The sequence below is a fragment of the Actinoplanes awajinensis subsp. mycoplanecinus genome, from assembly GCF_001509495.1.
Lineage (GTDB): Bacteria > Actinomycetota > Actinomycetes > Mycobacteriales > Micromonosporaceae > Actinoplanes > Actinoplanes palleronii.
Genome location: NZ_LLZH01000345.1, coordinates 1 through 44,642 on the forward strand (window position 1 = coordinate 1; position 44,642 = coordinate 44,642).

Consider the following 44,642-nt stretch of genomic DNA (forward strand, 5'->3'; position numbering starts at 1 on the left):
CGGGTGGGGTGCTGGTGGAGGAGGGAGAGGGTGGGGTGGGGGTGCTGGTGGAAGGGCGGCCGGTGGGGAGGATGACCGTGACCAGGAAGCCGCCGGTTGGGGGGTGGCCGGCCTCCAGGCGGCCGCCCAGGCTCTCGGCTCGGGCGCGCATGCCGGCGATTCCGGTGCCGCGGTCGGCTTCCGGGGTGGGTGGGGGTGGTGTGTCCGTGGCGGTGGGGCCGCCGTTGCGGATCGACAGGTACAGGGCGGCCGGGAGGTAACCGACCGCTACGTCGGCTTCGGGCTGGGGGCCAGCGTGGTGGCGGCGGACGTTGGTCAGGGCTTCCTGGACGATCCGGTACGCCGCGCGGTCGACCTCGGCCGGCAGCTCGCGTGGAGCACCGGTGATCGTGGTGCGGACCGGGATCCCGGCGGCCGCGGTCAGCTCGCTCAGCAGGTTGATGCCGAGGGCCGGCTGGCGGGGAGCGGCCTCGCCCTGGGTGCGCAGCACGCCGAGCACCGCGCGCACCTCGCGCAACGCCTCCGCGCTCGCGCTCTTGATCGCGGTCAGCGCCTCCCGGGCCTGCTCCGGGCGCTGGTCCATCAGGTGCAGCCCGACACCGGCCTGCACGTTGATCAGCGACAGGTGGTGGCCGAGCACGTCGTGCAGCTCCTGGGCGATGCGCAGCCGCTCCTCGGAGGCCTGCCGGCGCTCCTGCTCGGCACGGGCCCGGGCCTGCTCCGCGCGGGTGCGGGCCTGCTCGGCATAGTTTTCCGCGCGGATCCGGGCGGCACCACCGAGCAGGATGACCAGGCCCAGCCCGGCCGCGGCAAGGCAGGCCTGCCCGGTTTTCGGGCTCACCCCGCTGTGCAGCCCGAGCGGCCCGGCCAGGCCCAGGGTGACCCCGAGCCAGGCGGCCCAGGCGGCCGCCGCGCCGATCAGCGCGGTGTTGCGGCGCCCCTGCCGGGCCAGCGTCCACAGCGCCACCGCCGGTGCCGCGGCATAGACCACGTGCGGGGCGGCCTGAGAGGCGAGGGTGATAGCCGCGGCCGAGGCGATCACCAGGACCGGGATCGGCGCCCGCCGGCGCCAGAACAGCGCGATCGGGCCGATCAGCAGGAGCAGGGTGGTGAAACCGTCCCAGGGCCGGTACAGCGAGCCGTGCTCGGCCAGGTTCGTCGTGCCGGCCATGTGAGCGACGGCGGTGATCGCCACAGCGCCGGGCGGCCAGCCGTGGTGCGCGTCCCGGATCCGGTGCCGCCAGGGCGCACCGGGCCGATCCGGGTCACCGCCGTCGAACGGCACCTCCGACGAGGAGGACGCCGCAGAAGAAGAGGCCGAGGGAGGAGAGGACGCCGCAGAGAAAGAGGCCGAGGGAGGAGAGGAGGCGCGGCCCCCGGGAGCCCAGCAGCCGTCGCCACGGCGGCCACGGCCCGGCCACCGCCGCTCGTCCCGGCCGCGATCCCTCATGCAGCCGAAACTACGTCACCACACCACCCGCCGGCATCGGAGCACGGGCTGAACCGTCACGTACGCCCCCGGTCGTACACAAGGAGGTCTTCTGCTCCCCCGGGCGTACCGGAAGAAGACCGGAAGCGGCGAGAACACTCCGCCTGAATGCTCCGTCGGGCCGACGCGGCGGCGTCGCCCGGCGGCGAACCTGGAGAGACGAACCGCCGAGGAGGACATCATGCATCCCGATACCGCCATCCGGCCCGGTCCGGCCACCCGGCTGCGGACCTCCGACACCGAGCGCGAAGAGGTCGCCGAGATCCTGCGGGCCGCGATGACCGAGGGCCGCCTCGGTCTCGACGAGGGTGAGCAGCGGCTGACCAGCGCCTACGGGGCGACCTACCGCGACGAGCTGACGACGCTGACCGTGGATCTGCCGCACGGCGGGCGGCAGGCGCTGTCCCGGATGCCGCACCGGCGCGCCGCGACACGCCGGTCCCTGCAGCGGCACGCCAGTTTCATCCTGATCGCCGCCGGACTGCTGACCGCGCTGTGGGTCCTCTCCGGAGCGCAGTTCTTCTGGCCGGCGATTCCACTGTTCTTCCTGGTGATGGGGCTCATCCGGCACGCTCGATGGGGCCGCTACCAGTTCCGCTACAGCCACGAGATGCACGCCAGGCCCTGAACGGCGAGTGTCGGGTGGCCGACTCCACTCCCTGATGGACGCGACGGTCGTTGATCTTCGTTCGGCAAACTGCGACAGTGTCGCAGTTTGTTCGGGGAGGGACGACACACATGATGGGTCCGTCGCACGCGCTGTCAGGGGCGGCCGCTTGGCTGGCCGGCAGCTGGGCAGTGAACCAGTTCGCCGGTTATGAGCAGTCTCCGCTGATGCTAGCGGTGGGCACCGCGATGTGCGCCGGCGGCGCGCTGCTGCCCGACCTGGATCTTTCCGGGAAGGTGACCACCAACCAGGGTGGTGCCACTGTCGCCCGCACGTTCGGCGTGTTCTCGCTGTTCGTGTCCGAGGTGGTCGAGAAGATCTCGCTGGGCATCTACACCGCCACCCGGCAGAGCCGGGACCCGAAACGGGACCACGGGCACCGCACCTTCACCCACACGCTGCCGTTCGCCGCGCTGATCGGCTGGGGCACCACCGCGCTGGCCGCGCACTACGGCAAGTGGGCGGTGGTCGGCATCATCTTCTTCATGGCCGGCCTGGCGCTGCGCGGCCTGTTCGACAAGTGGGCGGAGAAGGCCGGCTGGGTGATCGTCACCCTCTGCTCGGCCGGTGCCGCCTGGTTCACCGCCGCGAACCTGCCCGGTGACCGGGGGTATCCGCTGCTCGGCTTCGCGGTCGGCGCCGGGTGTGTGGTGCACCTGCTCGGCGACATGATCACCAAGAACGGCGTACCGATCTTCTGGCCGATCCCGACCGGCCGCGGCCGGATGTGGCGGATGGTCGGTATCCCGAACCAGTTCGCGGTGAAGGTCGGTGGCAAGACCGAGACGGTCATCCTGACCACCACGTTCACGGTGATCTCGTTCGTCTCGATCCTCGGCCTCTACGCGCCGGTCCTGCTGGAGCGCCTGAACCTGGACATCTGGGCGTCCAAGTAGCGCACCTGCAGCGATGAAAAAGGCCGCCCCGAGGGGCGGCCTTTTCTCATGGGAGGCGGCTCAGCACCTTCTCGACGATCTGGTCGACCGGGAGTGTGGCGTCGACCGCGACGCCGTTCTCATCGGGCTCCAGCGGCTCCAGCGTGGCGAACTGGGACTCGACCAGGGTGCCCGGCATGAAGTGCCCGGAGCGGGCGCTCACCCGGGCCAGCGCCACCTCCGGGGTGAGCACCAGGTGGACGAAGAACACGCTCGGGTCGGGACCGCGGAGCACGTCCCGGTACGCCCGCTTGAGCGCCGAGCAAGAGATCACCAGCCGGCTGTCGGCCGCGGACCCGATCTGCTCGGCGATCAATTCCAGCCACGGCTTGCGGTCGTCGTCGTTGAGCGGCACCCCGGCGTGCATCTTGGCCACGTTGGCCTCCGGATGGAAGGCGTCAGCTTCTCCGTACGGCACGTCGAGCCGCTCGGCCAGAGCCTTGCCGACCGTGCTCTTGCCACAGCCGGACACGCCCATCACCACGATCGGAACCATCCGTGTCTCCCCGTCAGTCGATCGAGTACGCCAGGTTCGGGCGCAGCCAGCGTTCCACCTCGGAGAGCGGGACGCCACGCCGCGCCGCGTAGTCCTCGACCTGGTCCTTACCCAATCGGCCGACGGTGAAGTACTTCGCCTCGGGGTGGGCGAAGATCAGGCCGCTGACCGCGGCGGCCGGGCTCATCGCGAACGACTCGGTCAGGGTGACCCCGATCCGGCCGGTGTCGAGCAGCTGGAACAGGTCCTTCTTCTCGCTGTGGTCGGGGCAGGCCGGATAGCCGAGCGCGGGGCGGATGCCGCGGAACCGCTCGGCGTGCAGGTCGGACAGCTTCGGCTGGGCGTCCGGCTCGAACCAGGCCCGGCGGGCCTTGAGGTGCAGGTATTCCGCGAACGCCTCGGCCAGCCGGTCGGCCAGCGCCTTGACCATGATGGCGCGGTAGTCGTCGTGCTCGGCCTCGTACTTCTTGGCGAGTTTGTCGGCGCCGTGGATCGCCACCGCGAAGCCGCCGAGGTGGTCCCGGCTCTCGCCCTCAGGGGACAGCGGGGCGATGTAGTCGGCCAGGCAGCGGTTGTCGCGGCCGGCCGGCTTGACGGTCTGCTGGCGCAGCATCGGGAAGGCGTGCCCGTTGTCCAGCCGGATGTCGTCGCCGTCGGCGTGCGCCGGCCAGAAGCCGTACAGGCCGCGGGCCTGGAACGAGCCGTCCGCGATGATCTTGTCGAGCATCGTGTTGGCGTCGTCGAACAGCTCCTGGGCGACCGGCTCCTTGAGGATCGCCGGGTACTTGCCCTTCATCTCCCAGGCCAGGAACAGGAACTGCCAGTCGATCAGGTCGCGCAGCTCGGCGATCGGCGGGTGCACCTCGCGTACGCCGGTGAAGGACGGCGTCGGCAACTCGCCGAAGTCGACGCTCTCCCGGTTGGCCCGCGCCTGGGCGACGGTCAGCAGCGGCACACTCAACCGCTGCTCGTGCAGCTCACGCAGCCGGTCCTGGTCGACCCGGTTGGCCTCGTCGAGCGTCACCGAACGGTCGGCGTCGAGCAGGTCGGAGACCACCCCGACGACCCGAGAGGCGTCCAGCACGTGGACGGTGGACCCGTCGTACGCCGGCGCGATCCGGACCGCGGTGTGCTGCTTCGACGTGGTCGCGCCGCCGATCAGCAGCGGCAGTTTGAGCCCGCGCCGCTGCATCTCGGCGCCGACCGCGACCATCTCGTCCAGCGACGGGGTGATCAGCCCGGACAGGCCGATCACGTCGGCGCCCTCGGCGACCGCGACGTCCAGGATCTTCGCGGTCGGCACCATCACGCCGAGGTCGATCACCTCGTAGTTGTTGCAGCCGAGCACCACCCCGACGATGTTCTTGCCGATGTCGTGGACGTCGCCCTTCACCGTGGCGAGGACCACCTTGCCCTGGCCACGGGACTCGCCGGACTTCTCCTTCTCCATGTACGGCAGCAGGTACGCCACCGACCGCTTCATCACCCGCGCGCTCTTGACCACCTGGGGCAGGAACATCTTGCCGGCCCCGAACAGGTCGCCGACCACGCTCATCCCGTCCATCAGCGGGCCCTCGATCACGTCGAGCGGCCGGGGCAGCTTGAGCCGGGCCTCCTCGGTGTCCGACTCGATGAAGTCGACGATGCCGTGCACCAGCGCGTACGACAGCCGCTTCTCGACCGTCGCCTCCCGCCAGGAGAGGTCCACCTCGCGCTTGGCGCCGCTGCCGGTGACCGTGGAGGCGAACGTGACCAGCCGGTCGGTGGCGTCCTCCCGGCGGTCGAAGATCACGTCCTCGACCAGCTCCAGCAGCTCGGCCGGGATGTCCTGGTAGACCGCGAGCTGACCGGCGTTGACGATGCCCATGTCCAGGCCGGCCCGGACCGCGTGCAGCAGGAACGCCGAGTGCATGGCCTCGCGGACCACGTCGTTGCCGCGGAACGCGAACGACAGGTTGGAGATGCCGCCGCTGGTCCGCGCGCCGGGGCAGCGCTGCTTGATCAGCGGGAGGGCGGCGATGAAGTTCTTCGCGTACCCGTTGTGCTCGGCGATGCCGGTGGCCACCGCGAGCACGTTCGGGTCGAAGATGATGTCGGTCGGCTCGAAGCCGTCCCCGACCAGCAGGTCGTAGGCCCGGCCGCAGATGGCGACCTTGCGCTCGGTGGTGTCGGCCTGGCCCTGCTCGTCGAAGGCCATCACCACCACGCCGGCGCCGAAGTCGCGGATCCGGCGGGCCTGGGCCAGGAACGGCTCCTCGCCCTCCTTCAGGCTGATCGAGTTGACCACGCCCTTGCCCTGCACGCACTTGAGGCCGGCCTCGAGCACGTTCCACTTCGAGCTGTCGATCATGATCGGGATCCGGGCCACCTCGGGCTCGGTGGCGATCAGGTTCAGGAAGGTGACCATGGCCTGCTCGCTGTCCAGCAGGTCGGCGTCCATGTTCACGTCGAGCAGGTTGGCGCCGCCGCGGACCTGCTCCATGGCCACCGCGACCGCGCCCTGGTGGTCGTCGGCCTCGATCAACCGGCGGAACTTGGCCGAACCGGTCACGTTGGTCCGCTCGCCGATCATGACGAAGCCGGTGTCCGGGCCGATCTCGAACGGCTCCAGGCCGCTGAACCGGGTGGCCGGCGCGGGCGCGTCGATCACCCGCGGTGCGGACGTGGCCACGGCGGCGGCGATCGAGGCGATGTGCGCCGGGGTGGTGCCGCAGCAGCCGCCGACGATGTTGACCAGGCCGGATGCGGCGAACTCGCCGATCAGCTCGCCGGTCTGCTCCGGGGTCTGGTCGTAACCGCCGAACGCGTTCGGCAGGCCGGCGTTCGGGTGCGCGGCGACGAACGTGTTCGACAGGCGGGCCAGCTCGGCCACGTGCGGGCGGACCTCGGCCGCGCCGAGCGCGCAGTTCAGCCCGACGACCAGCGGCTCGGCCCGCTCGATCGAGCGCCAGAAGGCCTCGACGGTCTGCCCGGACAGGGTCCGGCCGGACAGGTCGACGATGGTGACCGAGACCCAGAGCGGCAGCTGCGGGGCGACCTCGCGGGCCGCGGCGATCGCCGCCTTCGCGTTCAGCGTGTCGAAGATCGTCTCGATCATCAGGAGGTCGACGCCGCCTTCGGCGAGCGCCGCGATCTGCTCCGCGTACGACGTCTTCACCTGGTCGAACGTCACCGCACGGTACGCCGGGTCGTCGACCTTGGGCGACAGTGACAACGTCACGTTCAGCGGCCCGACGCAGCCGGCCACGAACCGCGGGCGGCCGTCCCGCTCGGCGGCCTCGTCGGCGGCCTGCCGGGCCAGCCGGGCGCCCTGCACGTTCATCTCGCGCACCAGGTGCTCCAGGCCGTAGTCGGCCTGCGCGATGGTGGTCGCGGTGAACGTGTTCGTGGTGGTGATGTCGGCGCCGGCCGCGAGGTACTGCCGGTGGACGTCCAGGATCACGTCCGGCCGGGTCAGGTTGAGCAGGTCGGGGTCGCCGGTGACGTCCTGCACGTGGTCGGCCGGGATCAGCTCGGCGCGGTAGTCGGCCGGGGTCAGCTGGGCGCCCTGCAGCATCGTGCCCCAGGCGCCGTCGAGGACCAGAACCCGCTCGGCGAACAGATCGCGCAGCTCAGTGACGTTATCGGTCACGGATACACACCTCCGAGGGAAGTCGGAGGCGCCCTTGTTCGGGAGATGATCACCGGTCGAGCGTGACGGGTGGCCCGCTGCAGCGCCTCTCGGCCGGACTGCTAACGATACTCACCTCATCACTTCGCATCGGCGTACGAACCAACCACTGAGACATCCAGCGGGAACCGCACCTCGGTGGCGCCGAAAAGCATCCGACCGGCCGTGGCCGCACACTCCCGGACCGCGTCACACACCTGTTCGGCCTGCTCAGCGGGACAGTGCACCACCACCTCGTCGTGCACGAACAGGACGAGTTCCGCCTTCGTGCCGGCCAGCGCGGTGCGCAACATGGCGAGCAGGACCAGGGCCCACTCGGCGGCTGTGGCCTGAATGACAAAGTTCCGCGTGAAGCGTCCCCTCGCGCGTCCGGGTGGTGGCGCCACCTCTTCGGGTGGTTCCCGGCCCGCCTCGCGGGCCGCGCCGGCCGGCGGCGGGCAGGTGCGGCCGAGCCAGGAACGGACCAGGCCACCCGACTCGCCGGTCCGGGCGGCGCGCTCCACGTAGTCGAAAGCGGTCGGGTAGTGCCGCCGGAGCACGGCCAGCGCCGGGATGGCGTCGCCGCCGGTCTGCCCGTACATCGCGCCGAGCAGGGCGATCTTGGCTTTGGCCCGGTCGCCGTCGAACGAGTCGGTGGCGAGTGCGGCATACAGATCGCCCTCCGCGGCGGCCCGGGCCAGCCGGACGTCACCGGAGACCGCGGCCAGCACCCGGGGCTCGAGCTGGCCGGCGTCGGCCACCACGAACCGCCAGCCCGGGTCGGCGACCACCGCGCGGCGGACCACCTTGGGCACCTGCAGGGCGCCGCCGCCGCGGGCGGCCCAGCGGCCGGAGACCACCCCGCCGGGCAGGAACTCCGGGCGGAACCGGCCGTCGCGCACCCAGGCGTCGAGCCAGGTCCAGCCGTGCGCGGTCCAGATCCGGTAGAGCTCCTTGAACTCCAGCAGCGGTGCGACCGCCGGGTGCTCGACCTGGCTCAGCACCCAGCGCCGGGTGTTCGGCACCTGGATGCCGGCCCGGGCGAACGCGCGGACCACCTCGGCCGGCGAGTCGGGGTGCAGGCCACGGACCCCGAACGCGTCGTTGATGATCGCGGTCAGCTCGGCGAGACGGCGGGGCGGGCCGACCGGCTGCGGCGGGCCGAGCAGCTCCCGCAGCAGCTCGTCGTGCAGGTCGGCGCGCCAGGGCAGCCCGGCCTGGCCCATCTCCACGGCGATCAGGGCACCGGCCGACTCGGCGGCCACCAGCATCCGGAACCGGCCGGGGTGCTCGGTCGCGGCCAGGCGGCGCTGCTGGTCCTCCCACACCTCGATGGCGGCCTGGACCTCGTCGAACCTGCCGCCGGACGACGACGCCGAGGCCTCGAACAGGGCCGACTGGGCGAAGCCCGGCGGCTCGGCCTCGCGCCGCAACGGATCGGGAGCGACCGGCAGGCCGTGCACCCGGGCGCGGGCCGCGGTCAGCCCGCGCGGCTCACCCCAGTGACCGGCATGGCCGAGCAGGAGCGCCTCGGTGAGCTCCAGGTCGTGACAGCGAGTGACTCTGACCCCGGAGCGCAACAACGCCGGGTAGATGTCGGTGGTGGCGGGCCAGACCCAGCGGGGCTGCTCGGCGGCCTCGAGACGGGCGACGGCGGCAGCGAGGTCGGCGACGTGCCGCGGCGGCCCACCGGCGGACAGGTCCGCGAGCCGGCCACCCCGGCCATCCGGGTCCTGAACTGCCAATGTCAACACCCGGCCATTGTCATACCTGGGTGTGACAATTTTCCGAACGTCCATGCGCTAGGCACTTGTCAACAATCGCACCGAATCAGGGTTTAAGTCGTTATTTGTACGGCTGGGATCACGGAATCAGGCCATTCCGCGCTCGGGTGGTCGCACCATCGTCATGAGGGGTCGCTAGGCTGGCCCCCTCCACGATGAGCAAGGTCACACGAACGCCCCGGTTTCAGCGTGCCAACCGCAACAAAACGTCCACCCCTCAGCCGAGAGTTAAGACTTCATCGATGACCACGCAGCCGCGTGCCACCTTCATCGAGACCGACATGGTCTCGCTGGCTGGCTACAGCCTCAGTGACCTCCGTGCGGACCAGAGCCGCGAGCTCGCCGACGCGGTGCGATCGGTCTTGAAACAGGTCGAGAGGCCTCGTGCCAATCTCGGCGGCTCGGGCCCACCCGGACGGGCTGACTGACCGCCCCTCCTGACCACCACATCCGCCAGCCCCGGCATCCGCCGACAAGGAGGAGAACTTGGCCATCGAGAACGAGCCGGCGACGTCCGGCCCGACCCGGATCCAGCTCGCCGACGACCTCTTCGAGCAGCTCGCGGCCGGTGGTGGTGGCCCCGAGGTGATCGCCCGGCTCCAGGACGGCCAGCGGAGCCGCCGGATGGTGCTGCTCCGGGCCCTGCTCGGCGCGGCCGCCGAGGACCCGCTCTCCACCGGGCCGCTGCCCTCGGTCGCGGAGGCCTGGTCGGCGCTGGAGCGCATCCAGGAGCAGGCGCCGGCGGCGGTGCAGGCCGTCCTGCAGCACCCCCAGGTGGGCGCCTGGTTGTCCTTCACCCTGCGGCGGCACCGCGGCGGCACCGTGACGACCGCTCCGGCCCATATCGATTTCGGACAGCTGAACACCGTGGCGCTGGCTGCCGCCGCGCTGGCCCGGCTCGCCCACCGCACCCGCGTCCCGTTGCGCGGCGGGCGCGTCCTGGTGCCCCGGCACGGCATGGCGATCTTCGACGGGTGCGCGCCGTGGGACGTCGCGGAGGCGTGGACCGAGGGCGGACGGATCTTCCTGCGGCACGGCGAGGTCACCGTGGACGTGCCGGAAAGCGGTGACGCTCCCGGATGGCTCGCGCTCCGCGAGGTCACCGTGGGTGACGTCGACACGTTCACCGTCCACCTCGACGACCTGGACCCGTGGCGCGATCTGGCCGACCCTGTCGGCCCGGCCCGGCTCTCCGACACGGCGTTCGCGGTCTGGGTGAAGCTGCTGCAGGACGCGTGGACGATCCTGATCGAGCACCACCGGCCGACCGCCGTGGCCCTCGCCGCCGGGGTGAGCTCGCTCGTCCCGCTGCCGGCCGGCGACGGCTGGGACACCCGCAGCGCGTCGACCGGGGACGCCTTCGGCGCGATCATGTGCTCGCTGCCGCCGGATCCGGCGACCCTGGCCGTCTCACTGGCGCACGAGTTCATGCACATCAAGCTCGGCGGGCTGATGCACCTGGTGCCGCTCACCACCGGACCCGGCAACCCCTGCCTGTACGCACCGTGGCGCGACGACCCGCGCCCGGCCGGCGGGCTACTTCAGGGCATTTACGCCTTTTTTGGGATAACCGAGTTCTGGCGCACGCAGCGCCGCGCCCCCGGCACCCCGAACCCCCGCCTCGACGACTTCGAGTACGCCTACAGCCGCGCGCAGACCCGGGAAGCGATCGGCGTCGCCACCGCCGACGGCACCCTGACCGAGCGGGGCCGCCGGTTCGTCGCCCGGCTGGCCGCCGCGATCGACGGCTGGTCCGCCGACGAACTGGACGAGCAGGCGGCCGACCTGGCCCGGCTCGTCGCCGACAGCCACCGGGCCGGCTGGCGGATCCGGCACTGCCGGCCGGACCACGCCGAGGTCACCGCGCTGGCCGCGGCCTGGTCCGCCGGGACTCCGGCGCCGGACCTCCGCGCACCCGCCGAGGTCCTGCCCGATCCGGAGATGCGGCACTGGTCGGGTCCGCGGCTGGGCCTGGCCCGGCGGCGGCTGGTCGCGCCGGACCGCTACGCCGAGGCCCGCACCACCTCGTGGGGCGCCGGTCTCAGCGACGCCGATCTGGCGCTGTTCGCCGGGCGGGCCGGGACCGCCGCCGAGCTCTTCGCCGCCGCGATCACCGAGACACCGGAGTCGCCGGACGCCTGGACCGGTCTCGGGCTGGCCCTGCACCGCTCCGGCGACACCCGCGGCGGTGGCGTCCTGCTGCGCCGCCCCGACCTGGTGCTGGCCCTGCACCGCACGCTCGCGGCGACCGCTGCCCCGATCGCCCTGGTCAGGTGGCTGGCCGACGCCGAAAGCACCGACCAGCCCTGACAAAGCGCCGGCCGCGTGGCCGGCCCGCCGCGAGTTCCGACAAGCGGCGGCCGCACGGCAGGCCGCAGGCAGAGGCCGACAAGCGGCGGCCGCACGCCAGTTCTGACAAAAAGGCCACTTCCAGCAATCCATATCGGAAAGGGCCGTCTATACGGACGGCCCTTTCATGGGCGATACTTGCCTTCCCCCGGCAAGGGTGGCTCCGCATTTTGATCACGGCGGACGGAGCAGAGCGTGCGGAAATGCGAAGAGATCGGCATCGGCGTTTCCCCGATCCTGGAATCCGTGCGCCGCACCATTCGACCACCCGCGCCCGCAACCGAGACCGGCTGGACGAACGCCCCCGACACAGGCCGCCGGCGACCCGGCCGTCAGATCCTCCGACGCGATGTCGGACTGATCGAATTCTGCATTCCCGCGATTGTCGCGATCATCGCCCGGCCCCGCCGCCGCCATCTATCGATCTTGACAATGGTGGCGGTGACGACCGAAATTACGCTGGTATTGATTCCCGCTGCGCAGACAGCAATCAATGCTGATCTGAGCCAGGACAGATCATGGAGCGTGGCCGATGTCGACGTCACCACAACCTCCCGCGAAGCCGGACGACACTCGGACGGCGTCGCCGGATGAGGTGACCCTCGGGATCATGACGGCGCTGCCGGTCGAGGCGGCCGCGGTGCTGAGCGTGGTGCAGGACGTCACCGGTTTCGCCGATCCGCACGACCAGAACGCGTACCAGGTCGGCCTGCTGCCGAGCAGCGACCCGGACCGGCCGCACACCGTCGCCGTGCTGATGATGCCGCGCGACGGCACCCGGCTCGCCGCCACCTGCTGCACCAACATGCTGCGCACCTTCCCCAACATCCGGACCGTGCTGATGGCCGGGATCGCCGGCGGGGTCCCCCGCCCCGCGGAGCCCGACCGGCACGTCCGCCTCGGTGACATCGTGGTCGCGACCGAGGGCCTGATCGACTACGGGCACGTCCGGGAGACCGACACCGGCGCGGTGCTGCGCGGGCGGCAGAGCGGCGGCACGCTCGCCAACCGGCTGCTCCGGGCGGCCGGCCAGCTCCGGCTGACCGAGGAGCAGACCGGCCGGCGGCCCTGGGAGGAGTGGCTCGATCCCGACCGGCACGAACAGGCCGGCCGGTACCCGCGACCGCCCGCGGACACCGACGTGCTCCGCACCGGCGACCAGGTGATCCCCCACCCGTTACCGCCGGAACCGGCGCCGGCGCCGGGCATGCCGCAGATCCACTACGGGGCGATCGGGTCGGCCGACGTGCTGATGAAGAGCGAGCGCCGCCGGGACGAGCTGGCCGGGCAGCACCCGGACCTGCGGGCCGTGGAGATGGAGGGTTCCGGCATCGCGGCGAGCACGGCGGCGAACGAACGGTCCTGGTTCATGGTCCGCGGTGTCGCCGACTACGCGGCCACCGGCAAGAACGACCGGTGGCACCGGTACGCGTCCTACACCGCCGCCGTCTACCTGCGGGCGCTGCTCGCCGCGACCCCGCCGCTCGCCGCGCCCCGGGCCCTGGTCAGCGGCCGGGCCCTGCCCCTGGTGCCGGAGCCCGAGCAGCAGGCGCTGGACGCGCTGCTGATCGACGTGCCGGCCGATGTGGACCTGCGCGCGGTCTGGCACGCGGCGGTCCCCGACCTGCCGGAGCCGGACCGGGAGGTCTTCTCCACCCCCGGCGCCGTCTACCACCACCTGGCCCGGTACAACGCCCGGGCCGGCGAGCCGCATCCGGCGTTCCGGTTCGTCGACCGGCTCGGCCGGGCGATGGCCAACAGCCCGACCGGCCGGGAGCTGCGCGGCTGGGCCGCCGCCCGGGCCGGGCTCGGGCACCAGGCGGTGGACGAGCGGGACTCGCCGGAGGACCCGGCCACCCGGGCCGGCAAGGCGCGGCCCGCGCTGGTCCTTCGGATCACGGTGGACGGCATCGACCGGACCCGCTGCCGGATCACGCCGTTCCTGCAGACCACCCGGGGACCGTGGCGACCGGTGCCGGGGCCGGGCGAGCCGGTCGACGTGCCCCGCGCCGATCTCGCGGCGGCCACCGCCGTCCTGGTCGGCAAGGCCGAGGAGGCGTGGCAGGACACCGCCGACCGGGCCGACATCGAGTTCGTCCTGCCGACCGCCCTGCTGAACGAGGCGGTCCAGTGGTACCCGGGCCCGGAGATCCTCGGCGAGTCCAAACCGATCGGCATCGAGTACGCCGTGGCGGTGCGCAGCCTCGAACGGATGCGGGAGACCCGGGTCCACCGGGCCTGGGGACAGCGGTGGCGGCAGCTGGACCGGCAGCCGTTCACCGGCCGGGTGTTCCGCGGCCGGGGCGACCCGGCGGATCTCGACGACTGGGCGACCGAGCTGATCAGCGACGACGGCTACCTGGTGGTGGTGCTCAGCGCGCCGCCGGGGACCGAGGTGGGCACCGGGGAGTTACGGGCCGCCCTCCGCGCCGGGGTGCCGATAATCCTCTGGGATCAGCGCGAGCCGCGGCCGGCGGACGGCACGCAGGGGCTGGAGCGCCTGGTCGCCGAGCCGACCGGCCTGCTGCCGGAGAACACCCGGCGGATCCGGATCGAGGCCGCGAGCGATCCGGCCCACTTCGGCCGGTCGGTCGCCCTGCTCTGGGACGACGCGGACCGGCCGATCACGGAACGGCAGGCCGACTCATGACCGGATCCGATCCGTACGCCACCGCGCACACGCCCGGAGACCCGGAGGCGCTCGCCGAGGCGCTGCGCCGGTTCACCCCGCACGTGTCCACCTGCGCGATCGTGGTGGACGAGAGCCCGTCGATGGACGTGTGGGCGCCCACCGTGGCGGCCTTCCAGGACCTGGCCGGCGCCGTCTTCCCCCGGGTGAACCGGCAGCTGCTCGGCCCGTTCCGGGAGGCGCACGCCGAGCCCCGGGTGCCGGACGGCGAGCTGATCATGGTGGTCAGCGACGGCCTCGCCGGGTTCTGGGCGCAGAGCTCGGCCGACCAGGTGCTGAACGCGTGGGGCCGGCGCGTCCCGGTGGCGATCGTGAACCCGTACCCGCGGGAGCTGTGGGAGCGGTCGCTGCTCGCGCCGCGGGAGGTCCAGCTGTCCGCGCCGCGGATCATGTCGCCGAACGCGGAGCTGCTGATCCTGGAGCCGGCCGAGCGGATGCGGCTGTTCGACGACCCGGTGCCCGAGGCCGCGGTGGCGGTACCCCTGCTGGAGCTCGGCCCGCGCTGGCTGCGCTGGTGGGCGTCGCTGGTCGGCGGGCCGGCCGGTGGCTGGCTCGACGCGGTCGCGCACATCGCCGACCCGGACCGGCCGCACGGTCCCGGTGACGTGCCGGCCACCGCGCCCGGCGCGCCCGGCGCGCACCGGCTCGTCGAGGACTTCCGCAACGAGCCGTCCGCGTTCGCCTTCCGGCTGGCCACCCTGATCGCGGCGGCGCCGCCACGGCTCGGCCTGGACGCCCTGCGTGTGCTGCAGCGGGTGCTGCTGCCCGCGTCGCGGCCGCTGCACCTGGCCGAGGTGGTCACCAGTCCGCTGCTGGTCACCGGCGCGCACGGCGAGCCCAGCTTCCGGGCCGGGGTGCGGGAGGAACTGCTGGCCTACGCGACCCGGGAGGACACCGTCCGGGTGATCGAGGTGGTGGTGACGCACTTCGGCGACCGCTTCCCGCGGGCCCGGGACCTGCTCGACGTGCTGCGGGCGCCGGACGAGCAGCCGGACACCCGGATCGCCGACACCCCGGTCGAGGACCTGCGGTTCGAGCTGGCCGTGCTCCGGGCGCTGGCCGGGCCGTACGCGCCGCGGGCGGACCGGCTGGAACGGGCGCTGGCCGGACCGTCGCCCGAGCCGCCCGGCGGAGGAGTCCGCACGCCGAGCCTGCGACCCGGCGCCGGTACGCACCTGCTCGGCGGGCGGGGCGCCAGTCTCGCCGACATCGACGCGCTGCTGCAGCCGGACGCCCGCTCGGCGGTCTGGGTGAACCTGCCGTCGCGCAACGACGACTTCACCGGGCGCGAGGAGATGCTCGACATCCTCGACCGCCGGTTGCGCCAGGACCGGGTGGCCGCGGTCCTCTCCCACTCGCTGCACGGGATGGGCGGCGTCGGCAAGTCACAGATCGCGGCGGAGTACGCCTACCGGCACATGACCGACTACGACGTGATCTGGTTCGTCCCGGCCGAGCAGGAGAGCCAGATCCGGCACTCGCTGATGGAGCTCGGCGAGCACCTGAACATCCCGGCCGGCACCGAGGCGAACACCGCCATCCGCGCCGTCCTGGACTCGTTGGCGGCCGGCACACCGTACGCAAACTGGCTCTTGATCTTTGATAACGCGGAGACGCTGGAGACCGTGCAGGACTACCTGCCGACCGGTGGCACCGGGAAGGTGCTGATCACGTCACGCAACCGGGGGTGGACCGGCGTCTCCGAGACGTTGGAGATCGACGTCTTCAGCCGCGAGGAGAGCATCGCCCTGCTCCGCCGGCGCAACCCGGTGCTGAGCGTCACCGACGCCGACCGGATCGCCGACCTGCTCGACGACCTGCCGCTGGCCATCGCCCAGGCCGCGGCCTGGCGGGCAGCGACCCAGATGGACGTGGGCGAATACCTGCGCCGGCTCACCGAGAAACGCGCCGAACTGGCCCGCCAGGCCAAGGACCAGCACTACGAGGTCGCGGTCGCGACGGCCTGGACGGTGGCGCTGGAGCACCTCGGCACGGCCAACCCGGGCGCGCTGCAGCTGCTGCAGACCTGCTCGTTCATGGCGCCCGAGCCGATCTCCCAGGAGATCTTCCAGGCGGTCCGGGACGTCGAGTTCGCCCTGGACATGAACGAGGTGCTGCAGACCCCGAACCAGCTCGGCCGCGCGATCCGGGCGATCGAGCAGTACGGCCTGGCCCGGATCGACTACCGGGAGGAGACGTTCACCGTCCAGCTGCACCGGCTGGTGCGCGAGGTGGTGGTGGACCGGCTGTCGGCGAGCGAGCGGAGCCGGATGCAGCACGCCGCGCACCTGCTGCTGGCCGGGGTGCACCTGGGCGACTTCGGCAAGACCGAGCACTGGCCGCGGTTCGCCGCGCTGCTCCCCCACGTGCAGGCCTCCGACCAGGTGGGCTGCGAGGACGCCTGGGCGCGCCGCCGGGTCCTCGACATGATCGAGTTCTTGTACTCCTCGGGTGACCACAAGGCCTGCCGGGCCCGGGCCGCCGAGGCGGTCGAGCGCTGGACCCGGATGCTCGGCCCGGACGATCCGCAGGTGCTCAAGTGCGCCCGCTGGCTCGCGTTCGTGCTGCGGATCCTCGGCGAGTTCGCCGAGGCGGCCCGGATCAACGCGGACTGCCTGCAGCGGCTCCGCGCGATCAACGGCCCCGAGGACGAGGAGACCCTGGACGCGATGTGCCTGGTCGCGGCGGACCGCCGGGCGGCCGGTGACTTCCAGGGCGCGCTGCGGCTCGACCGGGACGCGTACGAGATCTCCGCCCGGGTCTTCGGGCCGAAGGTGCCGCACACCCTGCGGATGGCGCACAGCCTCGGGATCAGCCTGCGGCTGATGGGCGACTTCGCCGGCGCGCTGGCGCTGGACATGGAGACCGTGCGGCACCGGATCGACGTGCACGGCGCCCCGCACTACCTCACCCTGCTCACCCAGAACGGGCTCACTCTGGACATGCGGGAGCAGGGGCAGTACATCGCCGCGAACGAGCGGCAGGAGAAGCTCTACGCGCGCATCCAGCGGATCCTCGGCAACACCCACCCGCAGACCCTGATGGCCGCCCGGAACCTGGCCGTCTCCCTGCGCCGGGCCGGCAAGCACGAGCCGGCCCGCAAGCTGGCCCTGGACACCCTGAAGGAGCTGCGCGAACGGTTCGGCGACCTCAACCCGGAGGCGATCGCCTGCGCACTGAACTACGCCGTCGACCTGCGGGAGAACGACGAGCTGGTGCGGTCCCGGGAGCTCGCCGAGCGGACCTGGCACGAGTACGCCACGACACTCGGTGAGCAGCATCCGTACACGCTCTACGCCCGGACCAACCTCGGGATCGTGCTCCGGCTGCTCGGACGGCTCCCGGAGGCGCTCGAGCACGACCGGGCCGCCTACGACGGGCTGCACTCCCGGCTCGGCGCCCAGCACGTACTGACCCTGACCTGCGCCACCAACCTGGGCAGTGACCTGGCCCTGGCCGGTGACCACCAGCAGGCGTACGACCTGGACGCGCAGACCCTGGAGGGCTCCCGGACGGTCCTCGGCTTCGAGCACCCCTCGACGCTGGCGTGCGCGCTGAATCTCGCCTTCGACCTGCGGGACCTGGGCCACCACGACGACTACGAACGGCTCTTCGGCGAGGTCGTCGACGCCTATCACCGGGTGCTGGGTCGTGATCACCCGGCGATCGAGGCGGCGAACGCGGGCGAACGGGCCAACTGTGACGTCGACCCGATGCCGCTCTGAGACCTACTTGACCGCGCCCGCGGTCAGGCCGGCCTGGATCTGCCGCTGGAAGATCGCGTAGACCACGATCATCGGCAGGATGGAGAGGGTCAGCGCGGCGAACAGCGTGGACCACTCGGCGTGGTAACCGGCCGAGGTGCTGATGTTCGCGATGCCCTGGGTGAGCACCCACTTGGAGTCCGCGCCGGCGCCCTGCATGACCACGACCGGCAGCAGGTACTGGTTCCACTGGCCGACGATGTTGAAGATGGTGATGCTGATCAGGCCGGACTTGGCCATCGGCATCATGATCTGGAAGAACCGCCGCAGGTGGCCGGCGCCGTCCACCATCGCCGCCTCGTCGATCTCCGCGGGCAGCGTCTTGAAGAACGCCACCAGGAAGAAGACCGTGAACGACAGTGAGTACGCGATGTAGACCAGGATCAGGCCGGTGTACGTGTTCAGCAGGTTGAGGCTCTGCATGATGCCGAACAGCGGCGCGAGCGCCATGAAGGTCGGGAACGCCAGGCCGGAGACGAACAGGTAGTAGATCGCCCGGTTGCCGGGGAACTTGTACCGGGCCAGCACGTACGCGGCCATCGCGCCCAGCAGCATGGTGCCGGCCGTGCTGATCAGCACCACGAACACGCTGTTCAGGAAGTACTGCCCGATGTGCGCCTCGTTCCAGGCGTCGGCGTACGTCTTGAACGAGAAGTGCTCGGGCATCGCGAACGGCTTGCCGAGGAAGATCTCGGTGTTGTTCTTGAACGAGGCGAGCAGCACCCAGATCAGCGGCCCGGCCGTGGCCAGCGCCCACAGGAACAGGGCGATGTGCGCGACCCCGTTGAGCGGGTTGAGCTTCCGCTGCTTCGCGGCGGCCGGCACCGATGTCGCGGCGGCCGTGGACGGGTTGGACTTCAGATCGGTCATCGTGACACTCCGCGGATCAGGCGTCGACGGCGTCGCGACGGGTGACCCGCAGGGTCAGCGCGGCGAACGTAAGGGTCAGGAAGAACAGCACGACACCGAGCGCGGAGGCGTAACCGGCCTGCGAGAACTTGAAGGCGTTCAGGTAGATCTGCATGCTCAGCACCTGCGTCGAGTTGTTCGGGCCGCCCTGGTTCACCGACATGATGTTGACCAGTGCGAACGCGTCGAACGCGGCGATGCCGAGGTAGACCCAGGCGACCTGCAGCGTGCTCCAGAGCAGCGGCAGGGTGATCCGGAAGAACAGCGTGATCTTGGTGGCGCCGTCCAGCGCGGCCGCCTCGTAGATCTCCTCCGGGATCGAGCCCATGCCGGCCGAGAAGAGCACCACGTAGAAGCCGACCGCCTGCCAGATCAGCACGGCGAGGATGCAGGTCAGCGCCCAGCGCTCGTCGGCAAGGAAGAGCCAGGGCGTCCACGACTCCGGGAACAAGCCGTTGATCATGCCGCTGCGGTCCGAGCCGAACACCCGGCCGAAGATCACGCCGACGATGGCCAGGGCCAGCAGCTGCGGGAAGAAGAAGATGATCCGGTAGACCTTGGAGCCCCACACGCCCCGGGTGCCGCCGCCGGTGCTCTTGCCACCGACGTTCAGCAGGAACGCGAAGAACAGCGCGAGCGCGATGGTCACCAGCGGCAGCAGGATCAGCAGGAACAGGTTGTGCCGCAGGGCGGTCCACACCACCGGGTCGTCCCACAGCTTCACGAAGTTGTCGAAGCCTACGTACGTGAACCCGCCGAAGCCGGACCAGTCGGTCAGCGACAGCTGGAACATCTGTAGATAGGCCCCGACCACGAAGACCAGATAGAGCGCCAGCGGCACGACAAGGAAACCGATGATGAAGGGGTACTTGCCGTGCCGCATGACGCCTACCTAGGTGTGAAAAAGAAGCGGATCAGGAACGGGTGAACTTGGTGACCGAGGAGTCCTTGGCCACGGCCTGCGAAGCGGCCTCCATGGTGTCGCAGAACTTCTTCGCGTCGCCGCCCTTGAACATGAGCTGGTTGGCGGCCTCGCGGGAGGCGTCGTCCAGCTTCTTGTACCAGGTGTCGAACAGGTAGCCCATGAAGACGTCCTTGCCGGCCTTGCTCAGCGCGTCGTTGGCGCTGGTCAGACCGGGCGAGATGGTGAGGCCGTCGGCCGCGCCGGCCACCACCGTGAGCGACTTGGTGAGCTTGGTGAACTCCAGCGCCGCCGCCTTCGACAGCATGGTGCGCAGGTACTCCTTGCCACCCTGCGGGTTCTTGCTCTTGGCCGCCGCGAAGTAGATCTCGCCGGCCGCGGCGTTGATCGCGGTCGCCGGGAGCTGGTCCGCCGCGGTGACGCTCGGGAACGCCATCATGGCGTACTCGAAGCCGGCCGGGGTGCTGGCGGCCTGCTCGTTCTCCAGCCACGACCCACACGGGTAGAAGGCCAGCTTGTCCTGGTCCTGCTGCAGCTGGACCTCGGTGTGCTTGAGGCCGAGGAAGGACTTGTCGATGTACTTGGTGCCGACCTCGCCCCAGGCCTGCGCGGCCTTGAGCACGGCGTCGTTCGTCCAGGCGCCCGGCTTCAGGTTGTCGATGTCCTTCAGCACCTGCTCGGTGCCGATCTTCGCGGCACTGGTCATGATCGCGCGGACCATGTAGTACGACGCGTTGGCGCCCGCGAAGCCGAACGGCGTGATGCCGGCCGCCTTGATCTTGTCGAGCAGGGCGGTGAAGTCGGCCCAGGTGGTCGGGATGGTCCAGCTGTTCTTGTCGAACAGCTTCTTGTTGTACCAGAGGCCGAAGACGGTGAACGAGTAGTTCACCGCGAACGGCTTGCCGTCGTAGGTGCCCTGCTGCACGGCGCCGGGGACCAGGGTCTCGGCGACCGTCTTGCCGGGGATGTCCAGCGACGGGGCGGCGAACAGGTCGCTCAGGTCGGCGGCCTGGCCGGCCTTGACGATGGCGCCGAAGTCCATGATGTCGGCGCCGGAGTTGTTGATCATGTCCGGGGCGGAACCCGAGTTCAGCCGCGGCTTGATCGTGGTGGCGACCTGCTGGGTGGCCGAGTACGTGACCTTCGCGTCCGGCCACTTCTTGTTGAACATCGGGGTGTCGACGTCGGTGGCGTACTTGGTGCCGAGGCCACCGTCGAAGATGACGATCTCGACGCCGGCCTTCGGGTCGATGCCGAGCGGGTTGTCCGCCGACTTGTCGCCGGTCGCCTGCGGGGTGCTCGGCGCATCGGAGCCACCGGCACAGGCGCTCAGGAAGCTGACGCCGGGTGCGGCGACGAGGCCGACCGCGGCAGCGCGGCGCAGCAGGGTACGACGGTCCAGCTCAGAGTTCGTTATCGCAGACATCGGTGTCCTTTCGGGGTGTGACAGGTGGGACGGTTCAGCCCTTGACTGCGCCGGCGGTGAGGCCGGAAGCGATGTTGCGCTGCACTGCCAGGAAGAAGATGACGACGGGGATGGACGTGATGATCGCGCCCGCCATCAGCGGCCCCCAGTAGGTGCCGCGACTGGTCTGGTTCTGCATCAGCCAGGCCATCAGGTTCTGGTGTTCCGGGTCGTTGAGCGTGTTGATGATGATGAACTCGTTCCAGGCCTGGATGAAGCCGTAGACCGAGGTCGCCACCAGACCGGGGCCGGTCAGCGGCAGGATGATCCGCCAGAAGACCTGTCCCCGCGTGCATCCGTCGATCATCGCGGCCTCGTCCAGCTCCCGGGGGATGCCGGCGATGAAACCACGCAGCGTCCACACGGTGTACGGCAGGAGAAGCACCACGTACACCAGGGTCACGCCGACGATGCTGCTACCGGTCAGTTCCGCCTTCTGCAGCATCAGGAAGATCGGGATCAGCAGGGCGATGAAAGGTACCAGCTGAACCGCCAGGACCACCAGGATGATCGCCCGCCGGCCGTAGAACCGGAACCGGGCGACGGCCAGGGCGGCCAGGAAGCCGACCACGAGCGCCGCCAGCACCGCGACCGCGGTGATCACGATGCCGTTGACCAGCGACTGCTTGAACAGCGGGGCGTTGAACGCGGACTTGAAGTTGTCGAGCGTCGGCGCGTCCGGGATGAACGTCGGATCGAAGCTGGACCACTCGGTCTGCGGCTTGAACGACGTGATGAGCACCCAGTAGACCGGGAAGAACATCACGATCGAGAAGATCACCCCGGCCGCGTTCGCCACCAGGTTGCCGGTGCGGGTACGGCCGACGGTCATCGTGCCGTCGGCGGCCGGGTTGGGCTTACGACGCCGGGGCGCCGTGGCGGTAACGACGGCCATCAGTCCACCTCACCGATCTTGAACATCTGACGGATGTACACCGCCATCGCGCCCAGCAGCAGGATCACGGTGAGCACCGCGATCGCCGAGCCGAGACCGTACTTGTTCTGCCCGAACGCCTGCACGTACGAGTACGTGGCGAGCGTCTGGAACTCCGGCTCCGGTTTACCGTCCCGCATCACCCAGTTCTGGGTGAACAGGCCGAAGTTCCAGATCACCGACAGCGTCGTCACGATCACGAGCAGCGGCTTGAGGATCGGCAGGGTGATGTTCCGGAACGACTGCCAGCCGTTGGCGCCGTCGACCGTCGCGGCTTCCATCAGCTCCTTCGGGACCTGGGTCAGACCGGCGTTCAGGGTGATCGCCAGGAACGGGATGCCGGCCCACACCACGCAGGAGGTGATCACGATCCAGCCCTGTGTCGGCGTGTAGAACCAGGAGTGGTTCTGGAACTCGACCCCCGGCAGCTTGTCGATCAGGTAGTTCAGCACGCCGACGTCGGAGTCGGTCATCATCTTGAAGACCTGCGCCTGCACCAGCGCCGGCAGCGCCCAGACGAACATCATCGCAATGATCATGGCCATCCGCACGACCCGGCCGACCCGGCGCATCAGCAGCGCCACGCCCAGGCCCAGCAGCACCGTCAGGACCACCGACGCCGCGGTGAAGAGGACCGTACGCTGCACGACCGACCAGAAGGCGCTGTCGGACAGCACGGCGGTGTAGTTGTCGAAACCGACCCACTTCGGCGTGGCGCCGGTCCACAGCTCCTTGAGCTCGAACTTCTGGAACGACAGTACGAGCATCCGGCCGACCGGGTAGGCCAGCAGGATCGCCAGGAGCAGCAGCGCCGGGCCGGAGAGCACCCACGGGAGGACGACGTCATCGCCCTTGCCGCGCCGCTTGCGCCGGCGGGGCGCCGGCTTGTTGGCGCCGGGTCCGACGGGCGCGCGGTGCGCGGGGGTCGTCGGGGAGTCGACGGCGTACATCAGCTTTCCTCTCTCACCGGATTACGTGCGGTGTGGTGTGCCGCCCGCCCGTCTCGCGACGGGCGGGCGGCGCGACCCGGATCAGCCGTTGAGCGTCTTGGCGATCTGCTCGTCAGCCGCCGTGGTGGCGTCCGCGAGCGACTTCTTGCCGGTCAGGATGTCCGACAGCATGTTCTGCAGGATGTTGGCCTTCTCCACGTCGGCCCACTTGCCGGAGGCCGGCACGGCCCAGCTGTTCTTGGCCGCCTCGGCGCCGACCGCGAGCTTCGGGTTGTCGGAGGCCGCGGCGTCCAGCAGCGCGGTGGCGTTCGGCAGCGCGCTCGCCTTGACCAGGCCCTTCATCGAGGTGCTGTCGGTGAAGTACTTGATCCACTGAGCGGCCAGGTCGGCGTTCTTGCTCTTCAGCGGGACACCGACGTTGGAGCCACCGAGCAGCGACGGGATGCCCGGCATCGGCGCGGCGGCCAGCTTGCCCTTGACCTTGGTGGGGACCAGCGCGGAGGCCGGGTCGTTCGGGTCCTTGCGGACCTCCTCGGCCGAACCCTGCTCCCAGCCGTTGCCGTAGAAGGCGCCGGCGTTGCCCTGGCTGAACACCAGGTACTGGTCGGACTCGTCCTTGGTGACGTCCGCCTTCGAGTACTTCTTGACCAGGTCGACCCACTTCTGCAGACCGGCCTGCGACTCCGGCGAGGAGAGCGCGCCGGCCCACTTGTCGCCGTCCTTCTTGGCGATGTCGCCGCCGTTGGCCTTGACCCACGACATCGCGGCGTACCAGTAGCGGCCCGGCATGTAGATCGCGCCGAACTTCGAGTCCTTGTTACCGGCCGCGACCTTGTCGGCGTCCGCGAGGAACTCGTCGTAGGTCTTCGGCGCGGTGGTGACACCGGCCTTCTCGAACAGGTCCTTGCGGTAGATCAGGACCCGGGCACCCGCGTAGTAGGGCACGCAGTAGGTCTTGCCGTCCGCCTCGCAGGCGCCGGAGAGACCCGGGAGCCAGGTGTCCGAGTTCTCGAAGGACTTCTTGTCCAGCTCGCCGAACGCGCCGGCGTCGACGTACTTCGGGAACTGGGTGTTGCCGAGCTCCACCACGTCCGGCACGTCGGTGCCGGCCAGGGAGGCGTCCAGCTTGGTGAGCACGTTCGCCCACTGCTGGTACTCGACCGTGACGTTGGCGCCGGTGGCCGTGGTGAACCGCTTGCTGGCGTCGTCGACGACGTCCTTCCAGCCGCTCTGGGCGTCGACCATGAGCCAGACCTTGATGGTCTTGCCCTTGCCGTCGACCGCGCCGTTGGCCGAGGTGCTGCTGTCGTCGCTGTTGCCACCACACGCGGCGGTACCGACCAGCGTCGCAGCGAGCGCCGCGGCGACCGCGAACTTGCGCTTCACTTTTCCTCCACAAGGGGTTTTTTCACTAAGGGGTGGGTGATGGTGCTGTTCAGGCGTCTTTCACCGCTTTGTGACCGTGCACCGCTTGAGCGGTGCGCTGGAAAGCGGCGTGCGAGCGTTCATGCGTCCGCTGCGCGACGGCGACGTAGAGAAGATCGAGGACCACCAGCTGCGGATGCCGTGCGGACAGCGCGTCCGGCCGGAAGGTGGTCGCCTGGGTGGCGGTGAGCAGGACGATGTCGGCGAGCTCGGCCAGCGGGGAACGGGGAAAACTGGTGAGCGCGATGGTGGTGGCGCCCCGGCTGCTCGCCTCCGCGAGCAGCTCGATCGTCTCGCCGGTCTCGCCACTGTGCGAGATACCGAGTGCGACGTCGCCGGACCTCGACAGAGCGGCGCTGGCCAGACCGTTGTGCACGTCGGTCCAGGCCCACACCGGGATGCCGATGCGGTGCAAACTGAACTGCATCTCCTCCCCGACCAGCGCGCTTCCGCTGGCGCCGAAGATGTTCACCCGCGGAGCGGCGGCGATCGCCACCGCGGCCCGCTCCACCTCGGCCAGGTCCAGCAGCGAGGCGGTGTCGTGCATGGCCCTGGTGTCGGCGGCCATGATCTGGCCGAGCACGCGTGCCAGGGGGTCGTTGGGCTGGATCTCCCGGCCGATGTCCACCGTCCAGCCGGCCGACCGGGCGCGCCCGGTCTCGGCGGCGATGCCCAGCCGGAGATCCGCGTAGCCGTCGAAGCCGAGCGCCCGGCAGAACCGGGTCACGGTGGCCGGCGAGGTCCCGCTGCGCTCGGCGAGCTCGACGATGGTGGCCCGGGAGGCCGCCGCGGGGTCGGCGAGGACCTGCTCGGCGACGCGCTGCAGGGCGCCGGTGAACTCCGGCAGCAGCGTCCGCACCCGGACCAGGACACCGTCGGAAGGCGGGTGGTCCCGATCGCTGTTCGCAAATTTTTCGGTACGGGCGGATTCGGTACGTCCGTTGACGGCGCGGGGACGGGGCTCGCCGCGGACCCAGAGGCCCTGCTCGAGCCGATCGTGTGACGCGGAGTCACTCCCGATCGGGTCGCTCCCCCCGGGGAAGACGCTGTCGCTCCCGCTCGGAGCAGCGAAGTCGCTCCCACCCGGGGCAGCCTGGTCGCGAACCAGCGAGTGGGCGACCGCGGTCGACGCGGTGCCGTCCATCTCCGGCTCAGCCATCGGACACCCTTTCAGGAAGGACTGTTTACTGTCGCGGTAAAAGTTCTTACTAATCGCCCCCTTGTGTCAAGACTGTGGGCGAAGTTTTCAAACCGTTACCTGACCTGGGCTAATGAACTGATGTTTCGTCGGGGTCGGATGACAGCCATCGATCCGGAAATAACCCTTACGATGTGTCCGCCATCACATGACCGTGTAACGCCCGTTTTGGGATAGCCCTTTCGGCGGCCCGAGCAGGGACGATCGGTTGCTGGCACATCGTCCGATCGGGCGGTTACCGTCACACCACGAAACCTGCCCGTTACGCACGAAACAAGATCAAAAAAATTCTCGGGCCGACCGGGGCGGGTGCCGGCGCACCGCTCCGCCGCAGCACCGGGCCTCTCCGGCCACAGCCGCCCACCCCCGTGCCGCCCGGCCACCCGCCCCGCCGCACGTCCCGATCCCGCTGAGCGGGACACGGCCCGGCTGGCGCCGGCGGCTGCCTCAACGCCGCCGAGACAACCGTGAGCACCAGCCGGGCCTGCAGCCGGCTCGCGACCCCCGGCTGGTGCTGGCGGCTCCCTCAAAAGCCGTGAGACGACCGTGAGCACCAGCCGGGCGGACCTGGCGGGTGCTCACGGTGTTTTGGGGGGAAAGGCCCGGAGGCTCGGCCTCAGCGGGCCGCAGCCCGCCCTCGGCCTCGCGGCTACTTCCCCGTGGCGTGGATCGCCTCGATGAACGCTTCGGAGCGGTGTTCGAAGTTACGGAAGCGGCCGTAGCTCGGCGCGGCCGGTGACAGCAGCACCACGCCGCCCGCCGGGGTGACCTCGCGGGCCAGCCGGACCGCGTCGGCGAGATCCTCGGACGTGATCGTGGTGACCTTCGGGAGGCCGGCCAGCTCGGCCAGGATCCGCGGGCCGCTGTCCGGCATGCCGATCACGGTGAGTTCGCGGGAGGCGAGGAATTCTCGTAACGGAGCGTAGTCAAGGCCCCGGTCGGTGCCGCCGACCAACACGGTGAGTGCACGGTTCTCGTAGGCCTCGACGGCGTGCATCGTGGCGTACGGCGACGTCGACAGGGTGTCGTCGACGAACGTGAGACCGGACGGGTCCTCGATCTCGGTGAGCCGGTGCGGCAGCCCCTCGAAGGACCGGACCGCCGCGGCCAGCTCGGTGCGCAGCCCGACCACGTCGACGCCCATGCCGTCCAGGACGGCCAGCGCGACGCACAGGTTCCGCTCGTTGTGGCCGCCCTTGAGCCGCAGCGCGGCCCGCTCGAACAGCGGCTCGTCGCTGCAGAAGACCACGCCGTCGGTGACCCGGAAACGGGAGTCCTCGGCGGCGACCGGCACCGGCGGGAACCCGTTGCGGTCGTGGACGGTGCGGATCTCGTCGCGCAGGCGCTCGTCGGTGCCGTTCACGACGATCAGTTCCGGTCCGTACTGCAGGAGGTTCAGCTTGTCGCGGTAGTACTCGCGCTCGCCGCCGTGCGCGTCCAGGTGCTCCGGGAAGAGCGAGGTGACCACCGCGACCCGGGGCGAGTCGGTCAGGTCGGCGCACTGGTAGCTGGACAGCTCCAGCACGTACAGCTCGGCGGGCGGCAGGTCGAGCAGCGGGACGCCGATGTTGCCGCCGTACGCGTTGGGCTTCCCGACCGCCGCCAGCAGGTGGCTGATCAGGCTGGACGTGGTGCTCTTGCCCTTGCTGCCGGTGACGCCGACGGTCTGCTCGGCGTGGTCGGCCATCCAGAGGGCGCTGCCGCCGGTGACCGTGACGCCGCGGGACCGCAGCTCGGCCATGAACGGGTGGGTGGACGGCACACCGGGCGAGCGCACCACGACGTCCGCGCTGGCCAGTGCCGCGAAGGCGTGCTCGCCGCCGGCCAGTGGGGCGAGCGTGCCGTCCCAGGGGTCGTCGAGGTAGCCGGCGCCGTCGTTCACCGCGATCAGCCGGGACGGGGCGTGCGCGGCGATCGCGGTCACCGCGGCTCGTCCCTCGCGGCCGGTTCCCCAGACCGCCACCGATCGGTCACGCAGGTCTGCCAGGCGCACGGTCGTCTCCCCAAGTCGTTTTTTCGCGGGACCGAACTAATATTGCCCGTCGGCCCAAAGACAGGAGCTTCCGGGTGCAGTTCGACGTCATGCGCTTCCCCTCGTACGCGTTCGACCCGACGACGGGGATCGCCACGTTCGATTACCTGCTCGACGGGCCGGAGCCGCTGCGGTTCACCGAGACGATCACCCTTCCGGTGCCGGCCGAGGGTCACGACCTCGAGACCCTGCACCGGGTGCTCGAGCTGCTGCACGTGGTCGCCGGGGTGAGCTACTACAAGGTCGGCGCACCGCCGCGGGTGCTCGCGCCGCTGCCGGTGGCCCCCGAGGTGGCCGCCTGGTTCACCCGGATCTACACCGACGGCCTGGCCGAGTACGCGTACCGCAACCAGCTCCCGCACGTGCTGGAGCTGACCGTCGAGACGCCGGGCGTGCTCGCGCCGGCCGCGCCGGTCGAGGTCACCGGACGGCCGCTCTCCGCGGTCGGCGGCGGCAAGGACTCCATCGTCACGCTGGAGATCCTCCGCGCGGCCGGGCTCGACCCGGTGCCGTTCTCGGTCAACCCGAACCCGGTGATCGTGAACGTGAACGCCGCCTCCGGCCTGACCGCCCTGGCCGCCCGCCGCAAGCTCGACCCGCTGCTGTTCGAGCTGAACAAGGCCGGCGCGCTGAACGGCCACATCCCGGTCACCGCGATCAACTCGCTGATCGCGGTCGCCACCGCGGTCTGGCACGGGCTGGGCCCGGTGGTCATGTCGAACGAGCGGTCCGCCTCCGACCCGAACCTGGTCTGGAACGGTCACGAGGTCAACCACCAGTGGTCCAAGGGCGTGCTCGCCGAGGGGCTGCTGCGGTCCGCCGTCGCGGCGCACACCGGCCTCGTCGACCCGTATTTCTCGCTGCTGCGCACGCTCTCCGAGCTGCACATCGCGCAGCTGTTCGCCGGTCACACTGCGTACGATGATGTTGTGACAAGCTGTAACAAGGCTTTCAAGCTGCACGACCCCACGGCGCGCTGGTGCGGTGACTGCCCGAAGTGCCGGTTCGTCTTCCTGGCGATGGCCCCGCACATGTCCCGCGAGCGGCTCGCGCACATCTTCGGGCACGACCTGTTCGCCGCCGAGGCACAGGTGCCGGGCTTCCTGGAGCTGCTCGGCGTCGACGGGCACAAGCCGTTCGAGTGTGTCGGCGAGGCCGAGGAGTGCCTGGTGGCGCTGTCGATGCTGACCGATGACGCGCCGGTGCTGGTCGCCCTGCGCGCCGCCGTGCCGGCGTCGGCCTGGGACACCGTCTCGCACAGCAACGTGTTCACGCCGGGCGGGCCGCACCACGTTCCCCCGTCGTACCAAAAGATCTTGAACGATGCCCTCTGAACGATGGACCTGATCTATACGGGGAACGCCGACCCGGACGCGCTCGCCGAGCGGGGCTGGCTGCTGGGCCACTTCAAACCCGAGGGCGACCCGCGGCACAGCGCGGACGTCGAGATCAAGTGGGGGCGGCACCCGGCCGGCGACCGGCGGGCCGAGTGGGTCCGCGGTGAGCAGCGGACCGCGCTGCTCGTGCTGATCAGCGGCTGCTTCCACATGGAGTTCCCGGAGCGCACCGTGGTCCTCGCCGAGCAGGGCGACTACGTGGTGTGGGGGCACGGGGTCGACCACTCCTGGTATGCGCCCGAGGAGACCGTCGTGCTCACCGTCCGCTGGCCGTCGATCGCGGGCTATGCGGTAGGCGCCCGGTAAAGATCACTCCGGGATGTCGTGGTGGATCCGCCGCGGTGACACGCCCAGCTCGCGCAGCGCGATCGTGGTGGCCACCAGCATCAGCGGCGGCCCGGCCAGGTAGACCTCGTCCCGGCTCCACTCGCCGTAGGCCGCCACCGCGTCGGTGACCAGCCCGAACGGGTACGGCCCGGGATCGCCCTCGGAGACCACCGGGATGACGGTGGCCCGGGGCGCCTGCCGGGCGATCGTCACCAGGTCGTCGATGTCGTAGAGCTCGTCGAGGGTCCGCACGCCCCAGAACAGCACCGCGGGGCGCGGATCCTGGGTCGCGGCCAGCTGGGCGAGCATCGCCTTCATCGGCGCCACCCCGGTGTCCCCGGCGATCATCAGCATGCCGCGGCCCGGTTCGGCGGGCAGGCCCATCCCGCCCTCGGCGCGGCTGACCCGGATCCGGTCACCGACCCGGGTGTGGTGCACCAGCGTGCCGCTCACCCCGGCCTCGGTCTTGGCCCGCACGTGCAGCTCGATCACGTCGTCCCGGTGCGGGGCGCCGGCCAGCGAATACGGCCGCCAGACCCCGGGCACGCCGTCGAGGGCGACCCGGGCGAACTGCCCCGGCCGGTACGGCAGCGGCAGGAACGGGCGGAGCCGCACCACGGCGAGATCGTCGCGGCGCAGCTCGTGGCCGATCACCTCGGTGTCCCAGATCGTCGGCTGGTAGGTGATCAGGGTGCCGCCGTGCACGATCCACTCGTAGACGTGCTGCCACGTCCAGCGCCAGGCCTGGTCGAAGTCCTGCCGCCAGTTGCCCGGTGTCATACCGGCCCGCATCGCCTCGGCGAGCGCCGCGCCGACCAGCTGCAGCTGGTTCCACTGCAGGCCGCACTCGGCCAGCGCCGCGCCCAGCTGCGCACACCCGGCCACCACCGCGGGCGGATCGTCGAGCCGGTGCACCAGCCAGGTGATCGCCCGGGCGAGCTGGTCGCGCTGCGAGGCCGGGGTGCCGGGCAGCACGGTCAGCAGGTCCGGCTGGGCCTGCAGCAGCGCGGTCCACAGCCGGTCGGCCACCTCGGCCACCCCGCCGGCGAAGGTCAGACTCGTGCTGAGCAGCCGCTGCGTGTCGCGCAACGCCATCATGTCGCCCGGGTCCATGCCGTCCGCCGGGCCGGTGTGCCTGGTGGTCCGGGGGGAGACGTGCGCCGCGTACTCGGCGGGGGTCACCGAGGGGAACTCGGTGCCGGTAGGGCCGATCGAGCGCGGCGGCGCTATACCGGGGATCGCGGTGACCGGCGCCGCTGGTCCGGCCGGGTTGATCCCGGTGATGGGATTAACCCGATTCATCGGTACGCCGTAATCGCGCCCGATCCCGCCCCGCTCCGGCGGCCCGGCGGTTCCCGCCCGTGCCGGGTCTCCGGGCCGCGCCGGGTCTCCTGGCCGTGCGGAATTCGCCGGCTGGCCGGCGGTGGCCGGGTGGCCGGGTGATCCCGGCTGCGGGGTGGCGCCTGGTCGCCGGTCGCCGGCGTCCATCCCGGCGCGGCCCAGTGCCGCGCCCTGGTCACCGCGCCAGAGCAGCTCCGAGCCGGCGCCGGGACGCACTCCGCCACCTCGCCCGGTCCCGCCCCGGCCGGTCCCGCCCGAGCCGGTCGCGCCGGTCGCGCCGGTGCCGGGCTGCTCGGGGCGGGTGACCGGGCCGCCCTTCTGCACGTTCTGCCAGAACGCCCGGCCGCGCTGGGCCTCCGCACTCGACGCCGCGCGGCCCGCCGCACCGGCGCCGCCGCCGCCCGCCCTTCCGACCCCGGGTGATCCGGCCGGGGTGGCGGGCTCACTCGGACCGTCGCTCTCCGCACCGCGGCCCGCAGCCGCATCGTCTTCCGAAGCGTCTCCCGAAGCCGGACCTCGGCCTGCGGCCGCGCCCTCGCCGGGCGCCGGGACCGGTCCGACGGAGCCGGAGCGCAGGACGGGATATCCGGTGCCCGGCGGGAAACCGCCGACGGGCGAGCCGGTCGCCCGGGGCGGGGTTTCCGGGGTGGCACGCGGCTCCGGCTCGGCGTCCTGCGGCTCAGGCCCGGGTTTCGCACGCCCGCCGGACATCTCGGACAGCGCGGCGGCCGCGTCGGCGGCACCGGCGGCGGCCGCGTCGGGAGCGCTCTGGCGAAGCCGGATGGCGCGCAACAGGGCGAGCAGATGCGGATCTGATCCCGGACCAGACGACAACCGACACCCCCCGAGAAGCAACAGCAGAACCGGCCCCGGCACCCATCTTCCCGCACGGATCGCCCATCGACACCCACTCGGCAAGCATCGGCACGTCCCGGCCTGCGGTTCCGCCCGTTCCGGCACCGAAACCACCACGGGCGCTCGCCGCGGCCCTAGAGAGCGGTCAGCCGGTACACCACCGACGGGCGCAGCGGGCCCGGCGGGGCGGTCAGGTCGTCGAAGTCGGCGGCCGGGTCGTAGGTCATCCCGAGCCGGTCCATCACCGCGCGGGACCGGGCGTTCCCGGTCACCGTGATCGCCAGGATCTCGGGCAGGCCCAGCTCGTGGAAGCCGTATTCGAGTACGGCCCGGGCCGCCTCGGTCGCGTACCCGTGGCCCCACGCCGTCGCCGCCAGCCGCCAGCCGGCCTCGACGCCGGTCACCGGCGCCTCCTCGTCGACCGGATCGAGCCCGGCCATGCCGATGAACTCGCCGGTCGCGGTCACCTCGAGTGCCCACCACCCCCAGCCGCGCGCCTCCAGGTCACTGCGGAACGCGTCGAGCGACGCCGCGGCCTGCTCGGCGGTGAGCACCTCGGGGAAGAACTCCCGGACCCGCGGATCGGCGTTCATCGCCACCCAGCCGGCCAGATCGTCATCGGTCCACTGCCGCAGCCGGAGCCGCTCGGTGACCAGCTCAGATGTCATCGTCGTCCCGTCCCAGTTCCCAGAACGCGACGGCGGCCGCCGCCGCGACGTTGAGCGAGTCCACGTTGCGCCGCATCGGAATCTTCACCGGTACGTCACTCGCGGCCATCGCGTGCCGGGACAGCCCCGGCCCCTCCGCGCCGAGCAGCAGGGCGGTCCGGCGCCGCTGCTCCGGCGCCAGGCGCTGCAACGGCACCGCCTCCGGGTCCGGGGTCAGCGCGAGCACGGTGAACCCGGCCTCCCGCACCCGGCCCAGCGCATCCGGCCACGGCTCCAGCCGGGCGTACGGCACGGCGAACACCTCGCCCATGCTCACCCGGACGGCGCGCCGGTAGAGCGGGTCGGCGCAGGTCGGCGACAGCAGCACGGCGTCGATGCCGAGCGCGGCAGCGCCCCGGAACACCGCACCGATGTTGGTGTGGTTGTTGACGTCCTCCAGGATCGCGACCCGGCGGGCGGTGGCCAGCACCTCGTCGGCGCTGCGCAGTTCCTCGCGGTGGAACGAGGCCAGTACGCCCCGGTGCACGTGGAATCCGGTGGCGCGTTCCAGCACGTCGGGGGTGGCCGCGTAGATCGGGGCGCCGTCCGGCACGTCGTCGAGCTGGGCGACCCGCTTGACGTCGATCAGGTACGACCGCGGGCGGTACCCGGCACGCAGCGCCCGCCGCAGCACCAGCTCCCCCTCGGCGATGAACAGTCCGTTCGGCGGCTCCCACTTGATGCGCAGCTCGAGGTCGGTCAGCGCGCGATAGTCGCCGAGCCGCTCGTCGTCCGGGTCGGTGATCAGTTGAACGTCGGGCACACCACCAAGTCGACCAGACGGCCACCGTGCACAGCTCGGGCGGGGTGCCCCTCCGGAAAGACGATCACTCGACCAGGTAAGTCAGGTGGGTGGCGTGTGCTGACGGCCGTACCAAAATCTGGCGAAGCCGCGGCGAAGGCCGCGACCCACCAGGCGGCCCGGCGGCGAACAGCGGGGTTCCCGCGCCCAGCAGCACCGGTGAGAGATGCAACCGCAGCTCGTGGACCAGCCCGGCCTCCAGCGCCCCTCGGATGATCTCGGCGCCACCCATGATCACCACGTCCCGTTCCTCGGCGATCGCGGCGCCCGCGGCCACCGCGTTCGCCAGCCCGTCCACCACGAACGTGATCCGGTCGGCCAGCCGCACGTGCTCCGGCGGGTTGCGGGTGACGACGAGGACCGGTGGCTCGGCGGCCCGATCCGCGCCGTAGCCCATCTTGTCGTTCCACCCGTGCGGGCCGTCGATGATGTCGAACAGCCGGCGCCCCATGATCACCGCGCCGGTGGCGGCGACCGTGCCGTCCAGCACGTCACTGTCCACCGCGTCGGGCCGCAGCGCCCAGGTGTGCAGCCCCTCACCACCGTCGCCGAGCCCGTTGTCCGGGCCCGGGTGCGGTCCGGTGACGAAGCCGTCGAGCGACATCGAGATGTCAGCGATCACCCGTGCCATGTGCGTCTCCCCTCGAAATTCCGGAGTACAACCCGTAACAGATCTCGAGGGCGCCGACCACCATCAGCACCACGCCGACCTTGGTCAGGGTGAAGACCGGGATCTCGACGTCACCGGCGAACAGCCACAGCAGCAGACCCACCACGAACGTCGCCGACCCGGCCAGGATTTTCGCTGTCATGCCCTCGAACGTATCGACCGGGCCGAGAGCGGCGCTTCCGACCAAAGTAGGGGGTCAGGAACGCGGGACCAGCCGGCCGCCGGTCCACGCCAGGCCCATCCCGGCCGCCAGCATCAGCAGCGCACCGACCGTCGGCAGCGGCTTCACCGCGTGCGACCCCGCACCCAGGGCGACGGCGGCGAGCATCAGCAGCACGCCGTCGGCCGGGTTGACCAGCTTGGAGCGGAACACCGCCCAGCCGAGCAGCAGCACCCCGGTCCCGGTGAACGCGCAGGCCGCCTCGATCAGGGTGTGCACCTGGCCGGGAGCCATCGCGAAAGCCTCACCGGCGATCTCCTCGGGCAGCACGGCGAGCGGCACCAGCAGGGTGGCCCCGGCCAGGGTGACCAGCAGGCCGGTCAGCGCGATCCGCCGGGTGCGCGACCCGGCGAGCAGCCCGGCGAGGGCGATCAGCGAGACGGCGGCCAGCCAGGCGGCCAGCAGGCCGACCGGGAGCGGGCCGGGCGGGACGTTCACGCCCACGGTGAACCAGCCGTAGAGCACGGCCGCGGCCGGCAGCGCCCAGAGGGCCAGCCGGGCGAACCGCCGGACCGACCAGATCCAGACGGCGTCGCGTACCGGAAGCAGATAGTGGTCCGCCGGTGAGTCGGCGGTCGGGGTCGCGGCGCCGACCCAGGCCGGGGCGACCCGCAACGGCCGGCCGCTCGCGGTCTGACGATGGCTGATGCTCATGGCTCCGCCTCGCTCGCAGGGGCAACACACCGAGCGGCCGAGGAACCGGTCGGGAATCCGAGACGAAGCATGCCAAATCAGCAGGAACTTGTGAGGGACATCTCAGGAAATGCCCAGAAATGCCGGACGGCAGGCCCGATAGCAGGCCTGCCGTCCGAAAAACGATGTCACGCGCGGGACTGGTTGACCCCGTCGTAGTCGGCTCCGCCGATCGCCTCGGTCGGCGGCTCGACGTCCGGGGCCACCGGCAGCGCGGCGGTACCGGTGGCGCCGCTGGTGACCTGCGCCTCGGCCTCACGCACCTCGGCGGTCACCCGCTGGGCCTCGACGGCCGCGGCCCGGGCCGCCTCCGCCGCCTCGCGCTCGACCGCGGCCGCGTCGACAGTCGTCGTCGGGAGGTCGCCGACCATGTTCGCCAGGCCACCGAGCGCGCCGCCCATGCCCTCGAGGGCCTTGGTCAGCTCGGTCGGCACGATCCACACCTTGTTGGCGGTGCCGTTCGCGATCTGCGGCAGGGCCTGGAGGTACTGGTAGGCCAGCACCTTCTGCGACGGGTTCGCCTCGTGGATCGCGTTGAAGACCGTACGAATGGCCTTGGCCTGGCCCTCGGCCTGCAGGATCCGGGACTGCCGGTCACCGTCGGCGCGGAGCACCGCGGCCTGCTTCTCACCCTCGGCGGTGAGGATCTGCGCGGCCTTGTGGCCCTCGGCGTTCAGGATCGTCGCGCGACGCTCCCGCTCGGCGCGCATCTGCTTCTCCATCGAGTCGCGGATGCTCGGCGGCGGCTCGATCGCCTTGATCTCGACGCGGGTGACCTTGATGCCCCACCGGCCGGTGGTCTCGTCCAGCACGCTGGAGAGGTGCTTGTTGATCTGGTCGCGGCTGGTCAGCGCGCGCTCCAGGTCCAGCGAGCCGATCACGTTACGCAGGGTGGTGACGGTGAGCTGTTCGATCGCCTGGAGGAAGTTGGAGATCTCGTAGGTGGCGCGCACCGGGTCGACGACCTTGAAGTACAGCACCGTGTCGATCGAGACGACCAGGTTGTCCGAGGTGATCACGGGCTGCGGCGGGAAGGAGACCACCTGCTCCCGCATGTCGACCTTGCTGCGCACCGCGTCGACGAACGGGACCAGCAGGTTCAGTCCGGGGCTCAGGGTCCGCTTGTACCGGCCCAGCCGCTCGACGACGTCCATCCGCTGCTGCGGGACGATCCGGATGGATCGGATGATGGTGGTCACCGCGAAGATCGCGATGACTATGACCAGGATGGCGATGACAGCTTCCATGGCGCCTCTCTAAAAAACGCAAAACCCTTTTTGTGTACGAATAGGGGAATCAGACGTCCGGCAGGTCGTCGTGCCAGACCAGCGCGGTAGCACCACGGATCTTGACCACCCGGACCCGATCACCGGCCGGGAAGCTCTCCTTGCCGTCGAACGACCGGGCCTGCCAGATCTCGCCGTCGATCCGGATCTGGCCGTGGTCGGCGTCGACGTCCTCGAGCACGGTGCCGTGCTGGCCCTCCATCGCCTCGATGCCGAACGGCGTGTCACCGGTCTCCAGCGCCGAACGCGCGTGCCGCATGATCACCGGCCGGATCGCGGCCACCGAGAGGCCGGAGACCAGCGCGAACACGATGACTTGAAGAAGCAGATTGGCGCCGAGAGCGGCAGCCAGCGCCGCCGCCGCGGCACCCGCCGCGAAGAAGATGATCAAAATGGTCGCGGTGAAGGCTTCGCCGATCGCGAGAGCGATGGCGAGAACGATCCAGAGTACGGCTTCCACAACCACGATCGTGTCACGTCCGCGCACTCCCGGCGATGCCACGGTCTCGCGTAGCCGAACCGCCCCCGGGCAGTTAGACCTGTCAGTCGCACAGCAGGAGGACCCCCACCGTGACACTGCTTCCGGAGACCACCCGGCGGATCGACGAGATCGCCGCCCGGGCACAGTCCGCCGGCCGGGTGCCGTCGCTCGCCCTGGCCGTGGTCCGGGACCGGGCGGTGCTGCACTTCGCCGGCGCCGGGGAGAACCCGCCGCCCGACCCGAAGACCCAGTACCGGATCGGTTCGATCACCAAGACGATCACCGCGACGCTGGTCATGCAGCTGCGTGACGAGGGCTTCTTCGCCCTCGACGACCTGCTCTACCGGCACCTGCCGGGCACCCCGATCGGCGGGGTGACGCTGCGCCAGCTGCTCGGGCACGTCTCCGGCCTGCAGCGCGAGCCGGACGGCCCGTGGTGGGAGCGCCGGGCCGGCGGTGACGTGAACCAGCTGCTGGCCGGGCTGACCTACGAGAAGCTGACCGGGCCGCCGTTCCGCCGCTACCGCTACTCGAACCTGGCCTACGGCCTGCTCGGCGCGGTGCTCACCAGGGTCACCGGGCAGAGCTGGACCGAACTGGCGACCAAGCGGGTGCTGGAGCCGCTGGGCATGAAGCGGACCAGCTATCACCCGATGGAGCCGTTCGCCCGCGGCTACGTGGTGCACTCGCTGGGCGGCGCGCTGCACGAGGAGCCACGCCCGGACAGCGGCGCGATGGCGCCGGCCGGGCAGCTCTGGTCCACGGTCACCGACCTGGCCAAGTGGGCCGGTTTCCTGGCCGATCCGGCGCCGGCCGTGCTGTCCCGGGAGACCGTCGACGAGATGTGCAGCCCGGTGACCATCGACGACCTGGAGTCGTGGACCTCCGGGCACGGCCTGGGCCCGCAGCTGTTCCGGGTCGGCGAGCGCGTCTACGTCGGCCACGCCGGCTCGATGCCGGGCTACGTCGCCCACCTCGCGGTCCACCGCCGCAGCCGCACCGGCGTGGTGGTGTTCGCCAACGCCTACGGCCTGGCCGGCGACGAGCGGATCAAGGGCCTCAGCCTGCGCACGCTCACCACCGTCCTGGACAGCGAGCCGGCCGCCCCGGTCACCGCCTGGCAGCCGCCGGCCCAGCCGCTGGGCGAGGCCGCCGAGATCTGCGGCCGCTGGTGGTGGATGGGCCGCGAATACGACATCACCCCGGAAGGCGACGGCCTCGTGATGACCAGGATCGGTCACCGGACCCGCTTCCGCCGCGAGGCACCGGACCGCTGGCGCGGCACCGAGGGCGACGACGAGGGCGAGGTGCTGACCGTCCTCCGAGCCGCGGACGGCACCACCACCAAGATCGAAATCGCGACGTTCGTCTACAGCCGAGATCCCCGCGACCTCGCTTAATTCCTTTTCCGGTACGCAAACCGACCGCCCCGCCGCAGGCCACGAGCCACGCCCCGGGCCGGTCCCGCGCGACGCCCGCACCACTCCGGACCGCCCCGCGCCCCGCGCGGTGCGCAGCGAAACGCAAGACCGCTCCCCAGCTTGCGTGGGGAGTTTCGGCGCGCAGCGCACCACAACTTCACACACACGTTGGCACTTCGGCTTGCGTGGGGAGTTTCGGCGCGCAGCGCACCACAACACACACACGTTGGCACTTCGGCTTGCGTGGGGAGTTCGGGCTGGGTGGTCAGGCCCAGGGCCAGGCCGGCGGTGACGGTGGTGATGCCGAGCCAGACCAGGGGTTGCGGGGGTGGGGCGCCCAGGGCCATTCCGGTCAGCGCGGCCGAGATCGGTGCGACGCCGGTCAGCAGCCCGGCGCGGCCGGCCCCGATCCGGGTGACGCAGGTGTACCAGAGCAGGAACGCGACAGCGGTCACCGCGACCGCGAGATACGCGCCGGCCAGCACGTCGTCGAGGCGCAGCCGGGTGACCGCGGCCGGGCCCTCGACGACCAGGCCGAGCACCCCGAACAGCCCGGTGGCGATCCCGGTCGTGTGCACCGAGACCCCGAGCGGGCCGTGCCGGCCGAGCACCGGCACGGCGAGCAGGGTGAACAGCGCCTCACAGACGAACGTCACCACGGCCCAGAACACCCCGGTCGCGTCGGTACGGCCGAGGCCCTCGACCAGGATCGCGCCGAGGGTGACCACGGCCGCGGCGAGCAGCACCCGCGGCGCCGGCCCGCGACCCTCGAGCATCGGGCCACCGGCGGCGAGCAGGATCGGCACGCAGGCGACCGCGACGCCGAGGACCGCCGGTTCGGCGTGCTGAGAGCCGTGCACCAGGGCGATGTTGAAGAACAGCAGGCCGGCCACGGTCACCCCGAGCAGCCAGAGCCGTTCGGCGCCGCGCGGGCGGTGCAGCGGCGTGCGGGTCCAGCGGGCCCAGGCGAGCAGCAGCAGGCAGGCCACCGCGTACCGGAGAGCCTGGACGGTGAGGTTCGGCGCGTCCGCGAGGTGACCGGAGACCGCGACGCTGCCGCCGACGAAAACCATGCCGGCCGTGCCGGCGAGGATCGATGACACCTTCATGCGCCTCATGCTCCCGGCGGGTATGGTCCGTTTCGAGGACCAATCCCGGGGCGATGTGGAGGACCAATTGCGACCCGAGGGCGGATCGGACTTCCTGCAGCTGCGCGCGGCGGACGCACCGGGCAAGGGGCTGACCGGCTGGCTCACCGACGGGCTGCGCGGCGCGATCACGGCCGGGCGTCTCGCGCCCGGCGCCCGGCTGCCGGCCACCCGGCTGCTCGCCGCCGAGCTCGGCGTCTCCCGGGGCGTGGTGGTGCAGGCCTACCAGCGGCTGGCCGACGAGGGGCTGGCCGGGGCCCGGACCGGGTCGGGCACCGTGGTGACCCGGGACGCCGCGGTCGCCCCACGGCCACCCGCCGACCGCCGGCGCACCCTGCACGAGCTGCGGCTGCCACTCTCCACCCCGGACGGCATCGACCTCAACCTGTCCCCCGGCGTGCCGGACCTGTCCGCGTTCCCCCGGGCCGCGTGGCTGCGTGCGGAACGCGCGGTGCTGGACCGGGTCACGGCGGCCGACCTCGGGTACGGCGACCCGGGTGGCATTCCGCGGCTGAGGGCCGAGCTGGTCGCCTGGCTCCGTCGTACCCGCGGAGTTGTGGCCGAAGCGGACGACGTCCTGGTGTGCGGCGGCGTCGCGCAAGGTCTCGCCCTCCTGGCGCAGATCCGCACCGCCGCAGGCGAGGACGTGTGGGCGGTCGAGGATCCCGGCTCGCGCGGCGCCCGTGACCAGATGGCGCACTGGGGTGTCCGCCCGGAACCGATCCCGATCGACGAGAACGGCCTGCTGGTCGCGCCGCTCCGGGCGAGCGGCCGGTCCACCGTGCTGCTCACCCCGGCGCACCAGTTCCCGACCGGCGTGGTGCTGGGGCCGGACCGCCGCCGCGAGCTGCTCGACTGGGCCGGCGCCGGCGAGCACCTGGTGATCGAGGACGACTACGACGCCGAGCACCGGTACGACCGCGCCCCGGTCGCCGCCCTGCAGGGCTCCGCGCCGGAACGGGTCGCCTACCTGGGCAGCGTCTCCAAGTCCCTGGCGCCGGGGATGCGGCTGGGCTGGCTGATCGCGCCCCGCCGGATGCAGGCCACCCTGCTCGCCGCGAAGCACGCGAGCGACCTGGGCTGCTCCGCGCTCCCCCAGCTGGTGCTCGCCGAGCTGCTGGCCTCCGGCGACTACGAACGGCACCTGCGCTCGGTGCGGACCCGGCAGCGGGCCCGCCGGGACGCGCTGCTCGCCGGGTTGCGCGCGCACCTGCCGCAGGCCCGGGTCCGCGGCGTGGCGGCCGGGCTGCACCTGCTGGTCGAGCTGCCGGACGGCGACGACGTGGCACTCGCCGAGCGGATCCGGGATGCCGGGGTGCTGGTCCATCCACTCAGCTGGCACCGCCTGCTGCCCGGACCGCCCGGCCTGGTCCTGGGCTACGCCGCGCACCCACCGGACCGCCTCACCGAGGCCGCCGCCCGGATCGGGGCTCTTATTCCGGCAGCACCGTCACATGGTCGATCAAGCGTTCCATCGAGTTGATCAGCGGGGTCTCGACGTCCTTGTAGCTGTTCACCGAGGACAGGATGCGGCGCCACATGTCGGCCGGCTGGCGCACCCCGATCGCCGCGCAGACGCCCTCCTTCCACGGCCGGCCCGGCGGGATGACCGGCCACTTGCTCAGGCCCACCCGCTGGGGCTTCACGGCCTGCCACACGTCAACGTACGGATGCCCGGTGATCAGCACGTCCGGGTGGTCGACGGCGGCCACGATCCGGCTCTCCTTCGAGCCCGGCACCAGGTGGTCGACGAGCACGCCGAGCCGCCGCTGCGGACCGGGCCGGAACGCGCGGACCGCCGCGGCCAGGTCGTCGATGCCGTCCAGCGGCTCCACCACCACACCCTCGATCCGCAGGTCGTCGCCCCAGATCCGCTCGACCAGCGCGGCGTCGTGGATGCCCTCCACCCAGATCCGGCTGGCCTTGGCCACCCGGGCGGTCACCCCGGCGACCGCGACCGAACCCGAAGCGGTGATCTTTCGCTGCTCCGGCGCCGCCTGACCGGCCGGGCGGCGCAGCGTGACCGGCTTCCCGTCGAGCAGGAACGCGGCCGGGGCGAGCGGGAAGTTGCGGCGCTTGCCGTGCCGGTCCTCGAGCACCACCGCGCCGAACTCGAACCCGATCACCGCGCCGCAGAAGCCCGAGTCGGCGTCCTCGACCACCAGGTCCGGCTCGGCGTCCACCTCCGGAATCACCTTGCGGCGCCGCCAATTGCCGGAAAGCACGTCCTCCCCATACATGAATCGCACGGTAACCCGTCCGTCCGGACACGCCGGGCTGACGCTCCGAGTCGAGACAAGGTCTTGGGATGGCACGTACCCTTGCTCGCATGTCACCCGCAGCAGATGCGGCCACCCGCACCGCCCGCCGGTCCACCCGATTCGTGGCCTGGGTGCGGGCCTGGCGCGCCGGACTGGTTCCGTTCGACGACCTGGCCGACGAGATCGCCGCCGACGAGGAGCACCTCGTCGCCGACGCACCCGGCACCTGGACCGACGTGCCGCTCGGCCAGGGCCTGCCGATCTTCGCGAAGCTGCATCCGGACGACATCCGGCTGGTCCTCCCGGTGCCCGGCGACCCGCGTGGCCTGCCCGGCCCGGGCCCGCTGACCGGCGCCGCGCTGCTGGCCGGCGAGGCGCTGATCACCCCCGAGTTCGGTGTGGTGCCCGAGGTGCGGCGGCACACGTCCGGCTCCGGAGTGGAGTTCGAGACCGTGGTCTGGCGGGTGCTGCCGGCCCCCGAGCACCGCCCGGGCTTCCAGATCGGCGCGGCCGAGGCCGAGGCCGAGCTGACCGCGACGCTCGGCGAAGTCACCGCCAGGCTCGCCAAACTGGACGTGGCGCAGTGGAAACCCGAGCTGGCCGGCGCGTTGCAGGCGCTGCGCCGCCCGGAGAGCACGGCCACCCTGCCACCCGGCTTCGACCCGCGCTCGCGGCGGTTGTTCGCCCGGGCCAGCGTGCTCGACCAGGTGCTCGCGCTCGCCGAGACGAACGCGCCGGGTGGCGCGATCAACGGCTACGAGGCGCAGCAGCGTGACGAGGCGTTGCGGCCACTGACCGCGGCGTGCCGGCAGGCGCTGGTCGCCGCGTGCAACGCCCCGCTGCACGCGTGACGCCCGACCGGCACGCGCACTGCACGTTCTGCGGCGCGCGGTTCATCCCCGATCAGCCCTGGCCGCGGCGGTGCGCGGCGTGCGGCGAGACGACGTACCGGAATCCGACCCCGGTCGCGGTCGCCCTGCAGCCGATCGGTTCCGGTCTGCTGGTGGTGCGGCGCGGCATCGCCCCGGCGGAGGGCACGCTCGCCCTGCCGGGCGGCTTCATCGAGGTGGGCGAGACGTGGCAGGCCGCTGCGACGCGCGAGCTGGGCGAGGAGACCGGGCTTAAAGCAGACCCTTTAGAGGTACGACTGTTCGACACACACAGCGCCCCGGATGGCACGCTGCTCGTTTTCGGACTGCTGCCGCCGGCTGCTGACCTGCCCACGGCGCCCGCGGGTGGCGAGACCCTGGGGCTCGAGGTGCTCACCGGGCCGGCCGAGCTGGGTTTCAGCCTGCACACCCAGGTGGCCAACCGGTGGTTCGCCGAGGCCGGCCAGGACTGAACCCGGCCGGCCGGGTGGCCGTCAGCTGTTCGGGGCGTCCCAGGCGGTGGCCTTGATCGCCAGAGCGCCGTCCTTCGCGACACCGGTGACCGTGAGGCTCACCAGCCGCCGGGGCACCCCGGCCTTCTGCGCCGCGCTGCTCGACGTGGTCAGGCAGTACACCTGTCCCTGCCGGACCGGCAGGCGACCCTCTTTGGCGAGGGGCTTGAGCACGATCTGGCTCACGCAGTCACCCGGGTCGAACGCCTCCGAGTCGTACGCGGTCCCCTCCACCCCGGCCTGCAGGCTGAGGTACGGGGTGTTCCCCGCATTGCAGAAGTTGTAGTAGCTCAGCTCGGACACCGCCGGATCGACCTGCACCTTCGGGTCGTCCAGATCGATGTAGACGGAGCTGTTGCAGTCGGACGGTACTACCAGGTTCTTCTCCAGGTACTTCTGCGTGAACAGGGTCGTCGCGCTCAGCGGCGGAGTCGACCCGTCCGGGACCGCCGCTGTCGTCGTCGCCCCGGCCGGCTCGGCCGGGCCGGTGGTGGCCGGCGCCGCCGTCGGATCGGCCGGCGGCGCGGTGGTCGGCGCAGCGGCGGCCGACGCCTGTTTCGCGGCCAGCTCGTCCACCTTGTCGGCGGCCTCCGAGGCCACGGTGCCGGCGTGCCACGCGAGTGCGGCGGCGCCCGCCGCGAGCAGCACGGCGACCAGTGCCAGGAACGTGGCGAACCCCGCGCCCTTCCGGGGTGCCTTGGCCGGCGGAACGACCGTCGTCGGATCCTGCGGGAACGGGTTGTCGTGGCTCACGCTCACCGAATCCTCTGTGATCAATAACCGAAGGTAACCGGCACCATAGCCGTCCACTGTCCTCGATGCACCTGTCGACTATCCGTCACCTGGTGGACACTGATCGATGTAAGGTGACGCCTCCGAACCGGCGACTACCCCGCAGGCGGCAGAACGTTGAGCACGATCCCTCCCTCTCTCAGCGATGCGTCCCGGCACAGCCCGGCGGGCAAGCGCAAGAAACGTGACCTGGTCGCCCTGTCGTCGATGGTGGCCGGTGTCCTCAGTGCCGTCGTGGCCGTCGCGGCCTGGCAGTGGCCGAAATCCCCGGCACCGGACCCGGCACCCGCACCGACCGCCGGCGCAGCGACCACCGCCGGGGGCGCCACGACCGCCGCTCCGGCGACCACGACCGGCGGGGCCGCACCGGCCACGGCTGCCGGTCCCACGGCTGTCTACCTGGACACCCTCACCGTCGAGGCGGGGAAGGCGAACCTGGTCGCGGTGCCCCGGGCGATCCGCGACAAGCCGGAGTTCGCCGACCACCCGATCGCCGTCTCCTGCCCCTCGAACCAGCCCGGGGATCAGGCCCGCGACGTCACCTGGCGGCTCGGTGGCCACTATCTGGACTTCCGGGCCGAGGTGCGGCCCTACTACCCGGCCGGCACCGACACGGGCGGGGCGACCTACGTGTTCGCGGTGGCCGGCACCCGGCAGAAGGACGGCACGCTCTCCACCACCGAGGCCGGACGCCAGCAGACCGCCTCGGTGACCAGCCCGAAGCCGCTGACCGGCGCGGTCGAGGGCGTGGAACAGCTGACGATCCGAGTCCAGTGCGGCAACCCGAAAGGCGTCGTCGTCCTCACCGCCGCCACCGTCACCCCGTCCTAGCCCCGCCGCCGCGGCGCGCTCCCGGCCCGCGGCTGGTCCTCAGGGGTGCCTCCGGCCCTTCGAGACACCCCTGAGGACCAGCCGCAGCAAGCTCGTCCTGAGGTGGTCACCGCGGCTGGTATCCGGACCGGCGGCACCAGCCGCGCCGCTTGCCCATTTTGATCTCGGCGGGGGTCTGCGGCCTTGCCCGAGGTGTTCGGGTGGGGCGTCGTTGCGGGCCGGGATGGTCGGTCGCTCAGTGGCGCTTCGACGGGTCGGAGTAGGTGATCGATGCCGGCGGGGCCGCACCGGCCACGGCTGCCGGTCCCACGGCTGTCTACCTGGACACCCTCACCGTCGAGGCGGGGAAGGCGAACCTGGTCGCGGTGCCCC

The 44,642-nt window shown here is 71.3% G+C and carries 37 protein-coding genes; 14 read left to right on the top strand and 23 right to left on the bottom strand.

What is annotated here, in order from left to right; all coding sequences use genetic code 11:
• The coding region (locus ADL15_RS49320; RefSeq protein ID WP_067707985.1) for a sensor histidine kinase at window positions 1-1,285 on the bottom strand (1,285 nt) is incomplete at its 3' end.
• A gap of 385 nt (window positions 1,286-1,670) precedes the next feature.
• Between ADL15_RS49320 and ADL15_RS49325 the strand changes: the two genes are divergently transcribed.
• Window positions 1,671-2,117, top strand: coding sequence for a DUF1707 SHOCT-like domain-containing protein (locus ADL15_RS49325; protein WP_067707988.1), 447 nt, complete (start codon window positions 1,671-1,673; stop codon window positions 2,115-2,117).
• 110 nt (window positions 2,118-2,227) lie between these two features.
• Complete coding sequence (locus ADL15_RS49330) at window positions 2,228-3,052, top strand: metal-dependent hydrolase (protein ID WP_067707991.1); 825 nt, start codon at window positions 2,228-2,230, stop codon at window positions 3,050-3,052.
• A gap of 46 nt (window positions 3,053-3,098) precedes the next feature.
• Here ADL15_RS49330 and ADL15_RS49335 read toward each other — a convergent pair whose 3' ends face one another.
• From ADL15_RS49335 to ADL15_RS49345, 3 genes are all read right to left on the bottom strand, one after another.
• A complete protein-coding gene (locus tag ADL15_RS49335; RefSeq protein WP_067707994.1) occupies window positions 3,099-3,587 on the bottom strand; it encodes a gluconokinase in 489 nt (162 codons plus the stop codon).
• A 13-nt stretch (window positions 3,588-3,600) separates the two neighbouring features.
• On the bottom strand, window positions 3,601-7,218 hold the full coding sequence (metH, locus tag ADL15_RS49340; protein WP_083972664.1) for a methionine synthase: 3,618 nt from the start codon (window positions 7,216-7,218) through the stop codon (window positions 3,601-3,603).
• Window positions 7,219-7,337: 119 nt separating this feature from the next.
• On the bottom strand, window positions 7,338-8,987 hold the full coding sequence (locus tag ADL15_RS49345) for a bifunctional 3'-5' exonuclease/DNA polymerase (RefSeq protein ID WP_067708089.1): 1,650 nt from the start codon (window positions 8,985-8,987) through the stop codon (window positions 7,338-7,340).
• A gap of 275 nt (window positions 8,988-9,262) precedes the next feature.
• On the opposite strand from ADL15_RS49345, the gene ADL15_RS49350 reads away from it, so the two are divergent.
• The 5 genes from ADL15_RS49350 (at window position 9,263) to fxsT (ending at window position 17,783) form a co-directional block, all read left to right on the top strand.
• Complete coding sequence (locus ADL15_RS49350) at window positions 9,263-9,448, top strand: hypothetical protein (RefSeq protein WP_067707996.1); 186 nt, start codon at window positions 9,263-9,265, stop codon at window positions 9,446-9,448.
• A 58-nt stretch (window positions 9,449-9,506) separates the two neighbouring features.
• Window positions 9,507-11,330 (top strand): HEXXH motif domain-containing protein, encoded by a 1,824-nt coding sequence (locus tag ADL15_RS49355; RefSeq protein ID WP_067707999.1) that lies wholly within the window; start codon window positions 9,507-9,509, stop codon window positions 11,328-11,330.
• A 234-nt stretch (window positions 11,331-11,564) separates the two neighbouring features.
• Window positions 11,565-11,963 carry a hypothetical protein gene (locus tag ADL15_RS53815; RefSeq protein ID WP_157442097.1) on the top strand — a complete coding sequence of 133 codons (399 nt, stop codon included), beginning with the start codon at window positions 11,565-11,567 and terminating at the stop codon, window positions 11,961-11,963.
• Between the two features lie 16 nt (window positions 11,964-11,979).
• Window positions 11,980-14,019, top strand: coding sequence for a VMAP-C domain-containing protein (locus tag ADL15_RS49360; protein ID WP_198171356.1), 2,040 nt, complete (start codon window positions 11,980-11,982; stop codon window positions 14,017-14,019).
• The gene (fxsT, locus tag ADL15_RS49365; protein WP_067708004.1) at window positions 14,016-17,783 is read left to right on the top strand and encodes an FxSxx-COOH system tetratricopeptide repeat protein; all 3,768 of its coding nucleotides are present in this window, start codon (window positions 14,016-14,018) and stop codon (window positions 17,781-17,783) included. Before ADL15_RS49360 ends, fxsT begins: the two co-directional genes overlap by 4 nt.
• 3 nt (window positions 17,784-17,786) lie before the next feature.
• On the opposite strand, the gene ADL15_RS49370 is transcribed toward fxsT, so the two are convergent.
• From ADL15_RS49370 to murD, 8 genes are all read right to left on the bottom strand, one after another.
• Entirely contained in the window at window positions 17,787-18,692 is a 906-nt protein-coding gene (locus tag ADL15_RS49370; protein WP_067708007.1) for a carbohydrate ABC transporter permease, read from the bottom strand.
• Window positions 18,693-18,708: 16 nt separating this feature from the next.
• The gene (locus ADL15_RS49375; protein WP_067708010.1) at window positions 18,709-19,614 is read right to left on the bottom strand and encodes a carbohydrate ABC transporter permease; all 906 of its coding nucleotides are present in this window, start codon (window positions 19,612-19,614) and stop codon (window positions 18,709-18,711) included.
• A gap of 31 nt (window positions 19,615-19,645) precedes the next feature.
• On the bottom strand, window positions 19,646-21,079 hold the full coding sequence (gene ngcE / locus ADL15_RS49380) for an N-acetylglucosamine/diacetylchitobiose ABC transporter substrate-binding protein (RefSeq protein ID WP_067708013.1): 1,434 nt from the start codon (window positions 21,077-21,079) through the stop codon (window positions 19,646-19,648).
• Window positions 21,080-21,113: 34 nt separating this feature from the next.
• Entirely contained in the window at window positions 21,114-22,013 is a 900-nt protein-coding gene (locus ADL15_RS49385; RefSeq protein ID WP_067708016.1) for a carbohydrate ABC transporter permease, read from the bottom strand.
• Window positions 22,013-23,002: a carbohydrate ABC transporter permease gene (locus ADL15_RS49390; protein ID WP_067708019.1), complete on the bottom strand. Its 990-nt coding sequence runs from the start codon at window positions 23,000-23,002 to the stop codon at window positions 22,013-22,015. The genes ADL15_RS49385 and ADL15_RS49390 overlap by 1 nt, the downstream gene beginning before the upstream one ends.
• 81 nt (window positions 23,003-23,083) lie before the next feature.
• Window positions 23,084-24,388, bottom strand: coding sequence for an extracellular solute-binding protein (locus ADL15_RS49395; RefSeq protein WP_067708025.1), 1,305 nt, complete (start codon window positions 24,386-24,388; stop codon window positions 23,084-23,086).
• A gap of 49 nt (window positions 24,389-24,437) precedes the next feature.
• On the bottom strand, window positions 24,438-25,586 hold the full coding sequence (locus ADL15_RS49400; RefSeq protein ID WP_067708030.1) for a MurR/RpiR family transcriptional regulator: 1,149 nt from the start codon (window positions 25,584-25,586) through the stop codon (window positions 24,438-24,440).
• A 688-nt stretch (window positions 25,587-26,274) separates the two neighbouring features.
• Window positions 26,275-27,618 carry a UDP-N-acetylmuramoyl-L-alanine--D-glutamate ligase gene (gene murD, locus ADL15_RS49405; RefSeq protein WP_067708036.1) on the bottom strand — a complete coding sequence of 448 codons (1,344 nt, stop codon included), beginning with the start codon at window positions 27,616-27,618 and terminating at the stop codon, window positions 26,275-26,277.
• Between the two features lie 89 nt (window positions 27,619-27,707).
• Between murD and ADL15_RS49410 the strand changes: the two genes are divergently transcribed.
• Both ADL15_RS49410 and ADL15_RS49415 read left to right on the top strand, forming a co-directional pair.
• Window positions 27,708-28,991 (top strand): hypothetical protein, encoded by a 1,284-nt coding sequence (locus ADL15_RS49410; protein ID WP_067708094.1) that lies wholly within the window; start codon window positions 27,708-27,710, stop codon window positions 28,989-28,991.
• Window positions 28,992-28,994: 3 nt separating this feature from the next.
• A complete protein-coding gene (locus ADL15_RS49415) occupies window positions 28,995-29,360 on the top strand; it encodes a cupin domain-containing protein (RefSeq protein WP_067708041.1) in 366 nt (121 codons plus the stop codon).
• Window positions 29,361-29,363: 3 nt separating this feature from the next.
• Here ADL15_RS49415 and ADL15_RS49420 read toward each other — a convergent pair whose 3' ends face one another.
• The 8 genes from ADL15_RS49420 to ADL15_RS49455 form a co-directional block, all read right to left on the bottom strand.
• Window positions 29,364-31,514 (bottom strand): flavohemoprotein, encoded by a 2,151-nt coding sequence (locus ADL15_RS49420; RefSeq protein ID WP_232345115.1) that lies wholly within the window; start codon window positions 31,512-31,514, stop codon window positions 29,364-29,366.
• Window positions 31,515-31,711: 197 nt separating this feature from the next.
• Complete coding sequence (locus ADL15_RS49425) at window positions 31,712-32,245, bottom strand: GNAT family N-acetyltransferase (RefSeq protein WP_067708044.1); 534 nt, start codon at window positions 32,243-32,245, stop codon at window positions 31,712-31,714.
• A complete protein-coding gene (locus ADL15_RS49430; protein ID WP_198171357.1) occupies window positions 32,235-33,047 on the bottom strand; it encodes a TrmH family RNA methyltransferase in 813 nt (270 codons plus the stop codon). The genes ADL15_RS49425 and ADL15_RS49430 overlap by 11 nt, the downstream gene beginning before the upstream one ends.
• Window positions 33,048-33,111: 64 nt before the next feature.
• A complete protein-coding gene (locus ADL15_RS49435; RefSeq protein ID WP_067708046.1) occupies window positions 33,112-33,717 on the bottom strand; it encodes a dihydrofolate reductase family protein in 606 nt (201 codons plus the stop codon).
• Complete coding sequence (locus ADL15_RS49440; RefSeq protein WP_067708049.1) at window positions 33,698-33,898, bottom strand: DUF5708 family protein; 201 nt, start codon at window positions 33,896-33,898, stop codon at window positions 33,698-33,700. The genes ADL15_RS49435 and ADL15_RS49440 overlap by 20 nt, the downstream gene beginning before the upstream one ends.
• Window positions 33,899-33,952: 54 nt before the next feature.
• Entirely contained in the window at window positions 33,953-34,630 is a 678-nt protein-coding gene (locus tag ADL15_RS49445) for a hypothetical protein (RefSeq protein ID WP_067708051.1), read from the bottom strand.
• 167 nt (window positions 34,631-34,797) lie between these two features.
• Window positions 34,798-35,916, bottom strand: a complete 1,119-nt coding sequence (locus ADL15_RS49450) for an SPFH domain-containing protein (protein ID WP_067708054.1) — start codon at window positions 35,914-35,916, stop codon at window positions 34,798-34,800.
• 49 nt (window positions 35,917-35,965) lie between these two features.
• On the bottom strand, window positions 35,966-36,415 hold the full coding sequence (locus ADL15_RS49455; protein ID WP_067708059.1) for an NfeD family protein: 450 nt from the start codon (window positions 36,413-36,415) through the stop codon (window positions 35,966-35,968).
• A 110-nt stretch (window positions 36,416-36,525) separates the two neighbouring features.
• Between ADL15_RS49455 and ADL15_RS49460 the strand changes: the two genes are divergently transcribed.
• On the top strand, window positions 36,526-37,836 hold the full coding sequence (locus ADL15_RS49460; RefSeq protein ID WP_067708062.1) for a serine hydrolase domain-containing protein: 1,311 nt from the start codon (window positions 36,526-36,528) through the stop codon (window positions 37,834-37,836).
• Here the strand turns inward: ADL15_RS49460 and ADL15_RS49465 are convergent.
• Complete coding sequence (locus ADL15_RS49465) at window positions 37,833-38,966, bottom strand: DMT family transporter (protein ID WP_232345116.1); 1,134 nt, start codon at window positions 38,964-38,966, stop codon at window positions 37,833-37,835. The genes ADL15_RS49460 and ADL15_RS49465 overlap by 4 nt on opposite strands.
• Here ADL15_RS49465 and pdxR point away from each other — a divergent pair.
• On the top strand, window positions 38,965-40,488 hold the full coding sequence (gene pdxR / locus ADL15_RS49470) for a MocR-like pyridoxine biosynthesis transcription factor PdxR (RefSeq protein ID WP_232345117.1): 1,524 nt from the start codon (window positions 38,965-38,967) through the stop codon (window positions 40,486-40,488). The genes ADL15_RS49465 and pdxR overlap by 2 nt on opposite strands.
• Here pdxR and ADL15_RS49475 read toward each other — a convergent pair.
• Window positions 40,439-41,245 (bottom strand): DUF3097 domain-containing protein, encoded by an 807-nt coding sequence (locus ADL15_RS49475; protein WP_067708068.1) that lies wholly within the window; start codon window positions 41,243-41,245, stop codon window positions 40,439-40,441. The two genes, pdxR and ADL15_RS49475, sit on opposite strands and share 50 nt — an antisense overlap.
• Window positions 41,246-41,334: 89 nt before the next feature.
• Between ADL15_RS49475 and ADL15_RS49480 the strand changes: the two genes are divergently transcribed.
• Window positions 41,335-42,117 carry a hypothetical protein gene (locus tag ADL15_RS49480; RefSeq protein ID WP_067708071.1) on the top strand — a complete coding sequence of 261 codons (783 nt, stop codon included), beginning with the start codon at window positions 41,335-41,337 and terminating at the stop codon, window positions 42,115-42,117.
• Window positions 42,114-42,608 (top strand): NUDIX domain-containing protein, encoded by a 495-nt coding sequence (locus tag ADL15_RS49485; RefSeq protein ID WP_067708074.1) that lies wholly within the window; start codon window positions 42,114-42,116, stop codon window positions 42,606-42,608. Before ADL15_RS49480 ends, ADL15_RS49485 begins: the two co-directional genes overlap by 4 nt.
• Before the next feature lie 21 nt (window positions 42,609-42,629).
• Here the strand turns inward: ADL15_RS49485 and ADL15_RS49490 are convergent, their stop codons facing one another.
• Window positions 42,630-43,424 (bottom strand): hypothetical protein, encoded by a 795-nt coding sequence (locus ADL15_RS49490; RefSeq protein ID WP_157442098.1) that lies wholly within the window; start codon window positions 43,422-43,424, stop codon window positions 42,630-42,632.
• A 132-nt stretch (window positions 43,425-43,556) separates the two neighbouring features.
• Here ADL15_RS49490 and ADL15_RS49495 point away from each other — a divergent pair, with 132 nt between their 5' ends.
• Window positions 43,557-44,270, top strand: a complete 714-nt coding sequence (locus tag ADL15_RS49495; RefSeq protein ID WP_157442099.1) for a hypothetical protein — start codon at window positions 43,557-43,559, stop codon at window positions 44,268-44,270.
• Window positions 44,271-44,642 lie beyond the last annotated feature (372 nt).

What these genes read in the sequence shown, in the direction of transcription:
- ADL15_RS49325 (WP_067707988.1), top strand. Translation starts at nt 1,671, where the DNA reads ATGCATCCCGATACCGCCATCCGGCCCGGTCCGGCCACCCGGCTGCGG.
- ADL15_RS49330 (WP_067707991.1), top strand. Translation starts at nt 2,228, where the DNA reads ATGATGGGTCCGTCGCACGCGCTGTCAGGGGCGGCCGCTTGGCTGGCC.
- ADL15_RS49335 (WP_067707994.1), bottom strand. Translation starts at nt 3,587, where the DNA reads ATGGTTCCGATCGTGGTGATGGGCGTGTCCGGCTGTGGCAAGAGCACG.
- ADL15_RS49350 (WP_067707996.1), top strand. Translation starts at nt 9,263, where the DNA reads ATGACCACGCAGCCGCGTGCCACCTTCATCGAGACCGACATGGTCTCG.
- ADL15_RS49360 (WP_198171356.1), top strand. Translation starts at nt 11,980, where the DNA reads ATGACGGCGCTGCCGGTCGAGGCGGCCGCGGTGCTGAGCGTGGTGCAG.
- fxsT (WP_067708004.1), top strand. Translation starts at nt 14,016, where the DNA reads ATGACCGGATCCGATCCGTACGCCACCGCGCACACGCCCGGAGACCCG.
- ADL15_RS49370 (WP_067708007.1), bottom strand. Translation starts at nt 18,692, where the DNA reads ATGACCGATCTGAAGTCCAACCCGTCCACGGCCGCCGCGACATCGGTG.
- ADL15_RS49375 (WP_067708010.1), bottom strand. Translation starts at nt 19,614, where the DNA reads ATGCGGCACGGCAAGTACCCCTTCATCATCGGTTTCCTTGTCGTGCCG.
- ngcE (WP_067708013.1), bottom strand. Translation starts at nt 21,079, where the DNA reads ATGTCTGCGATAACGAACTCTGAGCTGGACCGTCGTACCCTGCTGCGC.
- ADL15_RS49385 (WP_067708016.1), bottom strand. Translation starts at nt 22,013, where the DNA reads ATGGCCGTCGTTACCGCCACGGCGCCCCGGCGTCGTAAGCCCAACCCG.
- ADL15_RS49390 (WP_067708019.1), bottom strand. Translation starts at nt 23,002, where the DNA reads ATGTACGCCGTCGACTCCCCGACGACCCCCGCGCACCGCGCGCCCGTC.
- ADL15_RS49400 (WP_067708030.1), bottom strand. Translation starts at nt 25,586, where the DNA reads ATGGCTGAGCCGGAGATGGACGGCACCGCGTCGACCGCGGTCGCCCAC.
- ADL15_RS49410 (WP_067708094.1), top strand. Translation starts at nt 27,708, where the DNA reads ATGCGCTTCCCCTCGTACGCGTTCGACCCGACGACGGGGATCGCCACG.
- ADL15_RS49415 (WP_067708041.1), top strand. Translation starts at nt 28,995, where the DNA reads ATGGACCTGATCTATACGGGGAACGCCGACCCGGACGCGCTCGCCGAG.
- ADL15_RS49425 (WP_067708044.1), bottom strand. Translation starts at nt 32,245, where the DNA reads ATGACATCTGAGCTGGTCACCGAGCGGCTCCGGCTGCGGCAGTGGACC.
- ADL15_RS49435 (WP_067708046.1), bottom strand. Translation starts at nt 33,717, where the DNA reads ATGGCACGGGTGATCGCTGACATCTCGATGTCGCTCGACGGCTTCGTC.
- ADL15_RS49440 (WP_067708049.1), bottom strand. Translation starts at nt 33,898, where the DNA reads ATGACAGCGAAAATCCTGGCCGGGTCGGCGACGTTCGTGGTGGGTCTG.
- ADL15_RS49445 (WP_067708051.1), bottom strand. Translation starts at nt 34,630, where the DNA reads ATGAGCATCAGCCATCGTCAGACCGCGAGCGGCCGGCCGTTGCGGGTC.
- ADL15_RS49450 (WP_067708054.1), bottom strand. Translation starts at nt 35,916, where the DNA reads ATGGAAGCTGTCATCGCCATCCTGGTCATAGTCATCGCGATCTTCGCG.
- pdxR (WP_232345117.1), top strand. Translation starts at nt 38,965, where the DNA reads ATGCGCCTCATGCTCCCGGCGGGTATGGTCCGTTTCGAGGACCAATCC.
- ADL15_RS49465 (WP_232345116.1), bottom strand. Translation starts at nt 38,966, where the DNA reads ATGAAGGTGTCATCGATCCTCGCCGGCACGGCCGGCATGGTTTTCGTC.
- ADL15_RS49475 (WP_067708068.1), bottom strand. Translation starts at nt 41,245, where the DNA reads ATGTATGGGGAGGACGTGCTTTCCGGCAATTGGCGGCGCCGCAAGGTG.
- ADL15_RS49480 (WP_067708071.1), top strand. Translation starts at nt 41,335, where the DNA reads ATGTCACCCGCAGCAGATGCGGCCACCCGCACCGCCCGCCGGTCCACC.